Here is a 56200-nt window from a genome sequence, read left to right as displayed (position 1 = left end):
GGGCGTGAAACCGATTGTCTTCTGACCTTCTGTGCGCCAGGGGTGCCCCGGTCACTGACCGGGGCACCTTCTGCTCATCTGGACTTTACGGACCCTTAGGACGCAACGCAGGTCGCCGAATTCGCGTAATGATGGGCAGGTCACACAACCGTTTCTTTCAGGAGGAAACCCATGAGCATCCTTGACCGACTTTCCCGCCTGCTGCGTGCCAACGTCAACGACATGATCAGCCGCGCGGAGGACCCCGCCAAGATCATCGACCAGGCGCTGCGTGACATGCGCGCTGCGTACGCCGAGGCCCGCAGCGAGGTCGCCGGCGCCATGAGCCAGAACGCGAAACTGGATCGCGAGGCCAGCAGCAACCGCCGCATGGCCAGCGAATACGAGAAGAAAGCGGAAGAAGCCCTGCGGGGCGGCAGCGAGGACCTCGCGCGCGAGGCGCTGCGCCGGGCACAGAACGCCAAGGACCTCGCGGCCGGATTCGAGGAACAGCTGCAGGTGCAGACCCAGACCGTCGAGCAGCTCAAGACGCAGCTGCGCGCCCTGGAAGCCAAGATTGACGAGATGGAAGGCAAGAAGTCGCTCCTGGCGGCCCGGCAGAAGACCGCGCAGGCCAGCGAGACCCTGGACCGCGTCTCGGGGTTCAGCAAGGCCGGCGGCGCCATGGACGCCTTCGAAGAGATGGAGAACAAGGTGTCCACCATGGAGGACCGCAACCGCGCCATGACGGAACTGCGCAAGGACAACGACTTCGACGCCCAGCTCAACGATCTGGGCCGCGACAAGGACCTCGATGATGCGTTCGCGGCGCTGAAAGCCAAGGTGCAGGGCGGCGGCCCGAGCAGCTGACCCTGCCACCGCCAGCCGCATCCCGGGTGTCCCCTGGGGTGCGGCTCCGCCTTTTGCGGGACGTCTGTCAGGTGAACTTCATGTTTGCTGACAGAATGAGGGCAATGAGGCGTTCTAAGCTGAGCGGCATGCGAGCCCCCCGCGTTCCCCGTGCCCTGCGGTTTCTGCCGGCAGCGGCGCTGGCCCTGACTCTGGCCGGGTGCGCGCCCCAGGCCGCAACGACCGTGCAGAGCACCACGCCGGTCCGTGCCGTGTCGTTCTACCCGCGGGAAGCCGGGCTGCTGTGGTCGTACCTGCCGGAGGGAGACAGCAGCGCCACCCCGCCCTACACGCTGCAAAGCCAGGGGGTCACGCTGTTCGGGCAGGACACCGTGCACGCCTACCGCATGACCGGCCGCGGCGCAGACCAGACGTGGTACCGCGCAGTGGACGCCACCGGCGTGCGCCTGCTGGGCATCCGCAAACCGGGCGTCACGGTGCGGCTGCACCCTGCGTGGCTGGAGTATCCGGCCGAAGCGGCGTGGCGGGTCGGGCTCACCTGGCAGGGCCAGAGTGAGGTGACGCTCACTGCGGACGACGGGACCGTGCAGGCGCGCGGCACCCTCACCTACAGTTACGTGGTGCAGGAGCGCCGGCAGGTGACCACCCCGGGCGGCCGCTTCGACGTGTGGGTGGTGGCCCGTCAGATCACGGACACCGTGGGCGGGTTGTTTCCCGCCACGCAGCAGCTGTGGTTCACGCCGTTCATCGGTGAGGTCCGCACACCCGAGGGGCTGCTGCTCACCGGGCGCAACTTTGCCCCGCGCCCAGGAGGCCAACCATGACCGATCACCCCACCCTCTCCGGCACGCCCCTGCTGGACCGCGTGAACAGCCCCGAGGACCTCAAGCGGCTGTCGCGCGACCAGCTGCCGGTCCTGGCGCATGAACTGCGCGACGAGATCACCCGGGTGTGCTCCGTGGGCGGCCTGCACCTGGCGTCCTCGCTGGGCGCCACGGACCTGATCGTGGCGCTGCACTACGTGCTGAACTCCCCGCGTGACCGGATCCTGTTCGATGTGGGCCACCAGGCGTACGCGCATAAGATCCTCACCGGCCGCCGCTCACTGATGCACACCGTGAAGAAAGAGGGGGGGCTGTCGGGCTTCACGAAGGTCAGCGAGTCCCCGCACGACGCAATCACGGTCGGGCACGCCAGCACCAGCCTCGCCAACGCCCTGGGCATGGCCATGGCCCGCGACGCGCTCGGGCAGGACTACAAGGTCGCGGCCGTCATCGGGGACGGCAGCCTGACGGGCGGCATGGCGCTCGCTGCGCTGAACACCATCGGCGACATGGGCCGCAAGATGCTGATCATCCTGAACGACAACGAGATGAGCATCAGCGAGAACGTGGGGGCCATCAGCAAATTCATGCGCGGCCTGCAGGTGCAGAAGTGGTACCAGGAGGGCGAGGGCGCCGGGAAGAAGGCCGTGCAGGCCGTCAGCAAACCTCTGGCGGACTTCATGAGCCGCGCCAAGAGTTCCACCCGGCACTTCTTCGACCCTGCGAGCGTGAATCCCTTCGCGGCCATGGGCGTCCGGTACGTGGGCCCCGTGGACGGCCACAACGTGCAGGAACTCGTGTGGCTTATCGAGCGGCTGGTGGACCTCGACGGCCCGACCATCCTGCACGTGGCCACCACCAAGGGGAAGGGCCTGAGCTACGCCGAGGCCGACCCCATCTACTGGCACGGACCCGGCAAGTTCAACCCGGCCACCGGCGAGTTCAGCGCCAGCCAGACGCACTCCTGGAGTGCCGCTTTCGGGGACGCCGTGACGGAACTCGCGGCGCAGGACCCCCGCACCTTCGTGATCACGCCCGCCATGCGCGAGGGCAGCGGCCTGGTCGGGTACAGCAAGGCCCACCCTCACCGTTACCTGGACGTCGGGATTGCCGAGGAGGTCGCCGTGACCGCCGCCGCCGGGATGGCGCTGCAGGGCCTGCGTCCGGTCGTGGCGATCTACTCCTCGTTCCTGCAGCGCGCCTATGACCAGGTGCTGCACGACGTGGCCATCGAGCACCTGAACGTCACGTGCGCCATTGACCGTGCGGGCATCGTGGGGGCCGACGGCGCCACGCACAACGGCGTGTTTGACCTGTCGTTCCTGCGCTCCATTCCCGGCGTGCGGATCGGCCTGCCGAAGGACGCCGCTGAGCTGCGGGGCATGCTGAAGTACGCCCAGACGCACGACGGTCCCTACGCCATCCGCTACCCGCGGGGCAACACGGCGCCCGTTCCCGAAGGCACCTGGCCTGACCTGAAGTGGGGCACCTGGGAACGCGTGAAGGCCGGCGAGGACGTGGTAATTCTCGCGGGCGGCAAGGCGCTGGAGTACGCCCAGAAAGCCGTGGCTGACCTGGAGGGGGTGGGTGTCGTGAACGCCCGCTTCGTCAAACCACTCGACGAGGAGATGCTGCGCGACGTGGCCCGCACCGCCCGCACCCTGATCACGGTGGAGGACAATACGGTGATCGGCGGCTTCGGCAGCGCGGTCCTGGAGTTCCTGAACGCCGAGGGGCTGCGTACCCCTGTCCGGGTGCTGGGCATCCCGGATGAATTTCAGGAGCATGCGACCGTGGAAAGCGTGCACGCCCGCACGGGGATTGACGCGCAGGCCATCCGCACGGTCCTCGCGGAACTTGGCGTGGATGTGCCCTTCGGGGTGTAACGCACAACAGGGCGAGGGCGCGGAGGGTGCACTCCTCCGCGCCCCCGCTGCCGTTCAGGCCCTGATTTCGCCGTCGCCTTCCACCACCCATTTGGTGGTGGTGAGTTCGCGCAGGCCCATGGGGCCGCGGGCGTGAAGTTTCTGGGTGCTGATGGCAACCTCGGCGCCCAGGCCGAGCTGCCCGCCGTCATTGAAGCGGGGACTGGCGTTCACAATGACGGCGGCCGAGTCGACGTCCTGCACGAACCGCCGGGCCTGTTCAGGATCCCGGGTCAGGATCACGTCGGTGTGGTTGCCGCGCACAGCGATGAAGTCGAGGGCTTCGTCCAGGCCACCCACAGTTTTGATGCTGGCCGTGAGGGCCAGGAACTCGGTGCCGTAATCGGCGTCCGCGGCCGGTCCGGCGGGGGTGCCGGCCCCCTGCAGGACTGTCAGCGCCTCCGGGTCGGCGCGCAGGGTGACGCCGTGCGCGGCGAGGTCGCGGGCGATCTCCGGCAGGACCGGCAGGGCGCCCCGGTCGATCAGGAGGGTGTCCAGGGCGTTGCAGGCGCTGGGTTTCTGCACCTTGGCGTTCCGGATGATCTGCACGGCGCGCGTCACGTCTTCCGGAGTGCGGGTGAAGGACCGGTCGAGGTACAGGTGAACCACGCCGATGCCGCCGACGATGACGGGAACGGTGGCGTTCTCCACGCAGTAACGGTGCAGGCCGGCGCCGCCGCGGGGAATGATGGCGTCCACAAGATCGTCGAGTTTCAGCAGTTCCAGCATGCGTTCCCGCGCGGGGTCCCGAATGATCTGCACGGCGTCTGCGGGGAGGTTCTCGGCGCGCAGGGCCGCGCGAATGACGTCCTCCAGCACGGCGTTGCTGCGCACCGTTTCCTTGCCGCCGCGCAGGATGGCCGCGTTGCCGCTCATCAGGGCGAGGGCCGCGACGTCCACCGTCACGTTCGGGCGGCTCTCGTAGATCACGCCGAGCACGCCCAGCGGCACGCGTCTGGTACTGACGCGAATGCCGCTGGGCTGCACCTGGGCGGGGGTCGTCTCCCCCACCGGGTCGGGCAGACCGGCCACGGCGTCCACGTCGCGGGCGATGCCGTCGATGGCCGGCGCGTCCAGGCGCAGGCGGGCCACCATGGGTTCAGGCAGGCCCGCCTGCGTGGCGGCCTGCACGTCCTGCGCGTTGGCTGCGAGAATCACGGCGGCGTTTTCACGCAGGCCGTCGGCAATGGCGCGCAGCGCCGCAACCTTGCGGGCGGTCGACAGGGACCGCAGGATGCGCGCGGCGGCGCGCGCCCGGACGCCCATGTCACGGACACTGATTTCATGAACCTCGGCGGCACTCATCCTGTCAGCGTAGCAGCGCCGCCCCCGGCGGCAGGCGGCGCAGGTCAGACGGGCACCCGGGCCTGACCCGCGCACGAGGCCGGCGGGTCTTGAGCCGCCGTTCAGGAACAGCCCGGGCCGTGGGCCTGCCGGATAGGGTCTGTGGGCTGGGTCCCGTATTCGCCTCATGGCGCTCCGCTAAGGTGGAAGGCATGACGACCGAGCTTCTGTCCGGCCCCACGCCTGCGCCCACCGCCCAGTCCGAGGCGCTGTTCGCGCGGGCGCGGGCCGTCACGCCCGGCGGGGTGAACAGTCCCGTGCGGGCTTTCCGCAGCGTGGGCGGCACGCCGCGCTTCATTGCCCGCGCGAACGGCGCGACCCTGACCGACGCGGACGGCACGCAGTACGTGGATTACATCGGGTCATGGGGTCCGATGATCCTGGGGCACAATCACCCGGCCGTGCGGGAGGCGATTGCCGACGCGTTGCAGTTCGGCACGAGTTTCGGTGCGCCCGGTGAGCGGGAGGTGCTGCTGGCCGAACTCGTGACGCGCCTGACCGGCGTGGACCGCGTGCGGTTCGTGAGCAGCGGCACCGAGGCGACCATGAGCGCCCTGAGGCTGGCGCGCGGCGTGACCGGCCGGAAGTTCATCGTGAAGTTCCGGGGGAACTACCACGGGCACGCGGACGGCCTGCTGGTGGAAGCCGGCAGCGGCCTGATGACGAATGCCGCAGGGGCGCTGGGGTCGGCCGCGCCAAGCAGTGCGGGCGTGCCGGAGGAGTACGCGGCCCTGACCCTGGTCAGCGAGTACAACGATCCGCAGGCGCTCGACGCCCTGATCGCCGCGCGCGGGCATGAGATCGCGGCCGTGATTTTTGAACCGGTGGTGGGCAACGCCGGGGTGCTGATTCCCACGCCGGAATTTCTGGCCGCGCTGCACCGCGTGCGGGCCTCGGGTGCCCTGCTGATCGCTGATGAGGTCATGACCGGCTTCCGGCTGTCCCTGAACGGCGCGACAGGCCTGCTGGGCCTCCAGCCGGACCTCACCTGTTGGGGCAAGATCATCGGGGGCGGCCTGCCGGTGGGTGCGTACGGCGGGCGGGCCGACGTCATGGATTTTGTGTCCCCTCAGGGCCCGGTGTACCAGGCGGGAACGCTCAGCGGAAATCCGCTGGCCATGGCGGCAGGCCTGGCCACACTGCGCACCCTGGAGGGCGACCCGGACCTGTACGCGCGGCTGAACACGTACACGGCCGCCCTCGCTGACGGCCTGCGGGATCTGGCCCGCGGCGCGGGCGTGCCCATCAGCGTGAATCAGGTGGGGAGCATGCTCACCGCGTTTCATCAGGACACCCCGGACGGCCAGGTCCGCACGTATGGTGACGCGGCGCGCAGTGACACGGCCGCGTTCGCCCGGTGGTTCCAGGGACTGCTGGGGCGCGGCATCTACTGGGCGCCGAGCCAGTTCGAAAGCATCTTCGTGAGTGCCGCGCACGGCGACGCCGAACTGAACGCCACGTTGGACGCCGCGCGCGCGGCGTACGGGGAGCTGAACGCATGACCCTCCTGACCCGCACGGACCAGATTCAGCAGGTCCTGACCGATCACAAGGTGATCGCTGTGGTGGGCTTCCACCACGACGCCATGAAACCCGCGTATTACGTCCCGGAGTACATGCACCGCCAGGGCTACACGATCATTCCGGTCAACCCGGCGCTCGCCGCGCGTGGGGAGACTCACTTCGGGGTGAGGGCCGTCGCGACCCTGGCAGAAATCACCGTTCCAGTCGACATCGTGGACGTGTTCCGCCGCAGCGACAAGGTCCGCGAGCACCTGCCGGACATCCTCGCCATGACTCCCCCCCCGAAAGTGGTGTGGCTGCAGCTGGGCATCCGTGACGACGCGACGGCGCAGCAGCTCACGCAGCGCGGCATTGACGTGGTGCAGGACCGCTGTCTGCTCGCGGACCACCGGGCGCTGCTCTGACCGTGAGCGGCGCGGACATCCTGGTGATCGGCGCCGGTCTGGGCGGTCTGGCTGCCGCGCGTGACCTGAGTGCAGCCGGGCAGACCGTCACCCTGCTGGACAAGGCTAGGGGGGTTTCCGGCCGGGCGGCGACGCGCCGCGTGACCCTCTCCGACGGCCGCGAGGCCCGGCTGGATCACGGCGCGCGCTACTTCACCGCCCGGCACGGGCGCACGCACACGCTGGCCGAAGGAGGGGTCCGGGACGGCTGGAACGCCGTGTGGACGCGCGGCGTCCCCCACTGGCACGCAGGCACCGTGAGCGGGGCAGCGGACGGCCATCCACGCTACGCCCCCCCGCAGGGCATGAGCGCCCTGGGCCGCACCCTGGCACGCGGCCTGAACCTCGAGACGGGCGTGACGGTCACCAGCCTGGAGCGGCGCGCAGGCCTGTGGCGCGTGCATACGCGTGAAGGACTGGCCGCAGAGGCCTCCCGGCTTGTGCTGAACCTGCCCGCCCCTCAGCTTGTCACGGTGCTGGAAGGCGTGGACCTGCGTGGCAGCGGGTCCGAGGGCCCGGCCCTGGAGGCCGCCCGGGTGGAGTACGCGCCATGCTGGGTGGCCGGCGCTGTGCTCCAGACCGACATTCCCGGCACCTGGCCGGCGCTGCGGGCCGATCACCCGGTGCTGGAATGGCTGGCGCGCGAGCTGACCAAACGCCCACCCGGTCACCCGCCGGCGCTGATGCTGCACGCCACACCCGCATGGAGCGCCGCGAATCTGGAACGCTCCCCAGAGGACGTCCTCCCTGAGCTGCTGACCGCCGCCTCACAGATCGCCGGGCCTCTGCCGGAGGTGGAGGCCGCGTTCGCGCACCGCTGGCGGTACGCGATTCCCACGCGCCGCGCCCCCGGCGCATGCCACTGGGACGCGGCGCTGGGCCTGGGCTGGTGCGGCGACTGGTTCACGCCCGACGATCACGGTCCCCGCGTGGAAGCCGCCCTGCTCAGCGGCTGGTCGCTGGCCCGGCGGGTCCTGCACCCCCAGGCCGAGTAGCCCCAGGGCCGGCCAGCGCCCCTGAGCCCGCCTCAGTCGGCGCTCAGCAGTTCGCGTTCCGGCTGTTCGGCCGGTGTATCCAGGCCCAGCATGGCGTGCACGCTGGCACTCCAGCCGTCGTCATCCAGGGTGCGCCAGTGATGGGCCCACTGCCAGCGGCGGTAGGCGTCCGCTGCTGCCTCCAGGCCGGGGTCCGCCGTTCCGAGCAGCGGATTGGGGGGCGGGGCACTGAGGTGATGCCGGGTCAGGCTGCCTTCCAGCTCTGCAAGCGTTTTCGGTCCAAACGCGAACGCCACCCGGCCCGCCTGGACCCACCGGCACAGGTCCGCCTCGGCGGGCAGGGCGTACAGGATAAGTTCCCCACCCGGGTGCATGTCACCGGCCTGCACCAGCGTCAGACCCGGCACGTTGTCCCGCAGGTAAGCCGCGACCGTTCCCTCGGCGTAGGCGCTCGCGCCGGCACGCAGATGCTCCATGGCAGCTTTCGGATTCAACCGGGGCGTGGCGTGCGCGGGCACAGGCGCGTCCAGGCCGACCGGCGCCGGAAAACGCAGCGCCTGACCGTGAAACTCCAGGCGGGTCTGGCCGCGCCACTCGCTGCTGACCAGCTGCGCGGCCAGGTCCCGCTCGCCGCCGGCCGCGTCAGGCTCGTCGAACTTCACGCCGCGCACGCCCGCAACCTTGAATTGAAGCGTGGTGCCCTTCTTGCCCACCAGACGCGTTTCACCCAGGGTGTCCCGCAGGTGCCAGACCGGCAGGGCGTGACCCTCACCAAACGGTTCAAACGCGGCCGTTTCATGCAGCAGATCCAGGCTGGCCCCCAGGGCAGGCAGGGGCGCGTCCAGACGAACCTGCGGCACCGGCACCGGAAACTGACGGACGTACGCGTGAATGCGGTCCCGGAACGCACCGAACCGCGTGGGCTCAATGGCGAATCCAGCCGCGCCCGGGTGTCCCCCGTAGCGCTTGAGGAGGTCATGACTGAACCGCAGCCCTTCCACGGCGCTGATGCCCGGCATGGACCTCACCGACCCCTTGCCCTGCGCAACGATGAACACCGGGCGGTGGTACGTCTCAACGAGTTTGCTCGCCACGATCCCCATGACGCCCGCATGCCAGTCCGGGTGTGTCACCACCAGCGCCGGATCACGTGGATCGGCCAGGGTCAGCGCATGCTGAAACATGTCATCCTGCAGTTTGCGCCGCTCCTGGTTGCGGATCTCCAGGTACTCCGCGAGGCGACTGGCCTCATGCGCGCTACTGGTTGTCAGCAGCTCCAGAGCTACGTCCGCCTCCCCGAGACGCCCCGCCGCATTGATGCGGGGCGCCAGGATAAACGCCACGTCGCGCGCCGTGGGCCGCCGGACGCGTCCGGCATCCAGCAGCGCGCGCAGCCCCGGGAGGGTCGTCCGCTCCAGTTCCTGCAGCCCTGCCCGCACCAGGGCGCGGTTCTCTCCAATCAGAGGCGCGACGTCGGCCACCGTCCCCAGGGTCGCCAGGGCCGTGTAGGCGCGCGGCTCCGGCAAGCCCAACTCCTCATGAACCGCCCAGAGCAGGTGGTAGGCGACGCCCGCGCCGGTCAGGTTGTGCAGGTCGTGACTGAACGCGTCGGTCAGGTGGGGGTGAACCACCAGTGCTGACGGGAAATCCGCGCCCGGCGCATGGTGATCCGTAACGATCACCTCCACGCCTCGCCTGATCAGGTCCGCGATCTCCTGCAGGTTCGTCACCCCGCAGTCCACCGTGACGAGCAGTTCACAGGCGCCGGCGTGCTCCTCCACCTTGTCGGGGTGCAGGCCGTAGCCCTCGTTCAGGCGGTGCGGAATGAAGCCGTGCACCTCGGCCCCCACACCGCGCAGGCCAAGAACGAGGACCGCGGTCGCACTCACGCCGTCAGCGTCGTAATCGCCATGGATCCGGATGCGCTTTCCGGCACGCACCGCCTGCACGATCCGCCGGGCCGCTTCCCGTAGCGCCGGATTGGGCGTGAGGACCAGCGCGGGATTCAATAGCGCCGGGGTCAGATGCCGGCCGCTGAGCACCTGCGCGAGCGGCGGAGAAACCCGCCACTCCTGCATGGTGCGCAGGAGCGCCTCACGACTGGCCGGGCGCGCCAGCAGCCAGCGGGGTTGCCCGGGCACGCTCACGCGCCGGACCTGTCGGACTCGGTGGGGGTCATGGCACCCAACCGGGCCTGCAACGTGGCCGCCAGGCGCTCCTCCGCAGCGCGGCGCAGCCGCGCCTCCCGCACTCGCCGCATGCGGGCCTGCCACAGACCCGGCAGCAGCAGCAGCCCCGTGAACAGTGCCCCCAGCAGCAGGAACACGGTCACGCCCAGACCCACGGGCACGCTGAGTTCCCCGCTCCCCAGCGGCAGAGGCAGCCGCACCAGGCCCGGGTTCTCCAGGGTGACCAGGGCAAGGTAGGCCGCGATACCCAGCAACAGGAGCACCTGAACGAACGAAACGAGCCGCATTTCCCCAGTGTAACCTCTGGCGGCTGGCCTGACCTTGCCGCGCGTCACGCAGCCCAAGGCAAGAAAAAGGACCTCCTGCGGGAGGCCCTGAGTGGAAGGTCGTGATTTAGAAGTAGAACTTGACGCCGACTTTCACGCCACCGTTGAACCCGCCCTGATCGGCAGCGCTATCTGCCAGGCCGGTGCCGTTCCCGTTGTTGCTCAGGTAGTAGCGGCCGTTGCCTTCAACGAAGGCGGAGATACTGTCGGTCAGTCGGTAGTCGAGGCCGACGATGCCGTTAACGTAGATGTCAGAGGCGTTCTGGTTGACGTTGGCGCGACTCTGGCTGCTGGTCAGGCCCAGACCGGCGCCCACGTAAGGGGTCAGGCGGCTGCCGGTGTTCAGGTTGTAGGTTGCGTTGGCGTCCACGCTTACGCCGTTGTAGCCGGGCTGGTACTCAGCGGCCACACGCGCACCAACCGGACCGATCAGGTTGTTGGTTCCCACCATGACACTGCCGGTGTAGCAGTAGTTCACTGCCGGTTTGTTCTGGTCGAAGGTGTTCAGGCACTCGGCGCCGGCACCGGCGGATTTCACACCGACGCCCACGCCAGCGTAGAGGTTGCGCGCGGGAGCCACGTCGACAGGGGTGGTGTCACCGATCACGACGGTGGTGCTGGCCGTGGGGGTGGTGACCGGGGTGGTCACGGTGGCGCTGGCGCTCGTGCCAGCCGGGCCGGCGGGACCGGCAGGGCCCTGAGGACCGGCGGGGCCAGCGGGACCGGCAGGGCCCTGGGGACCGGCGGGAATGTTACGGATCGCTGCTTCAAGGGCATCGATGCGGGCGGTCAGTGCAGCGGTGTCCGCTGTGGCGGCGCCGGTGCTCATGCTGCTGATACGGGCTTCGAGGGCGTCAATGCGGGCCTGCTGCTCGGCGGAGAGTTTCTCCAGGTCGGTCACGCGGGTGGCGATGGCGGCCAGCTCGGTGCTGACTTCCTGCATGCCGTTGGCGACGACCGTCATGTCCTGCTGGCTGAGCCCGCAGTTGCTGAGGGCGCCGGTCTGAAGGGCACGGAAGAAGATCAGTGCCGCCTGGTAACGGGTAAGGTTCTCGTTGCCGCGGAAGGTCCCGTCGGGAAAGCCCTGGATCAGACCGCACTGAACGATGCGGTCAACGGCGTCCTTGGCCCAGTGACCGGCCGGCACGTCGCTCAGCGCAACCTGGGCGGGGGCGGGGGTGGTGGTCGCAGGGGTGGTCTGGGCGCTGGCAGCGCCGAGGCTGAGGGCCAGGGTGGACGCGATGATCAGTGATTTGTGCATGGGGTGCTCCTTCGGTTCTATCGGAAACAGCAGCACAATGTGACCTGCTTCCTCTGTGTTCACCGTAGGCACGCGCAGTGAGCCTTCTGTGAATCTTTGTGTGGACGCAGGCGGAAATCACCGGTATTTGTGAGGAGGATCTGATGCTCAGCTTGATTCTGAGCGGGGCATGATATTCAGTGACGTGAAGGTGAGCTGTGATTTTGTTGTTGTTGTCACGCATCTTTCCCCTCAGGTGAGGAAAGTGACGAAAGCATCACTCTTCCGGCTCATGAGCCCTGGCTCATAGGTTCAGGCGGCGGCAGAGGCCGGAAGGGCCAGACACCTGTGCCTATACTCCCGGAATGAGTCAGATTCATGTCCGCGCTCAGCCGGGGGATGTGGCCCCTTACGTTCTCCTGCCCGGCGACCCCAACCGTGCCCGGCACATCGCGGCGACCTACCTGGACGGAGCGCAGGAGTACACCAGTCACCGGCAGCTGCTGGGCTTCACTGGAACCTACAAGGGCGTACCGGTCAGTGTGCAGACGACCGGCATGGGCTGCCCCAGCGCCGCGATCGTGGCGGAGGAGCTGGCGCGGCTGGGCGCGCGGACCCTGATCCGGGTGGGCACGCTGGGCGGCGCGACACCCCGGGTCGCGCCGGGGGATCTGGTGATCGCCACGGCCGCCGTGCCGAACGACGGCACAACCCGGCAGATGCTGGCGGGGGCGCCGTACGCACCCGCAGCGAACTTCGACGTGGTCGAGGCCAGTGTGCACGCGGCGCGTGCACAGCGGGCGCCCCACCACGTGGGTCTCGTGATGACCGAGGACGCCTTCTATGCCAGCACTCCGGAGCACGCGCGCCTGTGGGCGGCGCGGGGCGTGCTGGGGTTTGAGATGGAAGCCAGCGCGATCTTCCTGGTGGCGGCGCAGCGCGGTCTCCGTGCCGGTTGCCTGACGGCCTGCAGCAACGATATTGGTGACCCGCAGCTCGTCCCGGATGACGTGCTGGCGGCCGGGGTGGACCGCATGGTGCGGGTGGCGCTGGAGGCCATTGCCACCCTGGCGGCAAGGGACGGACAGCCAGCGTGACCCGGCAGGGCTCAGGCGCACAGGGCTGAGAAGTTCCAGGGGTGCTCCTCCAGGTCTGCGGCCGGGTCAGCGGGCGCTGTGCTGAACGGGCGCCTGGTTCGCCTGTCACAGGGTGGGCTGTGGCAGGATGAACGCATGACGCAACTGGACGAGTTCGAGTTCAACAACGTGCAGATTGATCAGCATGGCCCGATCGCCATTCTGAGCATCAACCGGCCGCGCGCGCTGAATGCCCTGAGTGCCGACACGCTCTCTGAAATCGCGCAGGCGGTGAACCTGATTGTGGAGGACGCCGAGGTGGGGGCCCTGATCATCACGGGCGCCGGTGACCGCGCGTTCGTGGCGGGTGCGGACATCAGCGAGTTTCAGGATCTGGAGGGCGTGTACGACGGCCGTGAGCTGTCCCTGGCGGGGCAGGACGTGATGCATCAGATCGCGTCGCTGCCCATTCCGGTGATTGCGGCGGTGAACGGGTTCGCGCTGGGCGGCGGCCTGGAACTGGCGCTCGCGTGTGACGTGCGCGTGGCGGCGACCACCGCCAGACTGGGCCTGCCGGAAGTGACGCTGGGCCTGATTCCAGGCTTTGGGGGGACGCAGCGCCTGGCCCGCCTGATCGGCGTGGGGCGCGCCCTGGACCTGATGCTCACGGCGCGGCAGGTGAAGGCGGACGAGGCGCTGGCGATGGGCCTCGTGAACTACGTCGCGGATGACGCGCTCACCAAGGCGCGGGAGGTGGCCGAGCAGATGCTGAAGAACGCGCCGATTGCCATGTCCCTCGTGAAGGAGGCGGTGAGGCGTGGCCTGGACACCACTCTGGAAGGCGGGTTGGAGATTGAGGCGGACCTGTTCGGCATGACGGTGGCCACGAAGGATTTCCGTGAGGGGGTGCACGCCTTCCTGAACAAGCGCAACGCGGAGTTCCAGGGTGAATGAGGACGGCATGGGCGCCGGCGGGGATCAGAAGTTCCGCCTGAGCGTGGAGGGCGGGAAGGTCAGTGACGTGGCCGGCAGTGACACGGCGGCGCAGGCGCCGGCCCCAGCCGGGAAGACGCGGGTTGTGGAGTTCACCACGCCTCGCGCGAAACTGATCGAGGAGGCGAATCAGGCGATTCGCGCGGACCTGCGTGAGTTTCCGCGGGCGCTCGCGGCGTACGAGGCGTTGCGGGGCGACCCGGAAGCTCTGGCGCACTGGGACATGGCGAATTACATCACCATGCGCAAACTCGGGTACAACGATCACGGGCGCGTGCACGCGTTCATTACGGGCGCGGCGGGGCTGGCGATCACGGAGCTGCTGCTTGAGGGCGGCGTCAGGCCCGACATCATGGAGAGCGGCATCGGGGAGGCGGACGACGTCTTCCTCACGGTGATTCTGGGCACCATGCTGCATGACATCGGCAACCAGATTCACCGGGTGGGACACGAGGCGCATGGTGTGGCGCTGGCCCTGCCGATTCTGGACCGGATCATGACGCCACTGTACCCGGATCCGTTCAAGCGCATGAAGGTGCGCTCGTTCATTCTGGGTGCCATCAACTGCCACGACCTGAGCCCCGCGCCGCTGACCATGGAGGGCGGGATCGTCGCGGTCGCGGACGGCACGGACATCACGAAGGGCCGGGGCCGCAAGGCGTTCAGCATGGGCAGCGTGGACATTCATTCCATCAGTGCGCTGGCAGTGGATCAGGTGGTCATTGAGCGTGGCCGGGACAAGCCGGTGCTGATCAGTGTCACCATGAACAACTCGGGCGGGATCTTCCAGGTGGAGGAAATCCTGGCTCCGAAAGTGATCCGTACGCCCATGCGGCGTTTTGTGGAACTGCGCGCCACCACCCGCCCGGAGGGGGACGAGCAGATCCTGTCGCGCGTCCGGCTGGAGGGCGATCACTTCGTGATGGACCTGGAGGGCGGGGGGCAGGTGGCGGTGGAAGTCATGGATTCTCAAAAGCAGGTGCAGCAGGCGGTCACTGACACCCTGGGGCTTGGCACGGACAGCCGCTGAAGGTCAGGCCACGCCGGGGCGCGGCTATCCGGGCGTCTGGACCGGTCCAGGGGGCGCGCGCCGCCGAACACCGTCTGGGGACTGCCTCGCTCGTGTGCCGGCAGCGGCTGGGGTGCCCGGCACGTTGCGCTGCGGAGGTTGCCGAAAGCGCCTATACTTGACTGTCTATGACGAAAGATCGCATCACCATGACCCAGCGTGGGTATGACAAACTGCTCGAGACCCTGCATTTCCTGAAAACCACGAAGCGTGAGGAGATCTCCGAGAACATGGGCCGCGCCATCGAAGACGGCGACCTGCGTGAAAGTGCGGCGTACGACGAGGCGCGCATGCAGCAGAGCGAGAATGAGGCGCGTATCTCCGAGCTGGAGCGTCAGCTGGAACGCGCCATGATCATTGAGGAAGACGCCACGGGCGGCGCCGGCCTGGGGGCCAGGGTGCGCGTGCGGGACACCAAGGGCAAGGAGCATCAGTTTGAACTGGTGGGCACCTACGAGGTGGATGTCCTGAAAGGCAAGGTCAGCGACGCCAGCCCCATCGGGAAGGCCCTGAGCGGGAAGCGGGCCGGAGAGAAGGTGACGGTGCAGTTGCCGAAAGGCAACGCCGAGTTCGAGATCCTCAGCGTCGACTACGCCTGACTCCTGCCTGGGACCGGTCAGGGCCTCCGGTTCAGACGTGCGCCCGGACTGAGTCAGTCCGGGCGCACTCGGCGTCAGGTCAGGACCGGGGTTTCAGGGCGGGAATGCGCAGGCCGCCGCGGCCGTCCCAGCCTTTGAAGGCGTAGAAACGCCCCGGTTCACCGGTCTTCAGGTAATCGCTGAGCGGCTCCCGCATGGGGGGCGCTTCGATTTTTTCCAGGGCTTCCTCCGGGGTGCAGAAGCGGGCCTCGACGATGAAGCCGTCCGGGTCGGCGGGATTGAGCAGGCCGTCCCAGGTGGCCTCGAACGCCACGGCGATGGCCCGCTCGCCGCGGCGTTCGTCCTCGATATGCACGGTGTACGCCATGTGCTTGATGCCCGTGAGTTTCAGTCCGGTCTCCTCGTAGATCTCACGGTACAGCGCCTCGGGGAGGGTCTCGCCGGGTTCGACGACGCCGCCGGGCAGCGTGTGGCGCACGCGGCCGTGCCCCTGCCAGTCGTTGCCGACGAGCAGGACCCGGCCGAAACGGTCGCGCAGGATGCCGGCGGCCACCAGCAGGTCACGCCGCGCCATTTCGGGGCTCCTCGGGGCCGGTGTCCATGTGCAGCAGCTGCTGCTCACGCTGCGCGCGTGCCAGGGCGGCCACGATGGGCGCGAGGGCACCGGCCATCACGCTGTCGAGGGGGTGATTCTTGTCGTCCCCTTCGAGGCGGTGATCGGTAACGCGGTTCTGCGGATAGTTGTAAGTGCGGATCTTCTCGCTGCGGTCGCCGGTGCCGACCTGCGCGGCGCGTTCGTTGCGTTCGCGGGCCTCCCGGGCAATGCGTTCGCGTTCAGCGAGGCGGGCGGCGAGAACCTGCAGGGCCTTCTCGCGGTTCTTGATCTGCGAGCGTCCATCCTGGCACACGACCACGATCTCGTCGGGGGTGCCCGCGCGGTATACGGCGCGCACGGCGGAGTCGGTGGTGTTCACGCCCTGCCCGCCGGCCCCCTGCGAGCGGAACACGTCGATGCGGACTTCGGCCAGATCAAGCTGCACCTCACCCTGCTCCGCTTCGGGCAGAACGGCGACGGTGACGGTACTGGTGTGAATGCGGCCCTGGCTTTCGGTGGCGGGAACGCGCTGCACGCGGTGAACGCCTCGTTCCCATCTGAAGGCGCGGAAGGCGCCTTCGCCGGTGATCTCGGCAACGACCTTGCTGGCGCCGCCCAGGTCACTTTCGTTGGCGTCCAGGACGGTTACACGCAGGCCGGCCTGTTCGGCGTAGCGGGTGTAGAGGCGCAGCAGGTCCGTGACGAACAGGCCGGCCTCGGCGCCGCCCGCCCCGGCGCGCAGTTCGAGAATCACGTCCTTGGCGTCATCCGGGTCGGTGGGCAGCAGCAGCACAACCAGTTCCGCCTCGATGGTTTTCAGGCGCGCTTCGAGGCTCTGCACTTCCCCGGCGGCCAGTTCGCGCATGTCCGGGTCGGTGAGCAGGTCGCGGGCGCCGCGCAGGTCGTGCTCCAGCGTGTCACGTTCGCGCAGCAGGGTCACGAGAGGCAGCAGTTCGCGGTGCCGGCGGGTCAGGCGGGCGTACTCGCGCGGGTCGGCCAGGGCGGCCGGGTCGCCCAGGGCGCGCTCGACCATGCCGAATTCCGAGGCGAGTTCGTTCAGGCGGGTCACGTTCTCACGGGGCGCCCGCACGCGTGGCACGGCGGACGGCTGGCGGCAGACAGGGCGGACACGGGAATCATGAGTGCAGTCTAGCGCCCGCCCTGCTGGCCCGGCAGAAACGTTCCCCTGACCCGGCGCTCACGGGGCTGCCTGGGCCGGCCCGGTGGCGCCGGGGCGCAGCAGCGTGCGCGGTCTGTGGCCGGGTGCGGGCCGCGATGCGTCTAAGCGTGGTGCCGGTTGCCGGGAGGGCCGGGCGCTACAGTCGGGCGCATGAGAACCGTGACCGTGGGCGTGCTGGGGTGTGGCACCGTGGGGCAGGACGTCCTGAATCTGATTCGGAAGCGGGAGGCGATCTTTGCGGATCTGGGGGTGCGGGTGCAGGTGGCCGGCGTCCTGGTGCGCGACGTCAGCCGTCCGCGCAACTGCCCGCCCGGCACGCCCCTGACGACCGACCCGGCTTTCCTGCAGGAATGCGGGGTGGTGATCGAGGCGATGGGCGGTGTGGAGCAGCCCATGGATCTGCTCCGGCCCTACCTGAAGTCCGGGCGGCCGGTGATCACGGCGAACAAGGCCCTGCTGGCCGAGCGGTGGAATGAACTGCGTGACTACGCCCTGGACGGCAAGCTGTACTACGAGGCGTCCGTGATGGCGGGCACACCTGTGATCGGGCCGATGAGCACGGTCCTGCGGGCCAGCACCTTCACGCGTCTGCAGGCGGTCCTGAACGGCACGTGCCTGTACATCATCACGCAGATGGAGGAGGGTAAGGAGTACGCCCAGGCGCTTGCCGAGGCGCAGGCGCTCGGGTACGCCGAGGACCCTCCCACACTGGACGTGGGGGGCTTCGACACGGCGCACAAGCTGACGGTCCTGGCCCGCTTCTGCGCGGACCCGAACTTCCCGTACGAGCGCGTGCAGGTGCAGGGCATCGAGGCCCTGACCCTGGATGAGGTGCAGTCGGCCAGGGCGCGTGGGGAGCGCATCAAACTGGTGGCGGAACTGGAACGCGTGAACGGCGAGTGGGTGGCGCGCGTGTCCCCGCAGTCGCTGCCTGAGGATCACCCGCTGTGCACTGCGGGCGCCAGCCGGAACGCAATGGTGTACGAAGGCGAGGAGTGCGGCACGCTGATCTTCGCGGGTGGCGGGGCGGGCGGCATGGTGACGGCCAGCGCCATGGTCGGCGACCTGCTGGACTGGGTGATCGGCTTTCCCGGGCACGTCCCGCTGCACTGAGGGGGGACGGAGCGGGGCCCGCCGGGCGGCCGCTGCGTTTACTCGTCGTTGGGGTCTTCGTCCTCGTCGAGGTCCAGGTCGCCGACGTCCTGATCATCGGCCCAGTCCTTGACGACGTTCGTGCGGCGCAGGTCGTCGCGCGGCCCGGCCAGCCGGGCCTGCTCGCGGTCCTCGCCGCCCATGACGCCCTGCGCGCGCGCCAGTACCGGCACGTCGGCCGGCTCCTTGCCGTAGCGTTCCGCAAGGTACGCCGCCACCCACGCGCCGAAGTACCACAGGGCCAGCTGCGCGGGGTAGCCCTGCGCGCCGTCCGGGTAGGGCACGTGAATGATCTCGTCAATGCGGGACTCCAGCACCTCGCGCGCCAGCAGCAGCGTATCGTCGGCGTCGCCGAGAATCAGGGCGACTTTCGCGTCCCCCTTCTCATGCTGCGCTTCGAAGGCCCCGGTCACCAGGGGCAGTGGGTCACCGAGCAGGGGCACGCTGAGGGTCTTGCCTGTGCGGGCCAGCAGCTGCTGCCATGCGTGCGGCAGGGCGTCGGCGTCAGCGGCGGACAGCAGGAGCGGCAGGCGGCCCCACAGGCTCCAGGCGAGGTCCCGGGCCGGGTTGTTCTCGGTCACGTGCGGCGCGCAGCGCCCGGCGAGGTCGGCGAGCAGGGTGTCGGCCGCCTGGGCGTCGGCGCTGTGGCCGGTGGCGTGCGCCACGAACTGCGCGAAATGGTACGTGGCGAGGGGCCCGCCGGGTACGAGCGTGTCGATCTCCTCGGGCGTGCCGCCGGTGGCGACGCGGCGCACCTGCGCGCCGGCCACTGTGGCGAAGTCGGCGTAGTCGGTGGCCAGCACGCTGGCGTCGGGGCTGCTGAGCACGAACTGCGTGCCGCTGCGCGTGAGGCTGCTGGCCACCAGGGTCTGCGCCAGGTGCGCGGCCAGGGTGCCCTCGCCCGCCCCGACCAGGCCGTAGGGGCCGTCTTCGGGACGGGTGGGGCCGGCGTAGCTGCCGGGCAGCGTTTCAAGCAGGGTCAGGAGGTGCGCGGTGCTCATGAGGCACAGCGTACAGGCTGCCGGGCCGGGCGGGCGGCCACAGCGCCCCGCTGGGGCGAGAAAACGTCGTTCAGCACGGCCTTTCTTCCTTCACGCTCACTTAATCTCGCGTGCTAGAATCCGGCGCGTGCGCCTCCGGACTGCCCCGACTGGGGCCGATACCACCCAACAGAACACCGCCCTGCCGGTGTTCTGGCAGGGCGGGTGTTGTGGTGCGCTCGACTGGACTCGAACCAGTGACCTTTGGCTCCGGAGGCCAACGCTCTATCCACCTGAGCTACGAGCGCAAAGCTCCGGTAACCTAGCATTTCGAATGAAGGAGATCAAGTGAACAAGAAGAAACTCGTGAACGTCCTTATGGGCGTTCTGGCCCTGCTGCTGGTGGTGGGCATGGCCTACCAGTTCACGCCCTCGCTGGGCTCGCTGTTTAACAAAGAGAAAGGCACCCCCGCCCTGACTGTCAACGGCACCGCTGTCACCGTCGAGCAGCTTGAGGCCGCGCGGCGCAGCAACCCCGTACTGAGCAGCACCGACACCGGCGTGCTGGGCGACGATTTCAAAACCTTCGTGGTCGCCCAGCAGATTGATCAGACGCTCGTGTCGAACGCCGTGAAGGACATCCGCGTCAGCCGCAAAGACGTGAACGCCAAAGTCACGGAAGTCCGCGAAGCGAACGACCTGACCGACAACAAGAAATGGACGGACGCCCTGCAGGGTGTGGGCCTGACCGACAGTGAGTACCGCCAGCAGGTCCGCCAGAGCCTCGCCATCGAGCGCAAGGTCGAGGAACTGAAAAAGGCCGTGCCGGCCGCCACGGACGCCGAACTCCAGGCGTACTATGACCTGAACAGCGACAAGTTCCAGACCGACCCGCGCATCCAGGGACGCCAGATCGTCGTGGCCGATAAGGCCAAGGCGCAGGCCCTGCTGACCCAGCTGAAGGGCGGCGCGGATTTCGCCGGGCTCGCCAGCGCCAACAGCACCGAATTCAAGGACCGTGGCGGCGCGCTGGGACCCATCGAGAACGGCGCTCCCCGGCCCGTGGCGCAGGTCGCGCTGCCCAGCGAGGTGGGCACGGCCGCCTTCGCCCTGAAAGACGGCGGCCTGACTGACGTGGTGGAAAGCGGCGGGAAGTTCTACATCGTGAAAGTCGAGAAGTACCTGCCCCCGACCAGGAAGCCCTTCGCCGAAGCGAAGAGTGACGTGAGCACCACCGTCAACGAGCAGAAGAAGAATGCCGCTGTGGAAGCCTGGGTCGAAGGCCTGCGCAAGGACGCCAAGGTGGAGTTCAAGGACCTGAACTGGAAGGTGGAGAATCCCACGGTCGCCACGGTCGGCGGGCAGAGCATTCCCTACTCGCAGGTTATCGAGCAGGTCGTGAACAACCAGCAGTTCGCGGGCCTGCTGCAGCAGGTGCCGGCCGACCAGGCCGCCCAGCTTGTCAACGGCATCCTGAAGCCCCAGGTGGTGCAGCAGCTGATTCAGGGGTACGCTGCGTCCGCGCTGGTCGAGCGCCTCAAGCTGAACCTGGTGGGCACCCGTCAGGAACTGGCAGCCGGAATTGCCGCGTACGGCGCGCGGAACGTCAAGGTCAGTGACGCCGACGTGCAGGCGTTCTACACCCAGAACAAAGCGCAGTTCGAATCCCCCGCCAGCGCCACCGTGACCGAAGCGAGCTTCAAGGACCAGGCGAAGGCCGTGGCGTTCCGTAACGGCTTCAGCAGCGGCGACTTCGCGCAGGCGGCCGGGAAGGCCGGTGGGACTGTCAGCGAGCGCGGCAGTGTGACCGGCGGTGACGGCAAACTCAGCGAGGCGCTGAACGCCGCGGTGTTCAGCGCCAAGAGTCTGCGCGACGCGGGCGAAGGCAGCCTGAGCGACGTCGTGAAGGTCGGCGACCGCTACTCCGTGCTGTACATCACGGACCTCCAGCGGGCCGCCACGCAGCCCCTGAGTGCGGTGCGCGGCCAGATCGAGACGCAGGTGCTCGCGCAGAAGAAGAGTGAGGAGGGCCAGAAGTTCCTTCAGGCTCAGGTGGCCACGCTGAAGCCCAGCGACAAGCTCAAGGAGATTCTCGCGGCGCAGGAGAAGCGCGTGGCGGCCGCGGCGCCCAAGACCACCCCCGCCCAGGGCGCCGCCGGCAAAGACGGCACCAAAGGCAGTGCGGACGCCGCTGGAAGCGGCAGTGGCGCCGGCGCAACCAAAGCCCCGCCCGCCGACAAGTAACCTCCCCTATCATCCCGAACCCCGCCCCGCTTCGATAAGCGGGGCGGACTGTTTGAGGGAAGAGGTGGGTGGCCAGCGTACCGGGCGTCCTCCAGCCCCTGATGGAGCGGAGACGCGCTCCTACATGCGGGCGCGCAGGCCCAGCAACAGGCCCGCCGTGAACGCCCCCGCGAACGGCAGGTTCGCGGTGAGAACCCGGCTGAGCCAGGCGCCGCCCGCCTCACTGCCCTGCCGGAGCCACGGCTCGGTGAGTGCCTGCACGCGCAGCCAGTTCACGCTGATCAGATCAAAGTAGGCCAGCAGCTGCAACGTGATGAACAGCACGCCCAGCAGAATGAGAGCGATCCGGCCGATGTGCCTCAGGGCCACGCCCGCCGCGAACCCCAGCAGGGCGCCCACACTCAGGTCGGGCAGCAGGTCGCGCAGGGCGTCCATGAGGCCCGGGGCCGGGCCGGCAGTCTGGGTCGTCAGAAGGTGGGAGGCGCGGGTGAAGCTCAAGGTGCGCGCATGCTACCGCACGCCTCCGCCGCAAAGCGGACGGCGCGGCGCGCAGCGGCGCGCTATGGTGTAGGCACTGTGGACCTCCCTGCGTCTTCCCCCGCCGACGTGATCTCGCCTGAGCTGTACGCGCGGCTGTGCGACGGTGACGAGGCCGCGTGGTTTGAATTCGTGCAGGAACACGAGGGCCGCATGTACGGGTACCTGTACCGCCTCGAGGGCAACAGTGAGGACGCCCTGGACCTCACGCAGGAGGTGTTCTACCGGGCCTGGCGGTCCATTCGCACGTTCCGCCCCGGTGAACGGGTGCTGCCCTGGCTGTACCAGGTGGCGCGCAACACGCAGATCGAGTCCCACCGCCGCAAGCAGTTGCAGCGGTTCTCGCTGGAACAGGCGCGGGAGGACGTGGGGTTCGAGGTGACCAGCGAGCGCCGGTCACCCGTACAGATGGCTGAGAGTGCCGACGCCCAGGACCGGGTCCAGCGCGCGCTGCTGCAGCTGCCCCCGGAGTACCGGGAAGCCGTGGTGCTGCGGTTCGTGGAGGACCTCAGTTACGACGAGATCGCGCAGATTCAGGGCGTGGCGGTCGGCACGGCCAAAAGCCGCGTGTTTCGCGCCAAGGAGCAGCTCGCCGACCTGCTCGCTGGTGTGGCCGACGTTCACTAGGTCACCCGCCCGGGGCTCAGGCCATTCAGTACGGCGGTACCCCCGCGGCCCCTTGCAACCTTCCGCACTTCAGCCGCTCGCGGTTCAGAACCTCCCTGACAGGGTGCGCCAGGCGCGCTGCCCTGTCGAGGAGGCCGGTGGGGAGGGCTCCGCCTCAGAGGCGGGCGAACACCTGGGTCCAGTAGCGGCTGTAGGTGGTGCCAGGGCGGTTCACGAACGACAGGCCGATCAGGGTGAAGTTCCCCATGATGTTCCGGCAGTGGCCGGGGCTGCGCAGCCAGCCGTCCACGACTTCCTGCGGGCTCTGCTGTCCGGCGGCGATGTTCTCCGCCACCGAGGTGGGGTGCAGACCGGCCGCCTGCACGCGGCGCAGGGGTGTGCTGCCGTCGAAGGTGCTGGTGTGGTCGAAGTACCCGTACAGGGCCATTGCGGCCGACTGGGCCTGCGCGGCCACGTCGAGGGCGGCGTCTGCCTTGAGGGGGGGCAGCGGAGGACCGCCGGGGCGTTTGGTGTCGCAGTTCCAGCCCTGCGCGCGGGCCTGGTTGGTGAGGCGCAGCACTTCGGTGTCATAGCTGGCGCTGCTGGTGAAGGGAGCGACGTTCACGGTGAGGCGCCGCTCAATGGTGCGGCCGTCGCTGCTGGTGGCCTGCGCCACGGCGGTGTGCGTGCCGGGCGTTACAGGTTGCGCGCCGGGGCGGATCTCGCGGCCGTCGAGGAACAGGCGGATGGGGCTGGCGGCGTAGATGACGCTGCCCTCGCCGCTCAGGCGCAGCTGGCCGGGGGCATGCAGGATGGTCAGTTCGGCGCGTTCGGTGCCGGCGCTGCGGACTTCCACGGGAATTTCTGCTCGGCTGACGGTCCGGCCCTGGGCGTCGAGCAGCGTGGCGCTCAGGGTGTAGGTGCCGGGCCGATAGTACGTGTGCGTGACGTTCAGACCTCTGTCTGCGGCGCCGTCGCCGTACGTCCACTGGATCTCGTAGCCGGCGGGAGCGGTGGCCTGGAGGGTTATGTTCAGGGGGGCCCGGTGGTCGGCGCTGACGCTGTAGCCGACGCGGAACATCCCGCTGGCCTGCGCCAGCCCAGGGGAGGTCAGAGACGCAGCCAGGGAGGTGAGCAGGAGAAGGGCAGAGGCGCGGCGTACAGGAAGCACGTCTTCAGGTTAAGGCACCATGAAGGTTGCGTGCTGTGAAGAGCTCGTGAAGATCAGGTGGGCGTCAGGTCGCCCCTGTGGCGCCAGATGGCGCCGTGATCTGTTCCTGCGCTTCCCCAAAGGTGACCGTCACGACCAGGCCGCCGCCGGACGCCGGAGCGATGCAGACGTCCCCACCGTGCGCGCGGGCATACCGCCGCACCAGCGGCAGACCCAGCCCGGAGCCGGCCACCAGACTCTGCGGACCACGCTCAAACGGCAGGAAGACCCGCCCGCGCAGGTCGTCACTCATGCCCGGCCCGAAGTCACGGACCCGGAGGCGCGGCGCTCCGTTCGGCGCGTCCAGCGTGACCTCCACCACACCGTCGGTGTACTTCACGGCATTCTCGATCAGGTTCTCCAGGATCTGCCGCGCCCGGTCGGCGTCCACAGGCCAGATCACAGGGCTGCCCGGCGTGACGACATGCACCCGCGCCGACGCGAACCGCCGGACCAGGGGGACCAGATCGATGCGGCGCACCCGCAGGGTCACGTCCAGGTACAGGGCGTTCAGCCGGGTGAGGTCCGCGCGGCTGGCGAGCTGCGCGGCGCTGTCCTCAATCATGGTCAGCAGATGCTGCCGCTGGCCTTCCGTGGCCGCCTGCCGCAGCAGATCGCTGGCCAGCAGCAGGCTCTGCAGCGGGCGGCGCATCTCGTGACTGGCGAGACTGAGCGCCTCCTGCTGCCGGGCCTCCCGCTGCTCGGCCCTGACCCGGTCGGCGCGCCACATCAGCAGGGCTCTGAGGGTCAGGAGCAGTCCCAGTATGCCGGCCACGACGGCGCTGCCCAGCAGAGCGTTACGCATACCTTCCAGGGCATCCTTGTACTGATCACGCATCTGCTGGCTGTACTCGAGGGCCTCGCTGTTCAGGGCCAGCGCCTGCTGAACGGCCTCCCGGAGGGACTCATCGGTGTTCTGCATCAGGGCCCGCTCGATGGCAGCAAGACTGCCCTCTCCGTGCGCTTCCACGGCCGAGAGATCACTGAACTGCGCGCGGCTGCGCACACTGGAGAGTGCCTGATCCCGGACGACCAGACGCTGCTGCCGGGTCAATGTCGGGTCCAGGCGCGCCACCTGATAACGCAGCACGTCCTGTGACAGGCCCTGGTAGGCGTAAGGGGTCCAGCCGTCCTGCGGACGGTTGATCAAGGCCTGGTTGTTGGGCGCCAAAGCCACGCCAAGCAGCAGAACCGTGATGGCGAGGGGCAGCATGGCAAGCAGCAGTTCACGCAGCAGGATCCTGGAGCGCAGGGCGGTGAAGTGCCGGGCGGCCATCATTTCAGAGGAGCAATCCGCTCCACGAACCACACCCAGGCCGATGAGTACTCCGGCCCCTGCAGGCGCGCCGGGCCCTTGGGAAGAACCACGGTCAGCGGACCTTTCTGCAGCACTGGGATGGCCGCGCCGTCGGCCTTGTAGGCCAGCATGATGGGCAGAGTCATGTAATCGCTGGCTTTGATGGTGGTGAAAAAGCCGTTGGATGCGTAGACGCGCAGGTCCTTGCCGGCGAATCCACCGCGGGCGGCGAGGTCACGCAGGGGCACACCTTCGTAGGTGTAGGTCTTTTTGAGCTGTCTGTGTTCCGTCATGTAGCGAACGGCCGGCATGGCCTGTAGCTGCGACAGCGTGAGCCGCAGGGGGCCACCGGTGGCGTCGATGGTCAGTGCCGGGCGTTCGCCTGGCCTGGCTTTTGGCGTGAGCTGGGCAGCGCGCACATAGGAAAACGCGGGCCAGGTGGCGGGGTTGCTGGCGGCCGCTGGAGCGGTCAGGCCCAGCAGTCCGGAACTCAGCGCCAGCCGCTGGAGCAGAACACATGACTTGCGCGGGAACACGGCCTGATTCTAGGGGAGCTGCCACCAAGTCTCAAGGTCAGCTCAAGAGAAACCTCTTGCTAAAAGGAAAACAGCTGGCTTCATGAAGAATGAGACGTCTATAAAGGAAGCATAACTGGACGTCGGCCGTGTGGTCAGGCTGGGGTCACGTAGCGGGTGGAAGGTAGGGGCATGAAAGCAACCTTTTCCCTGACGGTCCTCCTGGGTGCTCTGGGCAGCGTGGCGATGGCCGCCCCCACGCTCAGCGCGCAGAGCATCATTGTGAACCCTGTCCCCACCGAACTGAGCGTAAAGGTCTGGACCGACCGGGACGCAAGTGGCACGCAGACGCCGAGTTACGTCCCGGGTGAGAAGATCCGGCTGTTCACCAGCGTGAACCAGGACGCGTACGTGTACCTGTTCAACGTGGACCCACAGGGGCAGGTGGATCTGATTCTGCCCAACCGCTTCCAGGGGGGCGAGAACTTCCTGAAGGCGAACACCGTCAAGGCCTTCCCGGCAGCTGGTGACGCGTTCACGTTCGATATCGCTGCGCCGTACGGCGTGAACAAGGTGCTGGCCCTGGCCAGCCGCACCCCCCTGAACCTGGATCAGATTGCGACCTTCAGGTCCGGGCAGAACTCGTTCGCTGCGGTGCGTGTGACCGGGCAGCAGGGGCTGGCGCAGGCGCTGAGTATTGTGGTGACTCCAGTCCCGCAGAACAGCTGGGTGACCGATACGGCGTACTACGCGGTGGCGGCCCGCAGCGCCGCGGTGCCGCTGACGGCGCCGGTCGCTCAGGCACCGGCTGCCCCGGCGCCGCGCACGGCGCAGGCGCTGTCGGTTCAGGTGAACCCAACAGGAGCGGCGCCCTGGGGCAGCGCGCGGGAGTGGTCGACGGTGGTGGACAACCAGCAGGACCTGCGGGCTCTGCATGACCGGTACGCAGCGTTCCTGAAGGCTGAGGGCTACGTGCAGTCGTCGGTGAGGAGCAAGCCCAGCGAGGTGAAGAGCGAGTACCGCCGGGCGAACGGAGGCAAGGCGGAACTCACGGTGAAGCGCAAGGGCAACCGCGTGGAGGTGAAGGTCGAGCGTCGCTGACGGCAGCGGGGTCTCGAAGGGCAGGGCGACGTGTCGCCCTGCCCTTTCGCATGGCTCACAGCAGGGTTTTGCAAGCGGACCAGCAGATCCGGGAAGGCAGGCCAGAGAGCGGTGAAGTAAGACCCGGGGCCCGCCCCTTGATTTCCGGCCAGCTCTGTCGATTATGATTGGCAGGCACCACAATTCATTGAACCGGTTCCACGCCGTGTGGAGCCTGCCCTGGAGGCTTGTCATGAAGCGTTCTGTCCTGTCCCGTGGTTTCGCGGGGGCCCTGTCCGCTGCTCTTCTTCTTTCCGCCTGCTCCCAAGCGCCGACGCCTGCCCAGTCTGGAACCGTTTCCATACCGGGGACAGTGCAGGCCCAGGCCATCAGTGGCACCAACATCGACACCTGGCGGCAGCAGGTGATCTACCTCGTGATGCCCGACCGGTTCTCGAACGGCACCACGGCCAACGACACCCTCGGCCAGGCCAACTGCCTGGACACCACCAACGCCACCAAGTTCCACGGCGGCGACCTCCAGGGCCTGCGCAACAAACTGCCCTACATCCGTGACCTGGGCGCCACCACCGTCTGGACCACGCCCGTGTACAGGCAGGTCGGTCTCGTGAACGGCAGCCAGTGCGGCTACCACGGCTACTGGCCCGACTACACCAACCCCGACGACACCGCGCTCGAACCCAAACTGGGCACCAGCACCGACCTCACCGGCCTGATCAACGACCTGCACGCGAACGGGCAGAAGTACGTCATGGACATGGTCGTGAACCACGCCGGGTACGGCGCGCGGATCGTCAGCCAGAACCCCTCGTGGTTCCACAGCAGCTGCACCGGCGACGACGTCCTCTGCCCCCTGGCCGGCCTCCCGGACTTCCGCCAGGAGGACAGTACGGTCGCCACGTACCTGACCAACCTGTCGAAAACCTGGACGAGCACCTACGCCATCGACGGCATCCGCATGGACACCGTCAAGCATGTCCCCACCACCTACTGGCAGAACTCGTGGGTGCCCGGCGTGCTCGCCGCGCGGCCCAACACCTTCCTGCTGGGCGAGGTCTTCGATTCCGGCGACCTGAACAAACTCAAGACCTACCTCGACGCCGGCTTCGACTCCACCTTCAACTTCCCGCTGCGCCAGGCGATGGTGGACTCGGTCGGCCGGGGCGGCAGCCTGGACACGCTGGCCACCCGCATGCAGTCCACGCTGGGGACCCTCGGACTCGACCGCACCCTGCTGCAGGTGAACCTGCTGGACAACCACGACGTGCAGCGCTTCGTGAACGAACCCGGTAGCGCCGTGACCGAGGCCGAGATCCGCACCCGCTATCACAACGCCCTGGGAATGCTGTTGACGCTCCCCGGCATCCCACAGCTGTACTACGGCAACGAACTCGGCATGTACGGCGGCAGCGACCCCGACAACCGGCGCGACATGCCCGGCTGGGCCTGGACCGACACCGGCCGCAACGCCACGCAGGCGAACTTCGTGGCGGGCGGCGGCACGCCGAAAATCACGTACGACCTGACCAAGAAACTCATCGGGATCCGCCGGGCAAACGAGGCCCTCTGGAAAGGCAACTACGCGGAGATGTGGCGGCCCAACGGCGGGCAGAACGTGTACGCCTTCTACCGGGGCAGCGGCACCAACCGCGTCATCGTGGTCGTGAACACCTCCGGCAGCGCCGCCAGCGTGAACCTCGACATTCAGGGGAATGCCGGGATCAGCACCACGGACAAGAGCGCCCTGACGAACGGCACGGTCTTCAACGACCTGCTCGCAGAGGGCGCGCCGTCCAGCGCGACTGTCACCGCAGGCAAACTGCCTGTCACGATCGGCGCCGGGAAGATGGGGATCTTCAAGGCGGGCGGCACCGGCAGCACCGCCACCAGCGTCAGCTTCCAGGTGACTGCCAGCACGTACTTCGGGCAGGACGTGTACCTCGTCGGGGACCGCGCGGAACTCGGCGCCTGGAACACCGCCAGCGCCCTGGCCATGACGCCCAGCGGGTGCTCAGGCAGCACCTGCACGTGGAAAACCACCGTGAGCCTGCCGCCCAGCGTGACCGCGCAGTTCAAGTTCATCAAGAAACCCGGCGACAGCGGTGCGAGCGTCACCTGGGAAGGCGGCAGCAACCGGACCCTCACGACCCCCGCGTCGGGCAGCCTGACGTACAACGGGGGCAACTGGCAGTAACTCACTTCCCGTGACAGAGGCGCGGACGGTGACTGTCCGCGCCTCCCCATGCTGCGCTGCGTCAGCGGGCCTGGAACTCCCAGACCTCCTCCCCGGCGCGCAGCGTCAGGACAGCGCCCTGTACCCCCAGCGCAGGACGCTGCTCAAGCAGACCCGCGAGGTTCACGCTGAGCCCCTCCGGGCACGCCATGCGGGTACTCACGACCGGTTCACTGAGAGTCACGCGGCCGCCCTGCAGCACGTACGCGGCGCCGACGCTGTTGCAGCCGTCACTGCCGCCCACCCGGCCCGCCTGGAAGGTGAGCGTCACCGGGCGCGGGGTCTGCGGTGCGGGCTGCCCGTTCAGGCGAGTCAGGGTGTACGTCCGGTCCGGGTCCGGCTGACCGGCCCCCGGTGTAATGACGGCCGGGGCGCGCGTCAGGGTCAGCTGCCCGGTCGCGCCGCGCAGCAGCAGGGTGTCGCCCTGCACGGTGGCGCTCAGCGGGCCGCGCAGCAGCGAGAGCAGCCGCGTTTCTGCCTCCCCAGCTGCCCCGGGGCAGACCCGCCGGGTGGCGGTCACCACCCCGAACTGCACCTGCGGGCCGTCCAGCACCGCGCCAGTGGCGCTCACGGTGTTGCATCCGGCCAGGCCACCGAGCGTGACCCGCGCCCCCTGCACGCTCAGGCGCAGCAGCGCCGTGGTGCGCTCCGGCCCGGCGGGGCCACGCAGGGAACGGGCCAGCCACGTGCCGTTGAGCAGTGCAGGTGAAGGAACGGGCTGCGGCATGGCGCCTCCGGCAGTGAAGGTCAGCTGCCCGGCGGCCCCCGACAGGGTCAGGGTGCCGCTCTTCAGGGCGTAGCGGGTGGTGGTGTTCAGGAGGTGCAGGTAATCCCCGCGCAGACTCAGCGCCGCGTCGGCGCAGCGCTCGCTGGTGCCGCCCTGCACGGCACGCAGCACCAGCGCCTGCCCATTGAGGGCCGCCTGGGCGTTCAGGGCGCTGCACCCGGTGGTGCCGGTCACGGTCAGGCGACTGCCGGTGCCGTCCAGGCGCAGCGTGGGCCGGGTCAGGCGCGCACCGGGCGTGATGGGCGCCTGGCCGGCCGGCTGAATGACCTGCAGGGTCCACGTGACCCCCACGGGCGACGCGGAGCTGGCCGGGGCAGCCAGAGCCGCAAAGGTCAGGGCGGACAGGAGGGCGCTCATGGTCTGGTTGTACTGCGTGAAGCTGACCGGCGGGTGACAGCGGAACGGGACAGGACGGCAGGCGGGCACGTAGAATGCCTCCAAACGCCCGTTAGGTGCCTGGCCGCGCCGCTGCTGCGGTCACGGCCGCTCGCAGGCGCAGGAGGAACGCATGGAAGACCGCCGAATTCGAGTGCTGATCGCCAAACCCGGCATGGACGGCCATGACCGGGGCGCGAAGGTCGTGGCGCGCGCCCTGCGCGACGCGGGCATGGAAGTGATCTACACCGGCCTGCGCCAGACGGCCGAAATGATCGTGAATGCCGCCGTGCAGGAGGACGTCGACGCCATTGGCCTGAGCGTGCTGTCCGGCGCGCACATGCACTACTTCCGGGAGGTGATGACCCTGCTGCGCGAACGCGGCGCGGAGGACATCATCGTGTTCGGAGGCGGCATCATTCCCGACCAGGACCTCCCGCAGCTGAAGGAACTGGGCGTGGGCCGGGTCTTCACGCCCGGCGCGAGCACCGAGGACGCCGCCACGTACCTGCGCAGCGCCGTTCAGGACCGCTGGCAGGCGCAGGGCGAGGCCTAACCCACCCGTGCCCACAGCCCTCTTCCCGCCCGGCCTGCAACCATGAGCGACGCGGCGCTGAACCCGGCCCGGCCGAACCTCACGCGGCTGCTGCCGCTGTACGCCGCTCAGGCCCTCGCCACGGGCGCCACCACGGTGAGCACGGTCCTGGCCAGCCTGATCATGAGCGGCCTGGGCAGCGAAGCCCTCTCCGGACTGCCCAGCACCCTGATTCAGCTGTCTGGGGCGCTGTCGGCCGGACTGTTCGGCGCGCTGATGCTGCGCCGCGGGCGCCGCACCGGCCTGACCACCGCGTTCCTGCTGGGAACCGCGGGCGCCGCGCTGGGGTTCCTGGGCGCCCGCGCGGCCCTGACCCCCGTGTTCCTGCTGGGCGCCATGATGATGGGCGCCGCGCAGGGCGGGTACCAGCAGGCCCGCTACGCCGCCGCCGAGAGTGTCCCCGACGGACGGCGCGGCGCGGCGCTGGGCGCGCTGATGCTGATGAGCGTGCTGGGGTCCTTCGTGATGACCGGCTTCTCCCGCCCGATTGAACTGCTGGGGACCGGCCTGGGCACCACGCCGGAAGTGGCGGGCTGGCTGGTGGGCGGCGCGCTGCTGGGCGCGGCCGCCCTGCTGATCCTGCTGTGGCGCCCCCTGCGCTCACCGGCGCAGGCGGCGGGAACGCGCCTGCCGCTGCAGGACGCCTTCGGCATTCCCGGCGTGCGTTCCACGGCCCTGGCTGTGGCGACCGCACAGGGCCTGATGGTGACCCTGATGAGCCTCACGCCGCTGCGCGCGCACCACATGGGCGTGGATCACGCGGGCGTGGCCGCACTGATCAGCGGGCACATCCTGGGCATGTTCGGGTTCGGCTGGCTGACCGGGCCGACCATTGACCGGCTGGGCGTGCGCTTCGGGTACGTGGGGGGTGCGCTGCTGCTATGTAGCGCGGCCCTCACTGCCCCCCTGAGCGGACAGGTGTGGCTGGCGGTCAGCATGTTCCTGCTGGGCCTGGGGTGGAATCTGGCGTTCGTGGCAGGCAGCAAGGCCCTGACACGCTTCCCCGCAGCGCAGGGCGTTACGGACGCCCTGGGCTACCTGAGTGCCGCGCTGGGGACCCTGCTGGGCGGCGTCCTGATCGCCCATTCGGGTTTCGCGGCGCTGGCCGGCACGTGCGCGCTGCTGTCCCTGCTGCCGCTGTTCAGTGCGTGGCGCGCAAGAACCACCTGAGCGCCTGCCGGGGCCAGGGCAGGAGGGGCGGCGTACCGCTCCTCTGCCCTGTTTCACCCGAGCCATCACACCGGGCAGATCACACCGGGCACAGTGGAGCTCACCCTCACACGGCAGGGCCGCTCAGGAGGTCGCGCCGCTCACGGAGGTTGCCACCACCCGGCGGGACGCTGCCCCACAGGCTGGCCATTCTGCATGCCGCTGCTCATCAGGAACCCCCCGCCGGACTGGGTCTTGGCTGCCGTGCCTGCCCTGGCCGGCGCAAACGATTCCGCCCATGGGTTTGGCAGCGGGCGCCTCAGCTCTGGCGGCACGAGCTTCTTCTGCCGCACCCGGGAGAAGGGTGTCTTCAGAACCCACAGGCGACCATCTCTCCCGTCCAGCCGGTGAGAGGGCAGGGGGACTGTGGTGCGCACGCAGGGTGCCGGCGCTGTCACCGCGGGTCTCATACCACGAAGGAATGCCCTAACGCAGCCGCCCTCAGCGGTATTTTTGACTCACGCTTGACCTTGAACAGGCTGAACGCCCCAGCGGAAAAGCGGGGGACTTCTTTTCTGTCGTCTCGCTGGGAACCCAAGGCCACTGCGCAACAAAAAAGGCCGCAACCAGCGGTCGCGGCACTCTTTTCTCTTCTGGCGGAACGGGAGAGATTCGAACTCTCGAATAGGTTGCCCCATTACACGCTTTCCAGTTGTCCGAGGGAACATTCCTCGTTCAGGACAGCGTTTTTATCCGGCCAGCAGAAAAAAATCGGCACACTTCCGCTGAGCCTCAGTCTACAATTTTTTCCGTTCCATATTACCCATATCACCTTATACGGCCTCTGAGTGTCATGTCACTGTCTGTTGTTTTAGGATTGACTTCTATCGTCCCAACTTCACCCTATAAAACCCCGCCGCCTCCCAACCCGGAGGCTGAGAGGCAGGTCCTCGACCGTCACCTGCCATCACTTGGCGGCAGGCCGGGGAGTTGCTGGTACACTTTCTTGGAAACCCAATGGAAGTGCTTATCGATTATACATATGGATGTGGATTATGACAACTTTGGTTGCCTGGGCTGCGGCCGATAAAGCGGGACATACCGCCATTTATTTGGCCAGTGATAGTAAATTTACATGGCCGAACTTAAAGAAGTGGAATTATGGAAGAAAGCTGTACGTCACTAAAAAGGCTGCAATTTTATTTGGCTATACTGGCGACGTACTTTTCCCATCTATATTTTTAGGACAGCTTGTTGAAAGTCTTGAGAGCTTGAACGATCACCCGAAATCTGCGCAAGAACTAGCAGACGCGGTAGTCCCCATACTAGCGACATCCCTAGCCGCTTATCCTTCTGAGCCGGGAGTAGTCAGTCCAGGTTTCCAAATCCTGGCCGTAATGTCCATAAAAGAAGGGGTGTATTTTAGGTTTCAGTGTCTCATTTTTGAGAAAATGGCGGGACCCAGAACAGAGTTACTTTATCGCATATTGAGTATTCCAGATCGGGGGGTGTTTTTTGTCGGAGGTAGTGGAAAAAGTAGCTATGAGAAAAGATTATATTCCGCAAGCAGAGAGGCTGGGGGTTTTTTCTATAATGATGATGGGATAGCGACAGCAAACAGCAAAGCGTCATTCTGGGCGCTTGCCGACGTAGTGAACAACAATGATGACGTCTACACTGGTGGACCCTTGCAGATGGTTGGTGCATTTAGAAACGGCCTGATGCAGAGTTTTGGGCATATGCGCAGAGGATCGCACTATCATTTGGGTTTACAACTTCCGAAGGAAGTAGCGGTCAACTTAAATGTGACCTGGCATAATGATCGTATGGAAGTCATGGATCCTGCTACTGGGGAACTGAAGATAGGTGCACAAAAACAACCAAGAAAGTGATTGCGGGGTTCTTCTGATATTGTCAACGCCCCTCAAACTGCTTTAAAGAGATGCGACGCTTGAAGTTAAATTATAATTGTCGCTGATAATATCGCAATCTGTATCTGAAAAGTCCTCATCATCTGTTATCAATGCAAGTCCCATATCCATGCAAATCTTCGCATAGACCATATCATTAAAATCTAATGCCTCACTTACAAATTCAACATATTTATCTAGATCTGAATATTCTATCAGTATCAAATTTGGTGTTTTCGTTACAGATATAAGATAAGCAAACATATTTTGAATGTTTTTTCTATAGTCCTCTGTTTTCTTGTATGCTTTAATCTGCATATTCTTCTTGTGCATCTTGAGAAAGTATTTTACAACAACGTTGAAAAACTCAGATAACACAAGCTGATTTATATATATTTTGCAATTCGAAGCGATCAACTTACCAAGCAACTCCGAATAGATCGCGCTTTTATTATTTGCGGGATCAGCTTGCGGGCCGTTCGTGTACAGCCATACGCTGGTATCTATGAAAACTTTTTCAGGAACGTTGATTAATGAGGTGGCACTTTCTCGCTTAAAGCTCGCCATTCATAGCCTCATTTAAGCTATTGTTTACTTCTGCTTGATTTTCGTAATATTCCTTTGCATTTCTAAGAACTTCTCTGACCATTGCTCTCTGATCAACAGTAATATCAATTACTTTTAAGTTTTCATTTAGATATCTACTGTCATAATATTTGTACAACATTCCAATGGCTGGATTCAAAAACGCAGAGATAATGAATCTTACATCTCGGAACGAAAGGACTACATTGCTGCCCCGCTGAAAAGCTGAATATATTCTTTTGAAAACTCGTTCGCCATCCGCTTGAGTAACACAAATGTCTGTATCGACAACATCAACAATTCTGATTGTTTCGGTTTCTCTAGAAGAGTTCGTCATTTTCACCTTCTTCAATTCTCTCCGAAATGTATGTAGATTGGGAGTCTGTATTTATCTCAAGAGATATGTATGTTCCGTTGAAACGCTGGGTGGTTTTCATATAAGATTGATTTTTCCCTTCAGAAACGATTGCGTCTCCAGAAATGATGTGCAACAGGCCGTTATTACTTACGGCAAAATTTTTCAAAAAATACAACCCCATCCCACCAGGTCTTTTGGGACGCGTGGAATTTCCTCTCTCTACAGCCCAAGATATAGCCTCGGCGTCTGTCATTGCTCTTCCAGTAAATCCCGTGACATTTGCAGGTATGCCGACGCCTAAATCACACAAAGAAAATTTGAGCTTATTTGCATTTGGATAATACTGACCGCAAACAAATACACCTGAGGCGCTCCTTCCATGATAGATAGCATTATTGAAAAGCTCTAGAGTTGTAAAAAGTATCGCGTTCCTTGCGTTATCATTGAAGCGTAAATTACCTCTATTCTTAGCAAGTTTCGCCATATACAAAGGAAATGATTTTTCGTCTGTCGAAATATACCTACGGTACGGAATCACTGTTCCCCATGTGTCTTTTGTGCGAATCTCATCCTCAAAAGCAGACAGAAACCCGTTCTTTCTTAAAATTCCTTCTACGGCCGGAGGGATATTCGACAGTTGTACGGAAAATCCTCTACTTCGATGGGCATATAACAAAGCTCCAAGGGGAGCGAGCATGTGAGCATCTACCCAAACAGTTCCAGAAAAATCGATTTCTAAATCTGCAAGCGTGGAGCCAGGACCCAGCATATTTGACAACTGAGAGATGTACTCAAAGCCCTCCGGATCCGACCGGAGCTGAGGAAGAAAAACTTTATATTTTCCACGGTTGGGTCTAAACAAAAATATTCTCCACCTAAGATCCAAACTCACGCTGTGTAATGCAGGACTCTACGAGTCTACTGCAGAGTATCCTCACTTCTGCTCCTTCTGAAACAGCATGTAATAATAGGGTCAGACAGCAGCCAGCACTTTCCAGACAAAATGCTCTCTGGAGCGAACGATTTCATATTCTTGTAGTCCTCGACGACCATCCATTCCCTTCAATCGGAATATCAATTACCTGTCGCTTGCTGCTCTGGATACACCGTCCTCCTGAAAATCCGGAACATGGCCCGGGGGGACGCGTGGCCGCAGTCTACCGAGAAAGCGTGTCGATCCTCCTTCCTCTTGGGTCATGCTACCTGAGGGCATGCAGCTTCCAGCTGGTGCCAGGCCTCTCGGTACTGATCCCACATGCCCACGTCACAGAGATCAATCCGGATGTACTCACCCGCCTCCTGGGGCGTCAGGATAAACACGCTCGGCACCTCACCGCTCTTCGGTTTACAGACCAGGGCCACGAAGTCACAGTCAAGCTCGTAGTTCTTGACTTGGGTGGGACTGGCGACTCTCCCCTTTCGTGTCATGGAAAGGAAAAACTTGAAGATCCCTGGAGCGGACGTGTCGTGCACGGTCTTCACCTCAACACGCCACCCGTTTACCAGCACATCAAAGGGGTGATTCTGATGAAGGGCCGACATGTGTGTAACGTCCAGCCCTAAAGTCTGGCACTGCTCCACCACAAACTGCTCGCCCGCCAGCGCGGTCTGGATGTTGTGGGCATTGACGGGCAGGCCCAAGGCCTTGCGGTACTTGGCAACGGTCTTGGAACTCACAGCCAGTGCAAAAGCGATTTCCCCATCTGTGAGGCCCTGCCGATTCAAGGCCCTGATGTGCTCCTCCTGTTTGGGCAGGAGGCGGTTGGAAGCCACGCGACGGCCCGTGGGTAGGGTTGTCATCGCCGCACCCCAGACGTAGTCTGTTCGGCCAGCTGCGCGTTCACACGGTGCAGCTCCAGGTCCAGTTCGTGGGTCCAGGCACATGAGCGCGCACCTGTTGCGGCAGGCAGACGACCCACCCAGCGGCGGATGAAACGATCACGCTGCTGCCACAGCGGACGGCGACGTTGAAACAGACGGTCAAATTCAGACATGAGCATGAAACCTCCAAATGAAAGCCCCAGCCAGACGACCGGGGCAGTGAGAAGCGAAAAGACTTACGAGCTGAGCGCGGCGAGCTGACGCTCCATTTCCTGCAGCTCCTTCGAGACAGCCAGGAAGGAGGCCAAACGCTTGGCCGGAAGGACAGGGGCGTGACTGAGCAGGAGCAGGCGCCAGAGCCGCTCCTGTCGGTCAAGCAACCGTGCCCGGCGCCGTTCCAGCTGCATGCGTTGACGTTGGTTGTTGATCATGACAAAGGAAACGCGCCCAGCCGGACGCGATTGGGATAGGAGGCGGAGAAGGGAAGATACCATTTCTGGGGCAAAATGACCCGGTTCACACACACCCCTGTGCTGTTTCTGCACGCGTTGTGCCAGCTCGCCGCACATGGCGACTTCTGCTCAGCTTGCGCACCGGTGAGCCGGACGGCCCAAACAACCGGTCCACGGCTGCCTGGAACGCGGTCTCACTGGGGGCGTATCCGGCTACCTGAACCTTCGCGCGCCCCACCATTCGCCGGACAGGACGCTGCTTGAAGACCCCCAGAGGCTGTAACACGCTCAAAGGCTCGTCTCGCTTACTTCCCCGATATGGCGGCACTGTTGAATACCGGTACAGCTCGCCATGCGTCACCCAGTGGCTCAGTTCCGGGCCAAGGCGCTGACCAACCAGGGCATCCCGCAGGTACCCCTTCAAGGTGTCCAGGGGCATGGCCAGATCGTCACATTCCAGCAATCCCAATGCGTACAGCGCATGCAGAGGGATTCCGTCGAGCACTGCCAGAAGCTCCGCGCCCACCGTGGACAGCGCGTCACGCAGCCGAGGATTGGAACTCTTGCGAACAAACCGGCGACTGGGACTGTAGGGCCTGACGCGGGCCAGGTCTGGCGGAAGACTAGGCTCAAAGGCTGTGATGATGCGGGCGCCGGGGTTCTGAGCCTGACGAACCCGTTCCAGCATCTGCAACAACTCCGCCTGCTCCAAATACTCATGGGCCCACTTACGCTGCTCCGCCGACTCTGGGAACAGTGCCGCCGTCGTGTGTTCCCGGTGCGCACGCGGCAGTTTTGGTTCAACAAGAGCAAAGGCGTGATCACCGCAGCAAGCATTGATGCCCCGCCCAGCGTGGAAATACATCGACCGGATTTGGGCCTGCTGCGGCAAGTTCCCGGCCAGCTGAAGAGCGCGTTTCAGGTAGCCCTCCCAGGCAGAACCCGGCTGGGCCATAGCCTTGTTGGTCAAGACCACCACACCCCGTAACGGATCCCGAACCAACAGGTCGACCACCTCCTCAGCGATCTGCAGGTGCTTCTCGTCCATGCCTTTTTCCAGGTTCAGGGCATCGAGCTTCAGGTGGTCCAGCCACTCGATGTCCAGTGTGTGGGGTGTGCCGGCGGTAAAAAGGTGCACGGGATGGTCCGCAAAGAGTGCCGTGTAGAAGTCCTGCTCCCCGTACGCGTCCAGGGCCAGAGTGGGCGGCAGGCCAGGAAGGGGGAGCCGCACGTCAAATCGGACCTCCGGTGACTGAGACCGGAGACCGGTCTTCCAGTGGACACCGAAGCGCTGACTGTTGTCCTCAGGGTGGCTCAGGTCATGCCGTAACGCGTCAGTGACCACAGGAGCCCAAGGAATGCGCAGGGCCGACAGGGCCATTGTGAAGTCCGTCCAGTCTGCATCCATCCAAGTCATACCAAGTTGACGGAGAAAGTCGGTGCCCGTCCAGCTGCGAGTCCACGTGGTTTCCGTGACGTCGAGCCACGACAACAGGTCAGGGTGGAAACGGCTGTCAGCCTGCCGCAGCAGGACAACAAGTCGGGCACAGATCCGGGACTGCGCTGCGTGCCGCTCCAGGTTCTTCTGATTCAGGGGCCTGGCCATGAATTGTCCTGACGCCTTGTGCTCGCTGGAGCTGAACAGCAGTGCGCCATGCGGCGTTTCGTCAATGACGAGCAGATCCGGTTTCTGGAGTGAAGTGAACACGTTGGACGGATCCGGACCGAACAACAGTGGCAGGTGCGCGAAACTGATGATCTTGACGGCCGGCTCGTCCGGCCACACCATCTGAGCCGCGTAATCGCGCTGGCGACCCCTGCCGGTGAATGCGTCCTGGCCATGAACGAGGTCAGCCCGAACACTATGAGCCTGAAAGGCTTTAAGGCACTCGGCGCCCAGCGAAGCCGGATCCCGGGTGGCCTGCACGGCCCAGAGGACACGCTGAAGCTGCCCAGCGCCCATCAGCGTCCGAATGACCTCACGGGTAACGTGGCTCTTCCCAGCGCCGGGTGGCGCCTTGAAGACGGTGACGCCACCATGCTGCAATGGATGGCCGACAGCTGCCGCAACGTCAGCAGGATTGAGGTAATGAGTGATGTGAGTCACGTTCTACTTCCCTCTCACTACGAAGGGGATGTAACCGCAGTGGTGTGTTAGTCCGTGAACATCGAATAGGTAAATCAAAAGAACCTCCGAGGGGTAGGGGGTGAGACAGGGACATGCGCTTCGCGTTCTCCCCTGCTGGCCGGTAAACAGTCAACGCAGAGCGTCCCTTGATCCCATCACCCTGGGTGCGGCCAGAGGCCGCCCAACACAGCTGAAAGCCTGTGTTGGACAAGGGTTGAAGAAGAATGTGTCGAACTGGCTTCTGACCGGCCAGCGAAAAATAGGAGAGGTACTTTCAGTCTAAAGACGTACCCCCGCCAGGGTGCAAAATCGCCCGCATGCCCAGAAGCCGGTGATCAGGGAGGTAGATGACGCCCCCTCCCCCTATGGGGCCGGTAGGCCCAAGGGAAGCGGAGTCGGTCATGACTTACAACCAGAACAGGCCAGGAGACGCTGACCTGAATGTCACCCTGCGATTCCTGATGGCTGGTCTGCCCCTCAACCTCAAGGGCCGGTAGGCCCGCTGGCGAGTTTGAGTTGCTCTGATGACAGCGAGTCTCCACTGCAGCCAATCGCTGCTCCAATGACACCAACTCGTCACATATGAAACTTCGGTGCGGCCAGAACGCTGCGGTGAGTCAGAGAAGAGACCCGCCCTTGGGGGACGGGTCTTATTTCTCTGAACTCTTGTCTTCATTGTACGGCACACTCCCTCAACGGGGTGCAAAAAGTTCAGACCAACAAATACCAACGCATCAATCTGCGGCGACGATCTCCTCCCCAAGGTCCGCCGCCACCTGACGGAACTCGTCCAGCGCGGCTTCCAGGCTCTCCACGATCTCGGCTGCCAGGATGCCCGGCGCGGGCAGGTCGCTGCCTTCCTCCAGGCTGTCGTCCTTCAGCCAGAACACGTCGAGGTTGACCTTGTCACGGTCCAGTAGCTCGTCGATGGTGTACTTCCGGAACCGTTCAGTCTCCTGCCGCTGGCTGCGGTCATCTGCCTGGTAGACCTGGATGAAGTCCGCCAGGTCCGCCTCCTGCATGGGCCGGGTCTTCAAGGTGAAGTGCTTGTTCGTCCGAAGGTCGTAGAACCACACAGCCTTGGTGCGGTTGGTCTCCCCACTGGCGTAGCGGTCAAAGAAGAGCACGTTTGCTTTCACGCCCTGTGCGTAAAAGATCCCGGTGGGCAGACGCAGGATGGTGTGCAGGTCCCCGTCCCGAAGCAGACGGCGGCGTACGGTCTCACCGGCACCCGCCTCGAACAGCACATTGTCCGGCACAACCACTGCGGCGCGGCCGCCCACCTTCAACATGGAGATGATGTGCTGCAGGAAGTTCAGCTGTTTGTTGCTGGTGGACGCCGTGAAGTCATCCCGGCTGTAGGTCTGCTGCTGGCGAACGGCTTTGCCTTCCTCGTCCAGTTCCACCAGTGAGCCCTTCACACCGAAGGGTGGGTTGGCGAGCACGATGTCGAACCGCCGGCTGGGCGCTTTGGCGAGGCTGTCTTCCCGGTGCACGGGCGTGGTCTGTCCACCAATGCCATGCAGGAACATGTTCATGGCCGCCAGACGCACCACGCTGTCCACAATGTCCGCGCCGTAGAAGGTGCGTTCCCGCAGGTCTTCGCGCTCATCCGGATCCAGGGAGAAGGTCTGCGTGAGGTAGTCGCGCGCAGCCAGCAGGAAGCCGCCCGTTCCACACGCGGGGTCGGCAATAGTCTCGCCTGGTTTGGGCTTGGTGACTCTCACCATCGCGTCGATCAACGGGCGCGGCGTGAAGTACTGACCGGCCCCGCCTTTGACGTCTTCGGCATTCTTCTGCAGGAGGCCTTCGTAGATCTCGCCTTTCACGTCAAACGGCAGGCCGGACCACTGCTGCTGGTCGATCAGGCTCACCACACGTTTGAGGCTGGCCGGGTCGTTGATCTTGTTTTGCGCTTTGCGGAAGATGACGCCGAGCAGGCCGGATTCTTTCGCCAGTTCTTCCAGGGTACGCCGGTACTGGGTTTCCAGATCGGTCCCGGTCAGGGGTTGCAGCTTGTCCCAGTTGTACTCCTCTGGGACTTGTGGCGCGTCCGGGTCACCCTCCATCTCGCTGGCCATCTTCAGGAAGAGCAGGAAGGTGATCTGCTCCAGGTAATCTCCGTAGCCTACGCCGTCATTGCGCAGGACATGGGCGAGGTTCCAGACGCGCGATACGAGCTGCGCGGGGTTGACGGTGGTCATTGTTCCTCCAGAAGGGTGGGTTGGGGCATTGTTTTGCGGGGGCGGCCTCGCTTGCCTGCTCCGTCACGGATGGCTTTCGCGCTAGTCTTCAACTTCTCTACTTGAATCCGCTCCAAGAGCACGCTGGCCGGTTCATCGTTCGGGTCCTGGGGCACCAGTTCCCCTGCAAAAGCACGGTACAGGATGCTCTGACGTGTACTCTCGGCTCGCTTCAATTCGGCTGTTACGGTCTCTTCCATGTTGTCCAGGACGGACAGTCGCCGTTCCACCTCAGAAACGATGTAGGCCTGCTCGGCAAGAGGAGGAAGTGGAATGGCGAGCTCACGCACATGCGCCAAACCAAGATCTGGTTGTGCTGTCGCACGTGTATGTTTTTTCATTTGCCTTTGACAGTGATGACTTTCTAGTGCCAGTTTGACATAGCGTGTTACCGGATTAAAAAATAGCTTGATTATTGCGACACTATATGAGGCCTGGAAAGGCTCCGAAGTTTTTACAAGTCTTACTTTTCCAATAGTTCCGTAACGGGAAAGCAACAAGTCGCCAAACTCAGGAAATATTTTCTTTTTTAGGGATTCGTAGTCGGCAGGAGATATCAGCTTGGCGTCCTTGAAGTTAATAGAGTCATTGCCAGTAAAATCTCTGGTTGAAATGTAAGGAACTCCACCAGTCTCGGCCTTTGGCATTTTGTGGTCCACGTCACCTATTTGGAGAGCAAGGGCTGAAAGCGAGGCCGTCGTCCAGGTCGCAGCGAAGATTTGGCTTTCTGCTGGGTCCGGTGCCTCAGGCTCCTTGTACTTGCCTTTTTTACCGCTTTGGAGCCACTTTTCACGGCGCTCAGCCAGGACGCGTGAGAGCAACTCAGAACCCGTCTCTCTAGGTGAATTCTGTATTCGCCACTCCTGTGACAGTTCCCCAGTCACGGCAGCGTGCAGCAGGCTCTGGCGGTAGCGCTTCAGGAGGGTCTGCGTGCGCTTCAGCTCGGCCACCCCTGCGTCCAGCTTGCTGAACAGCTCCTCAATCTTGGCGACGATGCGCTGCTGCTCAGCGAGAGGGGGAAGTGCTAGAGGGTATTCTGTCAGGAATTGTGGTGGCACGCGCTTCTGGCCTGCCGCGCCGCGCATGTTATGTTCTGCCTCGCCGCGAAACTGCTTGCTGGTGACAAGGTAGAAGGCGTATTTCGGCTCCAAGGCGCTGGTACTCGTAATGACATGGAACTCGGTAGAGCCGTAACCAATACTGTTGATCAATCCATCCACAAGGGCTGACTTTCCATTCTCCATGCATGGCGTAATCTTGGCGAAGATGAGGTCGCCATTCTTGAACGGTGTGTATCCCTTCTTGACCTGACCGTAAGACCGCACCTGTGAGCCGTCGTACCGCCCGCAAACCTCCTGCACGGCGGCCATAGGGATGAACGTCACCGAAGTGTCGTTCTCCAGTTCAGAGGTATCTGGCCGGGCATTCACATGAGCAACGTCCCCCAATGTCGTTTGCGCCCAACCGGGCGGCAGGGAAGGCTGCTCGGACGGGGTGACGGCAGGTTCAGCCAGAGTAGTCATCACGGCATTCTCTCAAAGTGGTCATGCCTCTGCACCAGATCAATGTTCCGAGGCGAAGAGGGTGACCTGCTGGCTCGGAGCGTAATCCTGAACCATCACAGCACCTAGAGCGAGATCGAGACGACCTGAGAGCTGGGTTTGCATCACGGGCAGCTGGCTGCGATCAGCGAGGCGAGTCAACCGCCGAAACCATTCGACGTAACCCCGGTCTTCACCTCGCCAGGTTCGGGTGAACTCGGAGTAGTTCTTCAGCAAGTACTTCGCCATCTGCTCTGGACGCGACCAACCATCATGGGCTAAGCCATTCCCGATTGGGTCAGGATCTGGGTAAACTTTGCCACCAATGATGGCATTGGCGTTTAAGGTGTAGCCGTAAGACAAAGCAACATGGTTAACTTCACGGTTAAGGACATCTGGGATAGGCACGCCAGCGTTGAAGAGATGGACAGTACATGACAGACACGCGTCTGTATTGGCAGTGACCCAGACGCGTAAAAGTTCGTATCCCTGAGCGTGAAGCAAACCGACTGCCTGAATGGCCGCAATCCCCGCTGGGTTGCTCATGCGGCCAGCACCCCAGTTAGCTCTTCCAGCAGGGCTTTCAGGTCCTGATCCCCGAACACCTGCCTCGCACGGTACAGCCCGCCCAGTTCATTGAACGGCGTGTCCCGCAGGTCGCGTTCCTGCACTTCCAATGACTTGCCGACCTGCGCGCGGATCAGGTCCAGCCAGTGCCGCTGCTCTGAGGTGAAGGTCCGACCTTGAGCCTCCTGAGAAGCCAGCCAGGTCTGAAAGCGACTGTCTACCGTTGAAGCGAAGGGCTCCAGCACGTCCACCCTCTCCGTGGCGAAGCGCACCAGAGCCACCAGATCGGTCAGCGTTCGTCCTGGTCCGGCGTTCTTCACCCGCCCTGCCTCCAGCCGCTCGTAGGCGGCGAACAGGTTCTCTGGCGTCAAGCTGGGATCCTGGCCCTGCAGGGCCTTGGACAGGTCCTTGATCTGCCGGAAGGTCACGTGCCGCTGCGCATACGGCTGGGCATACAGGATGCTCAGCGCGTCAATTTCGTCCTTACGCTGCTCGATGAACTCTCGGAAGGTTCGAACCTGGCCTTCGGCCACGCGCTGCGCCAAGGCCGCGTCATCCTCCCGCTCCACATGCTGGCCGGACAGCACCTTGTCCTGGCTGATGGTGTCAATGGCAACCTCGTTCTGGCGCTGTACTTTGACCAGTTGATCGCGCAACTGAGGGTTCCCAAAGGGCCTCATAGCCTCAAAGCGCAGTTCGGCATCCCCCTGCGTCACGTCCTCTGGGGTGACGGGGCGGCCCTGTTGGTCAGCCAACTGGCTGGCCCTCTCCTGCACCCGGAGGGGTTGCGTAGCTCCCAGCAGGTTCCCGATCAGGGTTGCAATGGGTTGCCCGGCCTTGGCCTCCAGATCTGATCGCTGCTCGCTGGTCAGGCTCTGGTTCAGCCGCGCCAGTCGACCGGCCAACGACCGGAACGAGTCGTCCGTCCGGTCCCCCATGCCCACGGCGTGCAGCAACTTCTCGAAGCTGACGCCACGCTTGCGCTCCAGCGGTTTGGCCTCGCTCTTGTCACTCTCTGTGACGCCCACCGCGTCCACCAGCAGGAAGAACGCCTTCTCGTCGGCGTCCTCACTGACGGCTTTCAGCTCATCTTTGCTGACGACCCGGGTGCCGCGGCCTTTCATCTGGTCGAAGTACGAGCGCGACCGCACGTCCCGCATGAACAGCAGCACTTCCAGTGGCTTGATGTCGGTGCCCGTGGCGATCATATCCACCGTGACCACCACACGTGGGTTGTGCTCCACCCGGAATTTCTTGATGAGGTCGTCCGTCCGCTCACCGGTGACGCCGTAGGTGATCTTCTTGGCAAAGTCATTGCCCTTGGCGAACTCTTCCCGGACGATCTGAAGGATGTCATCGGCGTGGGCGTCACTCTTGGCAAAAATCAACGTTTTCGGGACGATCCGGCGGTCCGGAAACACCGTGGGTAGCACCACCTCTTTGTAATGCTTAACCACCGTCCGGATCTGATCCATAGCAACCACACTGCGGTCCAGTGCATTCGCCGCGTACTCAAAGTCGTCGCTCAATTCCTCCCAGCGAACTGCGCCGGTCTCCTTGTCCCGGTAGTCCAGGTAGTTGCCGGCGGCGACCTTGCTGCCCTTTTCACTGATCTGCGTGCGGATGCGGTACACGTCAAAGTTGACGTTCACTCCATCAGCCACCGCCCGCTCATGGCCGTATTCCATCACCATGTTCTTGCCAAAAAACCCGATGGTCTGGGCACTCGGCGTGGCGGTCAGGCCCGTCAGGAAGGCGTCGAAGTACTCCAGCACCTGCCGCCACGTGCCGTAGATCGACCGGTGGCACTCGTCGGTAATGATGAAATCAAAGGTCTCAGTGGGCAGGCGAACGTTGTAGTTGACTGTCCGCGCGTCCTCCTGCTTGGTCTCACTGCCCAGCTCGAACTCACTGCGTTCCTCGTTCTCCTCGTCGAACGCCTCCTCGCCCCGGAGGATGGAGTACAGCCGCTGAATGGTCGTGATGACGACCTGCGCGTCCGGGTCAATCCGGTTGGTGGTCAGGTGCTGCACGACGTACAGCTCCGTGAACTTACGCCCGTCATCCGGCGTGTCGAAGTTGCTGAACTCCCCCAACGCCTGTTTGCCGAGGTTGCCGCGGTCCACCAAGAACAACACCCGCTTCGCCCCGCCGAACTTCAGCAGGCGGTAGGTACTGGCCACGGCCGTGAAGCTCTTCCCGCTGCCCATCGTCATCTGGATCAAGGCCCGGGGGCGGCCCAGCGCGAAAGAGCGTTCCAGGTTCGTGATGGCCTCAAACTGCGCGTCCCGCAGACCAGTCCGGGCCAGAGGCGGCAGTTGCCGCAGCCGCGCCCGTAACGTCTGACTCTGTTTCAACCAGGCCCCCAGCGTCTCCGGACGGTGAAAGTGAAACACCGTCCGGGAGCGGCTGTCCGGTTCACGGTAATCCCGGAACTGCACCTGCACGCTGTTCGCCTCGTAGCCAAACGGCAGGGGCGTTCCGGCCACCTGAATGAACGGCGGCAACCCCACCGTGTACTTGTCCGTCTGTTCACTCACGCCCACCAGTGAGGTGCCCTTGGGCTTGGCCTCGACAATGCCGACCGCCGTGCCCTTCCAGAACAACATGTAGTCGCAGGATCCGGCGGCCGTCGGCACTTCCCGGAGCGCCACCCCATCCGCAGCAAAGAGGTTCGCAGTTTTGTAGTCCTGAACAACCCAGCCGGCGGCGGCCAGCTGGGCGTCGATGACCTGTCGGGCCTGTTGTTCTGGAGTCATGAATGTCCTCACCGGGCTGAGCGCAAGATGAGGCAGTGTAGCCCGCATGGCACGGCGTAGGACGTCAATTGTCGCGCCTGCGCGACAGGCTGGCCGGGAACTTGCCCTTCATTCTCTGGGCCCGGTAGGGCCTGGTGCGCCGCTGCTCAGGACCAGAGGGCGGTCAACACCTCACGTGTGGGTGCGGCACGTGAGGCTCGCCGCACAACCCCCGGGGGTGCTTTTTGGCTGTGCCAGTCGCGTGGTACCCCTGGGAGGTCACACGGCAGGAAAGGTGTTTTTTCAGCCGGGCGTCTGGTGGCTCGCCGCCCATGGCTGCGCTCAGTGCCGCCGCTCAACATGCCAGCGGATCGCTGCAACAAGAGCTTTGATGTATGCCAGGTCCTCACCTTCAGGGGTATCGCCGAAGTGACGCCAGCGGCGCTGCTCGAAGAACAGACAGGACCGCAAGACATCCAGACCCTGGGGCAACCGACCTGTCTCGCTGTAGTGCTCCGCAACGTCGTTGGCGATGTCTCCACAAGAAGGGGAGTCCGGCCAGCGGTGATACCCGTTGAAGGTCAACGCAAACGTCCCGATGGTCTCCCAGTCGGCGGTACTGGGAGGTAGATCTTCCAGACGAAGGTCGGGGTTAGAAATTTCCTGGAGCACGGTCCGCAGAGCCTACCCCAAAGGCCCATGGCGCATCTGATGCTTCTCCAGCAGCTCACCAATGCTGGCATGCAGGTTCTTGAGATTGGCTGGGGTCATGACAATCTTCTGGACGAGCTGCGCTTCGGGACGCTCCACTCCGCCCTCCGCGCAGCAGAAGGCGATGATCACCTCATCTCTGGTGGTGTCCAGCACGGCGAAATTGGCATAGAGGGGGCGGATGTCGTTGGGCACGCGGATGTTGAGCTGAGTCATTGATTCTCCTGGGGTGTGATGCGACTCACTGAGGCGAGAACAGACGAACGTGGTCTTGGAGCGTCAGGCCCGGTGGTCATCCTTTGAGAATGCGTTCGAGCGGCGTGATGGGCGTCTGTGAGAGGTCACGTTCGGTCCGCCCGTCCAACAGGCGTGGGATGTCGACGTACCGAAGTCGAAACGGCTGCTGCAACCGGGTTTCAAGCAGGTCCCGGCTGAACACGGGCGCGGCTGCTGCCAGCAGCGGGAGGTGCGCGTATTGCAAGTGCCCGAAGCCCACTGCTGGCCGGTTGACCTGTGCTCCAGCTTGACGAAGAGCGGCTGAGGCTTCCCGAAGGGTGAGCGGGGCCCCATGGCGGTCATGCAGAAACGCGTCAGAGGTCGTCTGGCGACGCCGTGTCCACTGCTCCACGATGTCTGACGCGTCGGCCCCCAGCGGCACGTATGACGCGTAGCGGCTTCGCTCCACAGGCAACCGGAGACCTTGCGGGGTGACCTGATGCGGCTTGAGGGGGATCAGCCGCGCGGCCTGCAGGCCCGTGAAGTACACCAGGGCTGCCAATGTGCGGACACCCAGATCCGGAATGGCCAGGACCAAGTTCTGGACTTCTGCCTCCGTCATGGGTACCCGGCCGTCCACACGGCGCGGTGACGGGCGTGGAGGCAGGGGGAACGGAGAGATGGCCCCTCGCTCCATCAGCACGGTCAGGAGACGCAGGAGCAGCCGCAGGTAACGGTCAGCCCCAGTTGCGTCCACAGCCGCCTGCGCACGGCCGAAGAGACGTACAGTCTCCCGGGTGGGCCGAAAGGAGCCTGGCACGGTTCTGAAGGCCTGCCAGGTCAACCGGAAGGCCGCATCACCAGCCGCGGTCATGCCAAGTACGCGCCGCTCGGCCAGCCAGGCTTCAACCTGCGTGTCAATGCGCGCCATGGTCAGCGGTCCGTACTGCGTAGGGGCGAGGCCCGCCGATGGGCGAGTTTCACGTCGTCCTGGAGGAGCTGCGCGTAGCGGTTGCTCATCTCCAGGGAGGTGTGCCCAAAGATGCGCTGCAGTGTGAAGACATCTCCCCCGTTGCGCAGGTACTGCACGGCAAAGCCACGCCGGAATGCGTGGGCACTCAGACGGGGCAACCCAGCACACTCACAGAGGCGTTCGAGCACCTTGTCCAGGGTGCCCCGGCTCATGGCGTGGTCGCCTGCCAGGAAGAGCGCTGTGGTGACGGGCTCCTCATGCCGCTCCTGATGCACGTAAGCCCGGATGGCTTTCAGCGTAGGCCGCTCCATCGGCACCGAGCGGGACTTCCCGCCCTTGCCCTGCCGAATCAGCAGAAAGCCCTCTGGCCGGACGTCCTCCAGCGTCAGGGCGAGTGCTTCAGACGCGCGAATGCCAGTGTCATACAACACGGTGAGCAGAGCCACGTCTCGCAAGGGAGTGCGAGACCGGGTACGGGCCGCCCCGATCAGCTTCTGAAAATCGCCAAACCGCACGGCGGGCATCGGCTCCCGGGTGAGTTTCGGCATGGGCAGACGGCGGCTCAGGTCCTGCGCCACCAGCTCCTCTTGCTGCGCCCACTTGAAGAGCGTTTTCAGAGGCCGTAAGCGGGCATGAGCGCCGCCTGGGGAGAGGGTCGCGGCGCAGTGCACCGCGTACTCCCGGAGCACGCTGGGGGTGAGCTGGCCCAATCGCTCGATCCGCCGTTCACCCATCCAATCGGTGAAGGACCGGAAGGCATTGCGGTACGCGCGCAGGGTGTTGTCGCTGTGGCCGCGGGCTTCCCCGTCGAGAATGAATTCGTTGATAACCTGCTGGAGTTGATCGAACATAGCTGCCTCCAGCGGCGTTTTTTGCTCACGCTTGACCCTGAAATGTCTGAACACTTCGGCAGAAAAGAGGGTGGATTCTTTTCTGTCGTCACGCTGGGAACACAAGGCCACTGCGCAACAAAAAGGCCGCAACCAGCGGTCGCGGCACTCTTTTCTCTTCTGGCGGAACGGGAGAGATTCGAACTCTCGAATAGGTTGCCCCATTACACGCTTTCCAGGCGTGCCCCTTCAACCACTCGGGCACCGTTCCAGCGCACAGCAGACTACCGGGTCGCGGGGGGAAGTGCAAGACCAGCCGCGCAGGTCCTGCGAGTAATTCGCCTGTCATGCCGCTGCCCTATCATGCGATTGTGCCACTTCTTGCCGTGCTGACGGTTCTGATCTCCTATCTCTTCGGGTCGATTCCCGCGGCCGCCTGGCTGGCCCGCACGCGCGGCGTGGACATCCGCAAGGTGGGCAGTGGGAACAGCGGCGCCACGAATGTGCAGCGCTCCCTGGGGAACGGTCCAGCCCTGCTGGTCGCGGCGTTCGACATTCTGAAAGGCGCGCTGGCCGTATGGCTGGCCGCTCAGCTGAACCTGGGGCTGCCGGTTATGGCGGCGTGCGGGGTGGCGGCCGTGGTGGGCCATAACTTCAGTCCGTTCCTGGGATTCCGGGGCGGCAAGGGGGTGGCGACCACCTTCGGGACGGTCGTGGCGCTGTTGCCGCTGGCCGGGGCGGGGTTCGTGCTGGTGTTCATTGCAACGGTGTGGCTGACGCGGCTGGTGTCGGCGGGCAGCATTCTGGCGTCGGTCGTGGCGGCCTTCACGGCGTTCCTGCTCGGGCCGGTGTGGCTGGCGCTGGTCGTGTGCGCCCTGGCGGGCCTGCTCACGTGGCAGCACCGGGAGAACGTCCGCAAGCTGCATGCCGGCACGGAGCGCCGGTTCGGGCAGAAGGTCTGAGGACTCCCCGTTTTGCGTTCTGCGTACGCTATGCTGGCCGGGTCATCACAACCCACCCCGGGTCCCGGCAGCCGGGACCATCCGCAGGACGAACGAGGAGCGCATGTCGGCCAGGATTCGCGTTTACGGTAAGGAAGCCATTTTCACCCAGGGTCACTGGGCGTGCGACGACGAGAGCCTGCAGGCGATGCTGCAGGCGCTGGCCGATCCGCGCGCTGTGACTGAGGATCAGGAGCGGACGCACGCCCTGTACGCCGCCGGCCGGTTCGGCGGCCTGATCGCCACGGAGTACGGCTGGGAGGCCGCGCCGCACCCGGAGGCGGAGATCCGCATGGAGGACTTCGCGCCGGCGAGGCAGCCCGAACGGGCCGGGTGGCTGAGTTTCCTGCGCCGCCGCAAGTAACCCCCTGCTGCGGCGCGGCACGTCAGGCAGTCCAGGGCGGTCCGTTGACGCTAGGCAGGCAGCCTTGACCCGTCTGCCCGCAGCGCCTACCCTGCGGGCATGAATACCGGCCTGACCACCATGACCCCGTGAGGGCGGTGTCGTTCCGGCAGCCGCCCTGCGAGACTCGTCGGGCGGTTTTTCTGTTCAAGGAGGAAGCATGCGCGTAGCGATTGTGGGAGCGACCGGAGCGGTAGGGCACGAACTTCTCAAGGTGCTGGAAGGCAGCTCGCTGCAGTTCGACGAGTTGCTGCTGTTCGCGTCGCCGCGCAGCGCTGGCAGCACGCTGACGTTCAGGGGGCAGGCACTGACCGTGCAGGCCACGCCGGAGGGAGCCATTGACGCGGACGTGATTCTCGCGTCGGCGGGTGGCAGTATCAGCAAGGCCCTGGCGCCGAAGTGGGTGGCGGGCGGCGCGGTCGTGATCGACAACAGCAGCGCCTTCCGCTATGACGCGGACGTGCCGCTGGTGGTGCCTGAAGTGAACGGGGACGCGGCACTGGCGCACCGGGGCATCATCGCGAACCCGAACTGCACCACCGCGATTGCCGTGGTGGCCGTGGCGCCCATTCACCGGGCGTACGGCGTGAAACGCATGATCGTGAGCACGTACCAGGCGACGAGCGGCGCCGGGGCGAAGGGCATGGAGGAGCTGCTGGAGCAGACGCGCGTGGAGCTGGCTGGCGGGCAGGCCCAGGCGAACGTGTTTGCGCACCCGATTCCCTTCAACGTCATTCCGCACATTGACGCCTTCCAGGACAACGGGTACACGAAAGAGGAAATGAAGGTGGCGTGGGAGACCCGCAAGATCATCGGGGATGACTCGCTGAAGATCTCCTGTACTGCGGTGCGCATTCCGACGCTGCGCACGCACAGCGAGGCCATCACCCTGGACCTGGAGAAGCCGGCCACGCCGGACGAGGTGCGCGCGTTGCTGGCCGGCGCGGCGGGCGTGGAGCTCCGCGACGCCCCCGGCGAGAAGCTGTACCCGATGCCGCTGACCGCCAGCGGGAAGTACGACGTGGAGGTCGGCCGGATCCGGGAGTCGCTGGTGTTCGACGGCGGGATCGACCTGTTCGTGGCGGGTGATCAGCTGCTTAAGGGCGCCGCCCTGAACGCCGTGCAGATCGCGGAGTACCTGCAGCAGAAAGGGGCGCTGAAAGTGAAGCAGCGGGTGTAGGTCCCTGCTGCGCAGCGGGTGGAGGCCGGGGTGGAGATGCCCCGGCCTTTTTCTGTGGCGCGGCTTCCGGCGCTCAGGTCGGGCACCTGGGCTGTCCTGCACCCGCTGGCTGCCGCTTGACCCGCGCAGTCTCCTCCCCTACCCTGACGGACATGAGCGGACAGATGACCGGCACCCTGCGCGCGCCCTGGCGCGTCGGTGCGGGCCTGCCCGTACTCCCGCCACCCTTCGGGGTGTAAAGCCTGTCACCTGAGCTGGTGTCGCCCCGCCCGTCTGCGCCGGGCGACCTGACCCACCGCCAAGTCACACCGCTGAATGACCGGATGGCCGGCGCGCGCCTGTTGCGCCCGCCTTCTGGGGGGGAGAACTTCCATGAAATTGAGTTCCAGTCTGTTCCGCACCTGGCGTGAAGTCCCGGACGGCGCCGAAACGCGCGCCGTCCAGCATCTGCTGCGCGCCGGGTATGTCCGCCGGGTCGGGAGTGGCCTGTACGCGCACCTGCCGCTGATGACGCGCGTAACGCACAAGCTTGAGGCGCTGATCCGTGAGGAACTGGCTGGCGTTTCAGAGGAGGTGAGCTTCCCGGTGCTACAACCCCGTCATCTGTGGGACGAGTCGGGCCGCTGGGCGGCGTACACGCAGGCTGAGGGGATCATGTTCACTGTGACTGACCGCGCGGGGCGGGAACATGCGCTGGGACCGACGCACGAGGAGGTGGCGCTGGACGTGGTGCGCGGCCTGGCGCGCAGTTACCGTGACCTGCCGCTCAGCGTGTTCCAGATCGGGCGGAAGTTCCGGGATGAGCTCCGTCCTCGCTTCGGGCTGCTGCGCACGCGGGAATTCACCATGAAGGACGCGTACTCCTTTCACGCCGATGAGGAGGACCTGCGGGCGCACTTTGAGGTCATGAGCGGCGTGTACGGCCGGATCCTGACGCGGCTGGGGGTGGCGTGGCGGGCGGTGCAGGCCGACAGTGGCAGCATCGGCGGCGCGGAGAGCCGGGAGTTCATGGTGCTGAGTGACGTGGGTGAGGACGAGGTGCTGTTCACCGGGGACGGACAGTACGCCGCGAACGCGGAGCGGGCCGTGTCGCGCGCTGCGGCGGCTCCGCTGTCGCCGTTCACGGTCTTCGCGCGGCAGCAGACGCCGGGCGCCGCGACGGTCACGGAGGCGTGCGGAGCGCTGGGCTGCGCGCCGGCGCACCTGCTGAAGAACGTGCTGTACGACGCCGTTGCCGTACAGGGCGAGCGCCGGGTCCTGCAGCCGGTGCTGGTGAGCCTGCGCGGGGATCACACCGTGAATCCGGTGAAACTCTGGAACGCGGTCCAGGCGCGCGTGACGGGCGAGCTGGTGGAGCTGCAGGTCTCGCAGCGGGCCGGGTGGGCTGCCCAGCCGCTGCCGCTGGGCTTCATGGGCCCGGACCTGCCGGACAGCGTGATCGCCCCGGCCGAGGGCCGTCCGGCGGCGTTCCTGCGTCTGTGCGATGAGGCTGGCGCGGCCCTGCGTAACTTCGCGACCGGCGCGAATGAGACGGACTGGCACGTCACTGGCGTGAACTGGGCATCAGTGGGGGGCTCCGGAGCGTTCGTGCTGCCGGCAGTGGTGGATGTGCGCCAGGCCCGCGCGGGCGACGCGGCCCCGCATGACGGCGCTCAGGCGTTGCGCTCGGCGCGGGGGATTGAGGTGGGGCACGTGTTTCAGCTGGGCACCCGCTACGCGCAGGCGATGGCCGCCACATTCACCGCCGCGGACGGCCGCGAACAGCCGTTTCAGATGGGCTGCTACGGCATCGGCGTGACGCGGCTGGTGCAGGCGGTCGCGGAGCAGCTCTCGGACGAGCGGGGCCTGATCTGGCCGGACGTCATCGCGCCTTACTCCGCCCACCTGATTGTGGTGGACGTGAAGAACGGCGCGCAGCGCGCCGCGGGCGACACGCTGTACGCGGCGCTGCATGCGGCGGGCCTGGAGGTCCTGCTCGACGACCGCGCGGAACGGGCCGGAGTGAAGTTCGCGGACGCGGATCTGGTGGGTCTGCCGTACCGCGTTACGGTGGGCCGCGCCCTGGAGCAGGACGGGCAGGTGGAGGTGAAGGACCGCCGCAGTGGGGAAACGTATCAGCTGCCGATGGAGGGTGTGGTGGCGTGGCTGAGCGGCCGCACGGGCAGGCGGTGAGCTGAGTCGTGCAGGCGCGGCTTCTACCGCCACGGGAGCCGCACCTGCACAGGCGTGACCCTCAGCGGCCGGTGATGCGGTCCACCTCCGCCTGTTCCTCCGGCGAGAGGACCCAGCTGGCGGCCTGCACGTTCGCGTCAATCTGTTCGGGTGTCGTGGCGCCCGCGATCACGCTGCTCGTCACGTCAAAGGACAGCAGCCAGCTGTAGGCCAGTTCGAGCAGGGTGCGCCCGCGCGTCTCCGCGAACGCGCGCAGCGCCTCCACCACCGTCCAGTTGTGGTCGTTCAGGTAGCGGTCCTGGGCGTTCTGGGACCCGGTGATCCGCGCGCCTTCGGGCAGCGGCTGCCCGGCGCGGTACTTGCCGCTCAGCAGGCCGCTGGCCAGCGGGAAGTACGGCAGCAGACCCAGCTGCAACTCGCGCATGGCGGGAATCAGGTCTGTTTCCACGTCCCGCACAAGCAGGCTGTGCTCGTCCTGGCAGGAGGTGAAGCGCGTCCAGCCCTGCTCCCGCGCCAGGGTGTCGGCCGCGCGCACGTCAGCGGCGGGCATGTTGCTGACCCCCACAGCCCGCACCAGACCCTGCTGCACCAGTTCGTTCAGGGTGCCCAGCGTGTCCTCAAGCGGCGTTTCCGGGTCCGGCGTGTGCAGCTGGTACAGGTCCAGGTACCCGGTGCCCAGGCGTTTGAGGCTGGCCTCCAGCGCCTGGCGGATGTACGCCGGCCGCGCGCCGCGCCGCCCTTCGCCCATGTCCAGGCCGAACTTGCTGGCCAGCACGATCGTCCCGCGTTCACCGCCCAGGGCGCGGCCCAGCAGTTCCTCACTGCCGCCCCGGTTGCCGTACACGTCGGCGGTGTCGAACAGGGTGATGCCGGCGTCGAGGGCGCGGCGCACGACGGCCGTGGTGGCCGCCTGATCCAGTCGACCGCCGAAGTTGTTGCAGCCCAGGCCGACTGTGGAGACGCTCAGGCTGCTGTGCCCCAGTGTTCGCGTTTGCATGCCCAGCAGCGTACCGCCCCCGGGGTGAGGAGCCCGCAGGCAGAGGTCAGGACCGCCGCCCTCCTGCACCGTCCGGCGGACGCGCCCCGTCCCGCCGTTCAGGCATGCTGTGGAGGATGCGACGCTCTCCTTCCCTCAGGCCTGGGCCTCCCGCTGCGCGTTCCGGGGTGCTGCCGGCCGCGGCCGTGACGGGACTGCTGGTCGCGGGCCTGTGGGCGCAGGAGGTGACGGACCTGCTCGTGTTCGGCGGCAGCCTCGACCGGTACGGCATCGAGCCGCGTGAACCGGGGACGTTCTGGCACGTGCTGAGCGCCCCGTTCCTGCACGCGGGCTTCGCGCACCTGCTGGCCAATACCGTGCCGCTGGCCGCGCTGACGTTCATGAGCGCCCTGCGCGGCACGGGCCGGTTCCTGACGGCGCTGCTGGTGATCGTGCTGCTGGGCGGGGGGCTGGTGTGGCTGCTGGGCCGGGGCGGGAGCGTGCACCTGGGCGCCAGCGAACTGGTGTTCGGCCTGCTCGCCTACCTGCTGGGTGTGGGCTGGTGGGAACGGACGCCCGCCGCAATAGGCGTGGCCGCCGTGGCGTTCGTGCTGTACGGCGGCATCCTGTGGGGCGTTCTGCCGGCCAACCCGGCGGTGTCGTGGGAAGCGCACCTGTTCGGTTTCCTGGGCGGTCTGGTGGCCGCGGCCCTGCTGCACCGCCGCCGCCCGCCGCGCGGGCCGGCGCCGGGTGTTTCCCGGCTGCGCTGAGGAAGCCCCGGCCGGGCCTACACTTCCACCGGCCCGTGCGGGGTGATCAGCTGGGCGCCCAGTTCCGGCCGGGGCGCCTCGTACACTTCCACTTCGCCGTGAACGTGCAGGGTGTTCAGGTGCGCCCTGAGCGCGTCCGGGTCGGGCGTGCCCAGCCGCAGGTGTCCCAGCCGGACGCCCACGTCCGTCAGGCGTGAGGGGGGCGGCGGCGTCTGCCAGTGAATGAGGGACGGGGCAACCCCCCCTCCCGGCAGGTGGCCGTCGGCGGGCACCGTGACCGTCCAGCGGTTCTCGCCGCGCGACAGGGCCAGCACGCCGTTGCCTTCCGGCAGGTCCGGCACCTGCGCCACCCAGTGAATGAGTGCCGGGCCGTGCGCGAGTCGCTCCTGCATGGCCGGGGTGTCCAGCTCAAACCAGCGGGGCCGCGGCGGTGCGGGCGCGTCCGGGTTCACGGCAATCACCTCCAGATAGGCGTCCGGGCCCAGTGACAGCAGGACGTTATGGGTCCCGAACAGGTGATGCTCTCCGCCGGGCTGCGTGGGCACGAGAAGCCGGCCCTCCAGCCAGTCCCGGCCCTCGGCCAGGGTGCGAGCGGCGATCACAAGGTGGTCCAGGCGGGCCGTCATGCCCTGAGCATACGGCCCTGCGCGGATGCCCAGAGGCGGCTGGGGGGG

General features: G+C 65.5%; 52 protein-coding genes and 2 tRNA genes (1 of these 54 running past the window's edge). 24 read left to right on the top strand and 30 right to left on the bottom strand.

The genetic code is table 11. From position 1 onward, the window contains the following. The 4 genes from LAJ19_RS03455 to dxs form a co-directional block, all read left to right on the top strand. Nucleotides 1-25, top strand: the final stretch of a protein-coding gene (locus LAJ19_RS03455) for a hypothetical protein (protein ID WP_225476917.1). It extends 761 nt beyond the left edge of the window; only the last 25 of its 786 coding nucleotides appear in the window; its start codon lies beyond the left edge, outside the window; its stop codon occupies nucleotides 23-25. Nucleotides 26-171: 146 nt separating this feature from the next. After that, nucleotides 172-849 (top strand): PspA/IM30 family protein, encoded by a 678-nt coding sequence (locus LAJ19_RS03450; protein WP_225476916.1) that lies wholly within the window; start codon nucleotides 172-174, stop codon nucleotides 847-849. A 128-nt stretch (nucleotides 850-977) separates the two neighbouring features. Beyond that, a complete protein-coding gene (locus LAJ19_RS03445) occupies nucleotides 978-1673 on the top strand; it encodes a hypothetical protein (RefSeq protein ID WP_225476915.1) in 696 nt (231 codons plus the stop codon). After that, nucleotides 1670-3559 (top strand): 1-deoxy-D-xylulose-5-phosphate synthase, encoded by a 1890-nt coding sequence (gene dxs, locus LAJ19_RS03440; protein WP_225476914.1) that lies wholly within the window; start codon nucleotides 1670-1672, stop codon nucleotides 3557-3559. Before LAJ19_RS03445 ends, dxs begins: the two co-directional genes overlap by 4 nt. A gap of 54 nt (nucleotides 3560-3613) precedes the next feature. Here dxs and LAJ19_RS03435 read toward each other — a convergent pair whose 3' ends face one another. Beyond that, entirely contained in the window at nucleotides 3614-4903 is a 1290-nt protein-coding gene (locus tag LAJ19_RS03435) for a glutamate-5-semialdehyde dehydrogenase (protein WP_225476913.1), read from the bottom strand. A gap of 191 nt (nucleotides 4904-5094) precedes the next feature. Here LAJ19_RS03435 and hemL point away from each other — a divergent pair, with 191 nt between their 5' ends. The 3 genes from hemL to LAJ19_RS03420 are packed head-to-tail and all read left to right on the top strand — an operon-like array spanning nucleotide 5095 to nucleotide 7903. Further along, entirely contained in the window at nucleotides 5095-6444 is a 1350-nt protein-coding gene (gene hemL, locus LAJ19_RS03430) for a glutamate-1-semialdehyde 2,1-aminomutase (RefSeq protein WP_225476912.1), read from the top strand. Beyond that, a complete protein-coding gene (locus tag LAJ19_RS03425) occupies nucleotides 6441-6869 on the top strand; it encodes a CoA-binding protein (protein WP_225476911.1) in 429 nt (142 codons plus the stop codon). The genes hemL and LAJ19_RS03425 overlap by 4 nt, the downstream gene beginning before the upstream one ends. A 2-nt stretch (nucleotides 6870-6871) precedes the next feature. Continuing rightward, nucleotides 6872-7903: an NAD(P)/FAD-dependent oxidoreductase gene (locus tag LAJ19_RS03420; protein ID WP_225476910.1), complete on the top strand. Its 1032-nt coding sequence runs from the start codon at nucleotides 6872-6874 to the stop codon at nucleotides 7901-7903. A gap of 32 nt (nucleotides 7904-7935) precedes the next feature. Here the strand turns inward: LAJ19_RS03420 and LAJ19_RS03415 are convergent, their stop codons facing one another. From LAJ19_RS03415 to LAJ19_RS03405, 3 genes are all read right to left on the bottom strand, one after another. Further along, nucleotides 7936-9981 carry a single-stranded-DNA-specific exonuclease RecJ gene (locus LAJ19_RS03415; protein WP_225477949.1) on the bottom strand — a complete coding sequence of 682 codons (2046 nt, stop codon included), beginning with the start codon at nucleotides 9979-9981 and terminating at the stop codon, nucleotides 7936-7938. A gap of 65 nt (nucleotides 9982-10046) precedes the next feature. Further along, the gene (locus tag LAJ19_RS03410) at nucleotides 10047-10379 is read right to left on the bottom strand and encodes a hypothetical protein (protein ID WP_225476909.1); all 333 of its coding nucleotides are present in this window, start codon (nucleotides 10377-10379) and stop codon (nucleotides 10047-10049) included. A gap of 106 nt (nucleotides 10380-10485) precedes the next feature. After that, nucleotides 10486-11679 (bottom strand): outer membrane protein, encoded by a 1194-nt coding sequence (locus LAJ19_RS03405; RefSeq protein WP_225476908.1) that lies wholly within the window; start codon nucleotides 11677-11679, stop codon nucleotides 10486-10488. Between the two features lie 344 nt (nucleotides 11680-12023). On the opposite strand from LAJ19_RS03405, the gene LAJ19_RS03400 reads away from it, so the two are divergent. From LAJ19_RS03400 to greA, 4 genes are all read left to right on the top strand, one after another. Next, nucleotides 12024-12755, top strand: coding sequence for a phosphorylase family protein (locus LAJ19_RS03400; RefSeq protein ID WP_225476907.1), 732 nt, complete (start codon nucleotides 12024-12026; stop codon nucleotides 12753-12755). 135 nt (nucleotides 12756-12890) lie between these two features. After that, the gene (locus tag LAJ19_RS03395; protein ID WP_225476906.1) at nucleotides 12891-13688 is read left to right on the top strand and encodes an enoyl-CoA hydratase/isomerase family protein; all 798 of its coding nucleotides are present in this window, start codon (nucleotides 12891-12893) and stop codon (nucleotides 13686-13688) included. 7 nt (nucleotides 13689-13695) lie between these two features. Then, nucleotides 13696-14757 (top strand): phosphohydrolase, encoded by a 1062-nt coding sequence (locus LAJ19_RS03390; protein WP_225477947.1) that lies wholly within the window; start codon nucleotides 13696-13698, stop codon nucleotides 14755-14757. Nucleotides 14758-14924: 167 nt separating this feature from the next. Next, entirely contained in the window at nucleotides 14925-15395 is a 471-nt protein-coding gene (gene greA / locus LAJ19_RS03385; RefSeq protein WP_225476905.1) for a transcription elongation factor GreA, read from the top strand. Nucleotides 15396-15474: 79 nt separating this feature from the next. Here greA and LAJ19_RS03380 read toward each other — a convergent pair whose 3' ends face one another. Beyond that, nucleotides 15475-15969, bottom strand: a complete 495-nt coding sequence (locus LAJ19_RS03380) for an NUDIX hydrolase (protein WP_225476904.1) — start codon at nucleotides 15967-15969, stop codon at nucleotides 15475-15477. Next, nucleotides 15956-17059 carry a peptide chain release factor 1 gene (prfA, locus tag LAJ19_RS03375; protein WP_225476903.1) on the bottom strand — a complete coding sequence of 368 codons (1104 nt, stop codon included), beginning with the start codon at nucleotides 17057-17059 and terminating at the stop codon, nucleotides 15956-15958. The genes LAJ19_RS03380 and prfA overlap by 14 nt, the downstream gene beginning before the upstream one ends. 261 nt (nucleotides 17060-17320) lie before the next feature. Here prfA and LAJ19_RS03370 point away from each other — a divergent pair, with 261 nt between their 5' ends. After that, the gene (locus tag LAJ19_RS03370; RefSeq protein ID WP_225476902.1) at nucleotides 17321-18283 is read left to right on the top strand and encodes a homoserine dehydrogenase; all 963 of its coding nucleotides are present in this window, start codon (nucleotides 17321-17323) and stop codon (nucleotides 18281-18283) included. Between the two features lie 38 nt (nucleotides 18284-18321). On the opposite strand, the gene LAJ19_RS03365 is transcribed toward LAJ19_RS03370, so the two are convergent. Together LAJ19_RS03365 and LAJ19_RS03360 are read right to left on the bottom strand one after the other, a co-directional pair. Further along, entirely contained in the window at nucleotides 18322-19323 is a 1002-nt protein-coding gene (locus tag LAJ19_RS03365) for an SIS domain-containing protein (protein ID WP_225476901.1), read from the bottom strand. A 210-nt stretch (nucleotides 19324-19533) separates the two neighbouring features. Beyond that, nucleotides 19534-19610 (bottom strand) — tRNA-Arg (locus tag LAJ19_RS03360). 40 nt (nucleotides 19611-19650) lie between these two features. Here LAJ19_RS03360 and LAJ19_RS03355 point away from each other — a divergent pair. Continuing rightward, a complete protein-coding gene (locus LAJ19_RS03355; RefSeq protein WP_225476900.1) occupies nucleotides 19651-21546 on the top strand; it encodes a peptidyl-prolyl cis-trans isomerase in 1896 nt (631 codons plus the stop codon). 120 nt (nucleotides 21547-21666) lie between these two features. On the opposite strand, the gene LAJ19_RS03350 is transcribed toward LAJ19_RS03355, so the two are convergent. Continuing rightward, entirely contained in the window at nucleotides 21667-21981 is a 315-nt protein-coding gene (locus tag LAJ19_RS03350; protein ID WP_225477945.1) for an FUN14 domain-containing protein, read from the bottom strand. A gap of 141 nt (nucleotides 21982-22122) precedes the next feature. On the opposite strand from LAJ19_RS03350, the gene LAJ19_RS03345 reads away from it, so the two are divergent. Beyond that, complete coding sequence (locus LAJ19_RS03345) at nucleotides 22123-22710, top strand: RNA polymerase sigma factor (RefSeq protein WP_225476899.1); 588 nt, start codon at nucleotides 22123-22125, stop codon at nucleotides 22708-22710. Between the two features lie 154 nt (nucleotides 22711-22864). Here LAJ19_RS03345 and LAJ19_RS03340 read toward each other — a convergent pair whose 3' ends face one another. The 3 genes from LAJ19_RS03340 to LAJ19_RS03330 form a co-directional block, all read right to left on the bottom strand. Further along, nucleotides 22865-23860 (bottom strand): CAP domain-containing protein, encoded by a 996-nt coding sequence (locus tag LAJ19_RS03340; protein ID WP_225476898.1) that lies wholly within the window; start codon nucleotides 23858-23860, stop codon nucleotides 22865-22867. A 64-nt stretch (nucleotides 23861-23924) separates the two neighbouring features. Next, the gene (locus LAJ19_RS03335) at nucleotides 23925-25178 is read right to left on the bottom strand and encodes a sensor histidine kinase (RefSeq protein ID WP_225476897.1); all 1254 of its coding nucleotides are present in this window, start codon (nucleotides 25176-25178) and stop codon (nucleotides 23925-23927) included. Beyond that, complete coding sequence (locus LAJ19_RS03330) at nucleotides 25175-25732, bottom strand: molybdopterin-dependent oxidoreductase (RefSeq protein WP_225476896.1); 558 nt, start codon at nucleotides 25730-25732, stop codon at nucleotides 25175-25177. Before LAJ19_RS03330 ends, LAJ19_RS03335 begins: the two co-directional genes overlap by 4 nt. A gap of 171 nt (nucleotides 25733-25903) precedes the next feature. Between LAJ19_RS03330 and LAJ19_RS03325 the strand changes: the two genes are divergently transcribed. After that, nucleotides 25904-26812 (top strand): DUF4384 domain-containing protein, encoded by a 909-nt coding sequence (locus LAJ19_RS03325; RefSeq protein WP_225476895.1) that lies wholly within the window; start codon nucleotides 25904-25906, stop codon nucleotides 26810-26812. Nucleotides 26813-27164: 352 nt separating this feature from the next. Continuing rightward, on the top strand, nucleotides 27165-29006 hold the full coding sequence (locus tag LAJ19_RS03320; RefSeq protein ID WP_225476894.1) for an alpha-amylase family glycosyl hydrolase: 1842 nt from the start codon (nucleotides 27165-27167) through the stop codon (nucleotides 29004-29006). A 61-nt stretch (nucleotides 29007-29067) separates the two neighbouring features. Here the strand turns inward: LAJ19_RS03320 and LAJ19_RS03315 are convergent, their stop codons facing one another. Beyond that, nucleotides 29068-30189, bottom strand: coding sequence for an META domain-containing protein (locus LAJ19_RS03315; RefSeq protein WP_225476893.1), 1122 nt, complete (start codon nucleotides 30187-30189; stop codon nucleotides 29068-29070). A gap of 151 nt (nucleotides 30190-30340) precedes the next feature. Here LAJ19_RS03315 and LAJ19_RS03310 point away from each other — a divergent pair, with 151 nt between their 5' ends. From LAJ19_RS03310 to LAJ19_RS03300, 3 genes are all read left to right on the top strand, one after another. Then, nucleotides 30341-30763, top strand: a complete 423-nt coding sequence (locus LAJ19_RS03310; protein ID WP_225476892.1) for a cobalamin B12-binding domain-containing protein — start codon at nucleotides 30341-30343, stop codon at nucleotides 30761-30763. Nucleotides 30764-30805: 42 nt separating this feature from the next. Continuing rightward, nucleotides 30806-31972, top strand: a complete 1167-nt coding sequence (locus LAJ19_RS03305; RefSeq protein ID WP_225476891.1) for an MFS transporter — start codon at nucleotides 30806-30808, stop codon at nucleotides 31970-31972. A 1034-nt stretch (nucleotides 31973-33006) separates the two neighbouring features. After that, complete coding sequence (locus tag LAJ19_RS03300) at nucleotides 33007-33843, top strand: hypothetical protein (RefSeq protein WP_225476890.1); 837 nt, start codon at nucleotides 33007-33009, stop codon at nucleotides 33841-33843. Between the two features lie 42 nt (nucleotides 33844-33885). Here the strand turns inward: LAJ19_RS03300 and LAJ19_RS03295 are convergent, their stop codons facing one another. The 15 genes from LAJ19_RS03295 to LAJ19_RS03225 form a co-directional block, all read right to left on the bottom strand. Beyond that, nucleotides 33886-34428, bottom strand: coding sequence for a type II toxin-antitoxin system VapC family toxin (locus tag LAJ19_RS03295; protein ID WP_225476889.1), 543 nt, complete (start codon nucleotides 34426-34428; stop codon nucleotides 33886-33888). Further along, entirely contained in the window at nucleotides 34415-34783 is a 369-nt protein-coding gene (locus tag LAJ19_RS03290) for an STAS-like domain-containing protein (protein WP_225476888.1), read from the bottom strand. Before LAJ19_RS03290 ends, LAJ19_RS03295 begins: the two co-directional genes overlap by 14 nt. Beyond that, nucleotides 34767-35696 carry an ATP-binding protein gene (locus tag LAJ19_RS03285; RefSeq protein ID WP_225476887.1) on the bottom strand — a complete coding sequence of 310 codons (930 nt, stop codon included), beginning with the start codon at nucleotides 35694-35696 and terminating at the stop codon, nucleotides 34767-34769. Before LAJ19_RS03285 ends, LAJ19_RS03290 begins: the two co-directional genes overlap by 17 nt. 302 nt (nucleotides 35697-35998) lie before the next feature. Beyond that, nucleotides 35999-36604, bottom strand: a complete 606-nt coding sequence (locus LAJ19_RS03280; RefSeq protein ID WP_225476886.1) for a helix-turn-helix domain-containing protein — start codon at nucleotides 36602-36604, stop codon at nucleotides 35999-36001. Nucleotides 36605-36861: 257 nt separating this feature from the next. Continuing rightward, on the bottom strand, nucleotides 36862-37056 hold the full coding sequence (locus LAJ19_RS03275) for a hypothetical protein (RefSeq protein ID WP_225476885.1): 195 nt from the start codon (nucleotides 37054-37056) through the stop codon (nucleotides 36862-36864). 85 nt (nucleotides 37057-37141) lie between these two features. Then, a complete protein-coding gene (locus tag LAJ19_RS03270; RefSeq protein ID WP_225476884.1) occupies nucleotides 37142-39184 on the bottom strand; it encodes a hypothetical protein in 2043 nt (680 codons plus the stop codon). 755 nt (nucleotides 39185-39939) lie between these two features. Beyond that, nucleotides 39940-41409: a type I restriction-modification system subunit M gene (locus LAJ19_RS03265; protein WP_225476883.1), complete on the bottom strand. Its 1470-nt coding sequence runs from the start codon at nucleotides 41407-41409 to the stop codon at nucleotides 39940-39942. Continuing rightward, a complete protein-coding gene (locus LAJ19_RS03260) occupies nucleotides 41406-42971 on the bottom strand; it encodes a restriction endonuclease subunit S (RefSeq protein WP_225476882.1) in 1566 nt (521 codons plus the stop codon). The genes LAJ19_RS03265 and LAJ19_RS03260 overlap by 4 nt, the downstream gene beginning before the upstream one ends. A 39-nt stretch (nucleotides 42972-43010) precedes the next feature. Next, complete coding sequence (locus LAJ19_RS03255) at nucleotides 43011-43535, bottom strand: hypothetical protein (protein ID WP_225476881.1); 525 nt, start codon at nucleotides 43533-43535, stop codon at nucleotides 43011-43013. Then, nucleotides 43532-46315, bottom strand: a complete 2784-nt coding sequence (locus LAJ19_RS03250; RefSeq protein WP_225476880.1) for a type I restriction endonuclease subunit R — start codon at nucleotides 46313-46315, stop codon at nucleotides 43532-43534. Before LAJ19_RS03250 ends, LAJ19_RS03255 begins: the two co-directional genes overlap by 4 nt. 321 nt (nucleotides 46316-46636) lie before the next feature. Next, complete coding sequence (locus LAJ19_RS03245; protein ID WP_225476879.1) at nucleotides 46637-46966, bottom strand: hypothetical protein; 330 nt, start codon at nucleotides 46964-46966, stop codon at nucleotides 46637-46639. Nucleotides 46967-46978: 12 nt separating this feature from the next. Then, entirely contained in the window at nucleotides 46979-47221 is a 243-nt protein-coding gene (locus LAJ19_RS03240) for a DUF3467 domain-containing protein (RefSeq protein WP_225476878.1), read from the bottom strand. A gap of 76 nt (nucleotides 47222-47297) precedes the next feature. Then, on the bottom strand, nucleotides 47298-47843 hold the full coding sequence (locus tag LAJ19_RS03235) for a site-specific integrase (RefSeq protein ID WP_225476877.1): 546 nt from the start codon (nucleotides 47841-47843) through the stop codon (nucleotides 47298-47300). 311 nt (nucleotides 47844-48154) lie between these two features. Further along, nucleotides 48155-49045, bottom strand: coding sequence for a tyrosine-type recombinase/integrase (locus tag LAJ19_RS03230; RefSeq protein ID WP_225476876.1), 891 nt, complete (start codon nucleotides 49043-49045; stop codon nucleotides 48155-48157). A 160-nt stretch (nucleotides 49046-49205) separates the two neighbouring features. Continuing rightward, nucleotides 49206-49295, bottom strand: a tRNA-Ser gene (locus LAJ19_RS03225). Nucleotides 49296-49395: 100 nt separating this feature from the next. On the opposite strand from LAJ19_RS03225, the gene plsY reads away from it, so the two are divergent. From plsY to LAJ19_RS03205, 4 genes are all read left to right on the top strand, one after another. Beyond that, nucleotides 49396-49986: a glycerol-3-phosphate 1-O-acyltransferase PlsY gene (gene plsY, locus LAJ19_RS03220; protein WP_225476875.1), complete on the top strand. Its 591-nt coding sequence runs from the start codon at nucleotides 49396-49398 to the stop codon at nucleotides 49984-49986. A 103-nt stretch (nucleotides 49987-50089) separates the two neighbouring features. Next, entirely contained in the window at nucleotides 50090-50389 is a 300-nt protein-coding gene (locus LAJ19_RS03215) for a hypothetical protein (RefSeq protein WP_225476874.1), read from the top strand. Between the two features lie 199 nt (nucleotides 50390-50588). Further along, a complete protein-coding gene (locus tag LAJ19_RS03210; protein WP_225476873.1) occupies nucleotides 50589-51608 on the top strand; it encodes an aspartate-semialdehyde dehydrogenase in 1020 nt (339 codons plus the stop codon). A 372-nt stretch (nucleotides 51609-51980) separates the two neighbouring features. Beyond that, nucleotides 51981-53780, top strand: coding sequence for a proline--tRNA ligase (locus LAJ19_RS03205; RefSeq protein ID WP_225476872.1), 1800 nt, complete (start codon nucleotides 51981-51983; stop codon nucleotides 53778-53780). Nucleotides 53781-53841: 61 nt separating this feature from the next. Here the strand turns inward: LAJ19_RS03205 and LAJ19_RS03200 are convergent, their stop codons facing one another. After that, a complete protein-coding gene (locus LAJ19_RS03200) occupies nucleotides 53842-54777 on the bottom strand; it encodes an aldo/keto reductase (protein WP_225476871.1) in 936 nt (311 codons plus the stop codon). 116 nt (nucleotides 54778-54893) lie between these two features. On the opposite strand from LAJ19_RS03200, the gene LAJ19_RS03195 reads away from it, so the two are divergent. Beyond that, entirely contained in the window at nucleotides 54894-55526 is a 633-nt protein-coding gene (locus tag LAJ19_RS03195) for a rhomboid family intramembrane serine protease (protein ID WP_225476870.1), read from the top strand. Between the two features lie 17 nt (nucleotides 55527-55543). Here the strand turns inward: LAJ19_RS03195 and LAJ19_RS03190 are convergent, their stop codons facing one another. Next, nucleotides 55544-56152 (bottom strand): VOC family protein, encoded by a 609-nt coding sequence (locus LAJ19_RS03190; RefSeq protein WP_225476869.1) that lies wholly within the window; start codon nucleotides 56150-56152, stop codon nucleotides 55544-55546. Nucleotides 56153-56200: the final 48 nt, after the last annotated feature.

Source organism: Deinococcus taeanensis (genome assembly GCF_020229735.1).
Taxonomy (GTDB): Bacteria; Deinococcota; Deinococci; order Deinococcales; family Deinococcaceae; genus Deinococcus; species Deinococcus taeanensis.
This window is presented reverse-complemented; position numbering and strand designations above follow the sequence as displayed.

Excerpts from the sequence above, each read along its gene's own strand:
- LAJ19_RS03435 (WP_225476913.1), bottom strand. The coding sequence starts at position 4,903 with ATGAGTGCCGCCGAGGTTCATGAAATCAGTGTCCGTGACATGGGCGTC.
- LAJ19_RS03255 (WP_225476881.1), bottom strand. The coding sequence starts at position 43,535 with ATGAGCAACCCAGCGGGGATTGCGGCCATTCAGGCAGTCGGTTTGCTT.
- LAJ19_RS03200 (WP_225476871.1), bottom strand. The coding sequence starts at position 54,777 with ATGCAAACGCGAACACTGGGGCACAGCAGCCTGAGCGTCTCCACAGTC.
- greA (WP_225476905.1), top strand. The coding sequence starts at position 14,925 with ATGACGAAAGATCGCATCACCATGACCCAGCGTGGGTATGACAAACTG.
- LAJ19_RS03190 (WP_225476869.1), bottom strand. The coding sequence starts at position 56,152 with ATGACGGCCCGCCTGGACCACCTTGTGATCGCCGCTCGCACCCTGGCC.
- LAJ19_RS03290 (WP_225476888.1), bottom strand. The coding sequence starts at position 34,783 with ATGACGAACTCTTCTAGAGAAACCGAAACAATCAGAATTGTTGATGTT.
- LAJ19_RS03415 (WP_225477949.1), bottom strand. The coding sequence starts at position 9,981 with ATGCAGGAGTGGCGGGTTTCTCCGCCGCTCGCGCAGGTGCTCAGCGGC.
- LAJ19_RS03405 (WP_225476908.1), bottom strand. The coding sequence starts at position 11,679 with ATGCACAAATCACTGATCATCGCGTCCACCCTGGCCCTCAGCCTCGGC.
- LAJ19_RS03275 (WP_225476885.1), bottom strand. The coding sequence starts at position 37,056 with ATGATCAACAACCAACGTCAACGCATGCAGCTGGAACGGCGCCGGGCA.
- LAJ19_RS03410 (WP_225476909.1), bottom strand. The coding sequence starts at position 10,379 with ATGCGGCTCGTTTCGTTCGTTCAGGTGCTCCTGTTGCTGGGTATCGCG.
- LAJ19_RS03240 (WP_225476878.1), bottom strand. The coding sequence starts at position 47,221 with ATGACTCAGCTCAACATCCGCGTGCCCAACGACATCCGCCCCCTCTAT.
- LAJ19_RS03250 (WP_225476880.1), bottom strand. The coding sequence starts at position 46,315 with ATGACTCCAGAACAACAGGCCCGACAGGTCATCGACGCCCAGCTGGCC.
- LAJ19_RS03300 (WP_225476890.1), top strand. The coding sequence starts at position 33,007 with ATGACAACTTTGGTTGCCTGGGCTGCGGCCGATAAAGCGGGACATACC.
- LAJ19_RS03395 (WP_225476906.1), top strand. The coding sequence starts at position 12,891 with ATGACGCAACTGGACGAGTTCGAGTTCAACAACGTGCAGATTGATCAG.
- LAJ19_RS03315 (WP_225476893.1), bottom strand. The coding sequence starts at position 30,189 with ATGAGCGCCCTCCTGTCCGCCCTGACCTTTGCGGCTCTGGCTGCCCCG.
- LAJ19_RS03305 (WP_225476891.1), top strand. The coding sequence starts at position 30,806 with ATGAGCGACGCGGCGCTGAACCCGGCCCGGCCGAACCTCACGCGGCTG.
- hemL (WP_225476912.1), top strand. The coding sequence starts at position 5,095 with ATGACGACCGAGCTTCTGTCCGGCCCCACGCCTGCGCCCACCGCCCAG.
- LAJ19_RS03295 (WP_225476889.1), bottom strand. The coding sequence starts at position 34,428 with ATGGCGAGCTTTAAGCGAGAAAGTGCCACCTCATTAATCAACGTTCCT.
- LAJ19_RS03400 (WP_225476907.1), top strand. The coding sequence starts at position 12,024 with ATGAGTCAGATTCATGTCCGCGCTCAGCCGGGGGATGTGGCCCCTTAC.
- LAJ19_RS03380 (WP_225476904.1), bottom strand. The coding sequence starts at position 15,969 with ATGGCGCGGCGTGACCTGCTGGTGGCCGCCGGCATCCTGCGCGACCGT.
- dxs (WP_225476914.1), top strand. The coding sequence starts at position 1,670 with ATGACCGATCACCCCACCCTCTCCGGCACGCCCCTGCTGGACCGCGTG.
- LAJ19_RS03230 (WP_225476876.1), bottom strand. The coding sequence starts at position 49,045 with ATGTTCGATCAACTCCAGCAGGTTATCAACGAATTCATTCTCGACGGG.
- LAJ19_RS03335 (WP_225476897.1), bottom strand. The coding sequence starts at position 25,178 with ATGATGGCCGCCCGGCACTTCACCGCCCTGCGCTCCAGGATCCTGCTG.
- LAJ19_RS03195 (WP_225476870.1), top strand. The coding sequence starts at position 54,894 with ATGCGACGCTCTCCTTCCCTCAGGCCTGGGCCTCCCGCTGCGCGTTCC.
- LAJ19_RS03210 (WP_225476873.1), top strand. The coding sequence starts at position 50,589 with ATGCGCGTAGCGATTGTGGGAGCGACCGGAGCGGTAGGGCACGAACTT.
- LAJ19_RS03390 (WP_225477947.1), top strand. The coding sequence starts at position 13,696 with ATGGGCGCCGGCGGGGATCAGAAGTTCCGCCTGAGCGTGGAGGGCGGG.
- LAJ19_RS03350 (WP_225477945.1), bottom strand. The coding sequence starts at position 21,981 with ATGGACGCCCTGCGCGACCTGCTGCCCGACCTGAGTGTGGGCGCCCTG.
- LAJ19_RS03265 (WP_225476883.1), bottom strand. The coding sequence starts at position 41,409 with ATGACCACCGTCAACCCCGCGCAGCTCGTATCGCGCGTCTGGAACCTC.
- LAJ19_RS03445 (WP_225476915.1), top strand. The coding sequence starts at position 978 with ATGCGAGCCCCCCGCGTTCCCCGTGCCCTGCGGTTTCTGCCGGCAGCG.
- LAJ19_RS03365 (WP_225476901.1), bottom strand. The coding sequence starts at position 19,323 with ATGAGCACCGCGCACCTCCTGACCCTGCTTGAAACGCTGCCCGGCAGC.
- LAJ19_RS03325 (WP_225476895.1), top strand. The coding sequence starts at position 25,904 with ATGAAAGCAACCTTTTCCCTGACGGTCCTCCTGGGTGCTCTGGGCAGC.
- LAJ19_RS03370 (WP_225476902.1), top strand. The coding sequence starts at position 17,321 with ATGAGAACCGTGACCGTGGGCGTGCTGGGGTGTGGCACCGTGGGGCAG.
- LAJ19_RS03205 (WP_225476872.1), top strand. The coding sequence starts at position 51,981 with ATGAAATTGAGTTCCAGTCTGTTCCGCACCTGGCGTGAAGTCCCGGAC.
- LAJ19_RS03215 (WP_225476874.1), top strand. The coding sequence starts at position 50,090 with ATGTCGGCCAGGATTCGCGTTTACGGTAAGGAAGCCATTTTCACCCAG.
- LAJ19_RS03450 (WP_225476916.1), top strand. The coding sequence starts at position 172 with ATGAGCATCCTTGACCGACTTTCCCGCCTGCTGCGTGCCAACGTCAAC.
- LAJ19_RS03260 (WP_225476882.1), bottom strand. The coding sequence starts at position 42,971 with ATGACTACTCTGGCTGAACCTGCCGTCACCCCGTCCGAGCAGCCTTCC.
- LAJ19_RS03310 (WP_225476892.1), top strand. The coding sequence starts at position 30,341 with ATGGAAGACCGCCGAATTCGAGTGCTGATCGCCAAACCCGGCATGGAC.
- LAJ19_RS03280 (WP_225476886.1), bottom strand. The coding sequence starts at position 36,604 with ATGACAACCCTACCCACGGGCCGTCGCGTGGCTTCCAACCGCCTCCTG.
- LAJ19_RS03235 (WP_225476877.1), bottom strand. The coding sequence starts at position 47,843 with ATGACGGAGGCAGAAGTCCAGAACTTGGTCCTGGCCATTCCGGATCTG.
- LAJ19_RS03425 (WP_225476911.1), top strand. The coding sequence starts at position 6,441 with ATGACCCTCCTGACCCGCACGGACCAGATTCAGCAGGTCCTGACCGAT.